The 57,030-nt window shown below is 73.9% G+C and carries 48 protein-coding genes and 2 tRNA genes (2 of these 50 only partly in view); 30 read left to right on the forward strand and 20 right to left on the reverse strand.

Going from position 1 to position 57,030, the window contains the following annotated elements:
* Nucleotides 1-1,600 carry the 5' portion of a M48 family metallopeptidase gene (locus O7618_RS30540; protein WP_278109591.1) on the reverse strand. The gene continues 242 nt to the left of window position 1, outside the view, so the window shows 1,600 of its 1,842 coding nt (coding positions 1-1,600); its start codon is at nucleotides 1,598-1,600; its stop codon lies off the left edge, out of view.
* Nucleotides 1,601-1,902: 302 nt separating this feature from the next.
* Between O7618_RS30540 and O7618_RS30545 the strand changes: the two genes are divergently transcribed.
* From O7618_RS30545 to O7618_RS30555, 3 genes are read left to right on the forward strand one after another with little or no spacing between them, the layout of a single operon-like run.
* A complete protein-coding gene (locus tag O7618_RS30545; RefSeq protein WP_278109592.1) occupies nucleotides 1,903-2,928 on the forward strand; it encodes a prephenate dehydrogenase/arogenate dehydrogenase family protein in 1,026 nt (341 codons plus the stop codon).
* A 5-nt stretch (nucleotides 2,929-2,933) separates the two neighbouring features.
* Nucleotides 2,934-3,575 (forward strand): SIMPL domain-containing protein, encoded by a 642-nt coding sequence (locus O7618_RS30550; protein WP_278109593.1) that lies wholly within the window; start codon nucleotides 2,934-2,936, stop codon nucleotides 3,573-3,575.
* Nucleotides 3,575-4,222 carry a nucleoside/nucleotide kinase family protein gene (locus tag O7618_RS30555; protein WP_278109595.1) on the forward strand — a complete coding sequence of 216 codons (648 nt, stop codon included), beginning with the start codon at nucleotides 3,575-3,577 and terminating at the stop codon, nucleotides 4,220-4,222. The genes O7618_RS30550 and O7618_RS30555 overlap by 1 nt, the downstream gene beginning before the upstream one ends.
* A gap of 42 nt (nucleotides 4,223-4,264) precedes the next feature.
* Here the strand turns inward: O7618_RS30555 and O7618_RS30560 are convergent, their stop codons facing one another.
* Nucleotides 4,265-6,835 (reverse strand): hypothetical protein, encoded by a 2,571-nt coding sequence (locus tag O7618_RS30560; RefSeq protein WP_278109597.1) that lies wholly within the window; start codon nucleotides 6,833-6,835, stop codon nucleotides 4,265-4,267.
* 95 nt (nucleotides 6,836-6,930) lie between these two features.
* Nucleotides 6,931-7,488 carry a sugar O-acetyltransferase gene (locus O7618_RS30565; RefSeq protein ID WP_278109598.1) on the reverse strand — a complete coding sequence of 186 codons (558 nt, stop codon included), beginning with the start codon at nucleotides 7,486-7,488 and terminating at the stop codon, nucleotides 6,931-6,933.
* A 144-nt stretch (nucleotides 7,489-7,632) separates the two neighbouring features.
* Between O7618_RS30565 and O7618_RS30570 the strand changes: the two genes are divergently transcribed.
* Complete coding sequence (locus tag O7618_RS30570) at nucleotides 7,633-10,965, forward strand: S8 family serine peptidase (RefSeq protein ID WP_278109600.1); 3,333 nt, start codon at nucleotides 7,633-7,635, stop codon at nucleotides 10,963-10,965.
* A gap of 55 nt (nucleotides 10,966-11,020) precedes the next feature.
* Here O7618_RS30570 and dapD read toward each other — a convergent pair whose 3' ends face one another.
* Complete coding sequence (dapD, locus tag O7618_RS30575; RefSeq protein ID WP_278110205.1) at nucleotides 11,021-11,980, reverse strand: 2,3,4,5-tetrahydropyridine-2,6-dicarboxylate N-succinyltransferase; 960 nt, start codon at nucleotides 11,978-11,980, stop codon at nucleotides 11,021-11,023.
* Nucleotides 11,981-12,083: 103 nt separating this feature from the next.
* On the opposite strand from dapD, the gene dapE reads away from it, so the two are divergent.
* Entirely contained in the window at nucleotides 12,084-13,157 is a 1,074-nt protein-coding gene (dapE, locus tag O7618_RS30580) for a succinyl-diaminopimelate desuccinylase (protein WP_278109601.1), read from the forward strand.
* A 46-nt stretch (nucleotides 13,158-13,203) separates the two neighbouring features.
* Here the strand turns inward: dapE and O7618_RS30585 are convergent, their stop codons facing one another.
* On the reverse strand, nucleotides 13,204-13,365 hold the full coding sequence (locus O7618_RS30585) for a hypothetical protein (RefSeq protein WP_278109602.1): 162 nt from the start codon (nucleotides 13,363-13,365) through the stop codon (nucleotides 13,204-13,206).
* 157 nt (nucleotides 13,366-13,522) lie between these two features.
* On the opposite strand from O7618_RS30585, the gene O7618_RS30590 reads away from it, so the two are divergent.
* The 7 genes from O7618_RS30590 to O7618_RS30620 all read left to right on the forward strand — a co-directional run bounded on the left by O7618_RS30590 (nucleotide 13,523) and on the right by O7618_RS30620 (nucleotide 24,597).
* The gene (locus O7618_RS30590; protein ID WP_278109603.1) at nucleotides 13,523-14,389 is read left to right on the forward strand and encodes a TIGR00730 family Rossman fold protein; all 867 of its coding nucleotides are present in this window, start codon (nucleotides 13,523-13,525) and stop codon (nucleotides 14,387-14,389) included.
* Nucleotide 14,390: 1 nt separating this feature from the next.
* A complete protein-coding gene (locus O7618_RS30595) occupies nucleotides 14,391-14,936 on the forward strand; it encodes a TIGR00730 family Rossman fold protein (RefSeq protein ID WP_278109604.1) in 546 nt (181 codons plus the stop codon).
* Nucleotides 14,937-15,189: 253 nt separating this feature from the next.
* Entirely contained in the window at nucleotides 15,190-18,942 is a 3,753-nt protein-coding gene (locus O7618_RS30600) for an ATP-dependent DNA helicase (protein WP_278110207.1), read from the forward strand.
* The gene (locus tag O7618_RS30605; RefSeq protein WP_278109605.1) at nucleotides 18,939-22,412 is read left to right on the forward strand and encodes a UvrD-helicase domain-containing protein; all 3,474 of its coding nucleotides are present in this window, start codon (nucleotides 18,939-18,941) and stop codon (nucleotides 22,410-22,412) included. The genes O7618_RS30600 and O7618_RS30605 overlap by 4 nt, the downstream gene beginning before the upstream one ends.
* Nucleotides 22,413-22,640: 228 nt before the next feature.
* Nucleotides 22,641-22,844: a cold-shock protein gene (locus O7618_RS30610; RefSeq protein ID WP_013288421.1), complete on the forward strand. Its 204-nt coding sequence runs from the start codon at nucleotides 22,641-22,643 to the stop codon at nucleotides 22,842-22,844.
* A gap of 211 nt (nucleotides 22,845-23,055) precedes the next feature.
* Nucleotides 23,056-24,309, forward strand: a complete 1,254-nt coding sequence (locus tag O7618_RS30615) for a DEAD/DEAH box helicase (RefSeq protein ID WP_278109606.1) — start codon at nucleotides 23,056-23,058, stop codon at nucleotides 24,307-24,309.
* Between the two features lie 123 nt (nucleotides 24,310-24,432).
* Entirely contained in the window at nucleotides 24,433-24,597 is a 165-nt protein-coding gene (locus tag O7618_RS30620) for a hypothetical protein (RefSeq protein WP_278109608.1), read from the forward strand.
* Between the two features lie 415 nt (nucleotides 24,598-25,012).
* On the opposite strand, the gene O7618_RS30625 is transcribed toward O7618_RS30620, so the two are convergent.
* From O7618_RS30625 to O7618_RS30640, 4 genes are read right to left on the reverse strand one after another with little or no spacing between them, the layout of a single operon-like run.
* A complete protein-coding gene (locus O7618_RS30625; RefSeq protein WP_278109609.1) occupies nucleotides 25,013-25,453 on the reverse strand; it encodes an Rrf2 family transcriptional regulator in 441 nt (146 codons plus the stop codon).
* A 4-nt stretch (nucleotides 25,454-25,457) separates the two neighbouring features.
* A complete protein-coding gene (locus O7618_RS30630; protein WP_278109610.1) occupies nucleotides 25,458-26,342 on the reverse strand; it encodes an ABC transporter permease in 885 nt (294 codons plus the stop codon).
* Nucleotides 26,332-27,111, reverse strand: a complete 780-nt coding sequence (locus O7618_RS30635; RefSeq protein WP_278109611.1) for an ABC transporter ATP-binding protein — start codon at nucleotides 27,109-27,111, stop codon at nucleotides 26,332-26,334. Before O7618_RS30635 ends, O7618_RS30630 begins: the two co-directional genes overlap by 11 nt.
* The gene (locus O7618_RS30640) at nucleotides 27,108-28,160 is read right to left on the reverse strand and encodes an ABC transporter substrate-binding protein (RefSeq protein ID WP_278109612.1); all 1,053 of its coding nucleotides are present in this window, start codon (nucleotides 28,158-28,160) and stop codon (nucleotides 27,108-27,110) included. Before O7618_RS30640 ends, O7618_RS30635 begins: the two co-directional genes overlap by 4 nt.
* A gap of 148 nt (nucleotides 28,161-28,308) precedes the next feature.
* Here O7618_RS30640 and O7618_RS30645 point away from each other — a divergent pair, with 148 nt between their 5' ends.
* From O7618_RS30645 to nudC, 3 genes are read left to right on the forward strand one after another with little or no spacing between them, the layout of a single operon-like run.
* Entirely contained in the window at nucleotides 28,309-29,619 is a 1,311-nt protein-coding gene (locus O7618_RS30645) for a pitrilysin family protein (RefSeq protein ID WP_278109613.1), read from the forward strand.
* Complete coding sequence (locus tag O7618_RS30650) at nucleotides 29,616-30,956, forward strand: pitrilysin family protein (RefSeq protein WP_278109614.1); 1,341 nt, start codon at nucleotides 29,616-29,618, stop codon at nucleotides 30,954-30,956. The genes O7618_RS30645 and O7618_RS30650 overlap by 4 nt, the downstream gene beginning before the upstream one ends.
* The gene (gene nudC, locus O7618_RS30655; RefSeq protein ID WP_278109615.1) at nucleotides 30,953-31,900 is read left to right on the forward strand and encodes an NAD(+) diphosphatase; all 948 of its coding nucleotides are present in this window, start codon (nucleotides 30,953-30,955) and stop codon (nucleotides 31,898-31,900) included. Before O7618_RS30650 ends, nudC begins: the two co-directional genes overlap by 4 nt.
* Before the next feature lie 140 nt (nucleotides 31,901-32,040).
* Here the strand turns inward: nudC and O7618_RS30660 are convergent, their stop codons facing one another.
* From O7618_RS30660 to O7618_RS30670, 3 genes are all read right to left on the reverse strand, one after another.
* Nucleotides 32,041-32,307: a hypothetical protein gene (locus O7618_RS30660; RefSeq protein WP_278109616.1), complete on the reverse strand. Its 267-nt coding sequence runs from the start codon at nucleotides 32,305-32,307 to the stop codon at nucleotides 32,041-32,043.
* Between the two features lie 199 nt (nucleotides 32,308-32,506).
* Nucleotides 32,507-32,746 (reverse strand): DUF397 domain-containing protein, encoded by a 240-nt coding sequence (locus tag O7618_RS30665; RefSeq protein ID WP_278109617.1) that lies wholly within the window; start codon nucleotides 32,744-32,746, stop codon nucleotides 32,507-32,509.
* 70 nt (nucleotides 32,747-32,816) lie between these two features.
* Nucleotides 32,817-33,788, reverse strand: a complete 972-nt coding sequence (locus O7618_RS30670) for a helix-turn-helix transcriptional regulator (RefSeq protein ID WP_278109618.1) — start codon at nucleotides 33,786-33,788, stop codon at nucleotides 32,817-32,819.
* A 202-nt stretch (nucleotides 33,789-33,990) separates the two neighbouring features.
* On the opposite strand from O7618_RS30670, the gene O7618_RS30675 reads away from it, so the two are divergent.
* Nucleotides 33,991-35,259, forward strand: coding sequence for an MFS transporter (locus O7618_RS30675; RefSeq protein WP_278109619.1), 1,269 nt, complete (start codon nucleotides 33,991-33,993; stop codon nucleotides 35,257-35,259).
* Nucleotides 35,260-35,315: 56 nt separating this feature from the next.
* Here the strand turns inward: O7618_RS30675 and O7618_RS30680 are convergent, their stop codons facing one another.
* On the reverse strand, nucleotides 35,316-35,558 hold the full coding sequence (locus O7618_RS30680; RefSeq protein ID WP_091068606.1) for a mycoredoxin: 243 nt from the start codon (nucleotides 35,556-35,558) through the stop codon (nucleotides 35,316-35,318).
* 90 nt (nucleotides 35,559-35,648) lie between these two features.
* On the opposite strand from O7618_RS30680, the gene O7618_RS30685 reads away from it, so the two are divergent.
* The 3 genes from O7618_RS30685 (at nucleotide 35,649) to O7618_RS30695 (ending at nucleotide 38,686) form a co-directional block, all read left to right on the forward strand.
* Nucleotides 35,649-37,799, forward strand: a complete 2,151-nt coding sequence (locus tag O7618_RS30685) for an ATP-dependent DNA helicase UvrD2 (protein ID WP_278109621.1) — start codon at nucleotides 35,649-35,651, stop codon at nucleotides 37,797-37,799.
* Between the two features lie 135 nt (nucleotides 37,800-37,934).
* Nucleotides 37,935-38,189, forward strand: coding sequence for a hypothetical protein (locus O7618_RS30690; RefSeq protein WP_278109623.1), 255 nt, complete (start codon nucleotides 37,935-37,937; stop codon nucleotides 38,187-38,189).
* 131 nt (nucleotides 38,190-38,320) lie between these two features.
* Entirely contained in the window at nucleotides 38,321-38,686 is a 366-nt protein-coding gene (locus O7618_RS30695) for a WhiB family transcriptional regulator (RefSeq protein WP_278109624.1), read from the forward strand.
* Between the two features lie 309 nt (nucleotides 38,687-38,995).
* On the opposite strand, the gene O7618_RS30700 is transcribed toward O7618_RS30695, so the two are convergent.
* The 3 genes from O7618_RS30700 to O7618_RS30710 form a co-directional block, all read right to left on the reverse strand.
* Nucleotides 38,996-40,342: an AarF/ABC1/UbiB kinase family protein gene (locus O7618_RS30700; RefSeq protein ID WP_278109625.1), complete on the reverse strand. Its 1,347-nt coding sequence runs from the start codon at nucleotides 40,340-40,342 to the stop codon at nucleotides 38,996-38,998.
* Nucleotides 40,343-40,352: 10 nt separating this feature from the next.
* Nucleotides 40,353-41,453: a TOMM precursor leader peptide-binding protein gene (locus tag O7618_RS30705; RefSeq protein WP_278110208.1), complete on the reverse strand. Its 1,101-nt coding sequence runs from the start codon at nucleotides 41,451-41,453 to the stop codon at nucleotides 40,353-40,355.
* 193 nt (nucleotides 41,454-41,646) lie between these two features.
* Entirely contained in the window at nucleotides 41,647-41,814 is a 168-nt protein-coding gene (locus tag O7618_RS30710; RefSeq protein ID WP_007464795.1) for a DUF5679 domain-containing protein, read from the reverse strand.
* Between the two features lie 474 nt (nucleotides 41,815-42,288).
* Between O7618_RS30710 and O7618_RS30715 the strand changes: the two genes are divergently transcribed.
* Together O7618_RS30715 and O7618_RS30720 are read left to right on the forward strand one after the other, a co-directional pair.
* Nucleotides 42,289-42,807 carry a M48 family metallopeptidase gene (locus O7618_RS30715; RefSeq protein ID WP_278109626.1) on the forward strand — a complete coding sequence of 173 codons (519 nt, stop codon included), beginning with the start codon at nucleotides 42,289-42,291 and terminating at the stop codon, nucleotides 42,805-42,807.
* 29 nt (nucleotides 42,808-42,836) lie between these two features.
* A complete protein-coding gene (locus O7618_RS30720) occupies nucleotides 42,837-43,439 on the forward strand; it encodes a hypothetical protein (RefSeq protein ID WP_278109627.1) in 603 nt (200 codons plus the stop codon).
* Nucleotides 43,440-44,082: 643 nt separating this feature from the next.
* Here O7618_RS30720 and O7618_RS30725 read toward each other — a convergent pair.
* A complete protein-coding gene (locus O7618_RS30725; protein WP_278110209.1) occupies nucleotides 44,083-45,285 on the reverse strand; it encodes a zinc-dependent metalloprotease in 1,203 nt (400 codons plus the stop codon).
* Between the two features lie 184 nt (nucleotides 45,286-45,469).
* Between O7618_RS30725 and O7618_RS30730 the strand changes: the two genes are divergently transcribed.
* The 5 genes from O7618_RS30730 (at nucleotide 45,470) to O7618_RS30750 (ending at nucleotide 50,277) form a co-directional block, all read left to right on the forward strand.
* Nucleotides 45,470-46,483, forward strand: coding sequence for a PDZ domain-containing protein (locus O7618_RS30730; protein WP_278109629.1), 1,014 nt, complete (start codon nucleotides 45,470-45,472; stop codon nucleotides 46,481-46,483).
* Between the two features lie 126 nt (nucleotides 46,484-46,609).
* On the forward strand, nucleotides 46,610-49,594 hold the full coding sequence (locus O7618_RS30735) for a UPF0182 family protein (protein WP_278109630.1): 2,985 nt from the start codon (nucleotides 46,610-46,612) through the stop codon (nucleotides 49,592-49,594).
* Between the two features lie 61 nt (nucleotides 49,595-49,655).
* A tRNA-Met gene (locus O7618_RS30740) sits at nucleotides 49,656-49,729 on the forward strand.
* 119 nt (nucleotides 49,730-49,848) lie between these two features.
* Nucleotides 49,849-49,922: transfer RNA gene (locus O7618_RS30745), tRNA-Met, on the forward strand.
* Between the two features lie 106 nt (nucleotides 49,923-50,028).
* Nucleotides 50,029-50,277 (forward strand): hypothetical protein, encoded by a 249-nt coding sequence (locus tag O7618_RS30750; protein WP_278109631.1) that lies wholly within the window; start codon nucleotides 50,029-50,031, stop codon nucleotides 50,275-50,277.
* 66 nt (nucleotides 50,278-50,343) lie between these two features.
* Here O7618_RS30750 and O7618_RS30755 read toward each other — a convergent pair whose 3' ends face one another.
* Complete coding sequence (locus O7618_RS30755; protein WP_278109632.1) at nucleotides 50,344-51,669, reverse strand: ABC transporter substrate-binding protein; 1,326 nt, start codon at nucleotides 51,667-51,669, stop codon at nucleotides 50,344-50,346.
* 123 nt (nucleotides 51,670-51,792) lie between these two features.
* Here O7618_RS30755 and O7618_RS30760 point away from each other — a divergent pair, with 123 nt between their 5' ends.
* A complete protein-coding gene (locus O7618_RS30760) occupies nucleotides 51,793-52,626 on the forward strand; it encodes a phosphoribosylaminoimidazolesuccinocarboxamide synthase (RefSeq protein ID WP_278109633.1) in 834 nt (277 codons plus the stop codon).
* 26 nt (nucleotides 52,627-52,652) lie between these two features.
* Entirely contained in the window at nucleotides 52,653-53,390 is a 738-nt protein-coding gene (locus O7618_RS30765) for a VOC family protein (RefSeq protein ID WP_278109634.1), read from the forward strand.
* Nucleotides 53,391-53,428: 38 nt separating this feature from the next.
* Here O7618_RS30765 and glpK read toward each other — a convergent pair whose 3' ends face one another.
* The gene (glpK, locus tag O7618_RS30770) at nucleotides 53,429-54,913 is read right to left on the reverse strand and encodes a glycerol kinase GlpK (RefSeq protein ID WP_278109635.1); all 1,485 of its coding nucleotides are present in this window, start codon (nucleotides 54,911-54,913) and stop codon (nucleotides 53,429-53,431) included.
* 65 nt (nucleotides 54,914-54,978) lie between these two features.
* On the opposite strand from glpK, the gene O7618_RS30775 reads away from it, so the two are divergent.
* Nucleotides 54,979-55,917: a ribose-phosphate pyrophosphokinase gene (locus O7618_RS30775; RefSeq protein ID WP_278109636.1), complete on the forward strand. Its 939-nt coding sequence runs from the start codon at nucleotides 54,979-54,981 to the stop codon at nucleotides 55,915-55,917.
* A 24-nt stretch (nucleotides 55,918-55,941) separates the two neighbouring features.
* Here the strand turns inward: O7618_RS30775 and O7618_RS30780 are convergent, their stop codons facing one another.
* Nucleotides 55,942-56,406 carry an ATP-binding protein gene (locus O7618_RS30780; RefSeq protein WP_278109637.1) on the reverse strand — a complete coding sequence of 155 codons (465 nt, stop codon included), beginning with the start codon at nucleotides 56,404-56,406 and terminating at the stop codon, nucleotides 55,942-55,944.
* A gap of 115 nt (nucleotides 56,407-56,521) precedes the next feature.
* Here O7618_RS30780 and O7618_RS30785 point away from each other — a divergent pair, with 115 nt between their 5' ends.
* Nucleotides 56,522-57,030 carry the 5' end (the start) of a DUF5931 domain-containing protein gene (locus O7618_RS30785; RefSeq protein ID WP_278109638.1) on the forward strand. It continues 616 nt past the right edge of the window, so the window shows 509 of its 1,125 coding nt (coding positions 1-509); it begins with the start codon at nucleotides 56,522-56,524; its stop codon lies off the right edge, out of view.

Genomic DNA, 57,030 nt, shown 5'->3' on the forward strand with positions numbered 1-57,030 from the left:
CCTGGCCGGCCTTGCCCGGGTCGGCGATCAGCACCAGGCCGTTGTCGAGCACCAGCACGTCGTGCTCCCGGCCGTCGATCTTGATGTTGGCCAGGCCGGCGATCAGGTCGGCGTTCCGGGCGGTGGCACGGGCCTGCACCACGGTGGCGCCGGCGACGTCGACGCCCCGCTCGGCCAGCCGGGCCAGCGCCTCGTCCAGGCTCTCCGGGGTGACCGCCAGCTTGGCCTCGTCGGCCAGGTCCCACGGCTCGCCCGACGTGCCGACCAGCGAGGCCGGGCCGGACCAGGAGAGTTGCCAGCGCGCCCGGCCGGAGCGGACCGCCGCGTGGTCCAGCAGCGTCTCCATCGGGCCGGCGAACGCGGCCGCCGCCTCCTTGCGGGTGGCACCGTCGAACAACTGCTCGGCGAACTCGCCCAGCCGGCCGGCGCGGACCAGGTCCAGCACCGTCGGGAGGCCCGGCGCGGGAGTGCCGGTGAACCGGCCGACCGCCCGGTAGAGGTTGTCCGCCCGCCGCTGCACGTCGGCGGCGACCGACTCGGCGACGAACTCCGGCCACGGCAGCACCCGCCGGGAGCCGTGCTCGACCACCAGCGCCTGGAGCTGGCGGCCGGCGGCGGCCACGTCCGCGAGCAGCGTCCGCGCCGGCTGGTCGTCCGCGCCCGCCGTGGTCGGGGGAGCGGCCGTCATGGCGGCGACCCGGACGCCGATCGGCGGGTGGGTGTCCCAGCGGGACGGCTCCCGCTCCGGCGCGTTCTCCCGCAGCGCGTCGATCTCCTCGCGGCGGGCGTCCAGCAGCTCCGCGAAGCCGCCGAAGAGGTCGTCCGGGGCCAGCCCGGCGGACCAGCCCGACTCGACGTAGCGGCGCGTGTAGAAGGCCCAGGCGGCGTCGAGCGCGGGCAGCGTACGCAGCGCCGAGGTGGCCGCCTCGGTGCCGGCGAGCGCCACCGACGCCCGGTCGGCCTCCAGTTCCTGGCGGCGTGAGGCGGCGTTGTCCACCATCAGGTAGAGCAGCGAGTAGCCCTTGAACACCCAGCCGATCGGGTTGCGCGGGCTGATCCGCTCGATCGTCTCCTCGATGGCCAGCCGGCCCCGGTAGGCCACCCCGCCGAGGCGGGTGTGCCGGCCGGAGTAGTGGCCCAGCTCGTGCGCGAGCACCGAACGGAACTGGTCCATCCGCATCGCCTGGAGCAGCGGCAGCCCGACGTAGAGCGTGCGCCGACCACCGACCAGACCGAGCAGCCGGCTCTGCTCGCCGACCGCGGCGTTCACCTCGGGCACCAGCCGGATCTCGTCCGGTGCCCGGGTGCCGACCGCGGTGGCCAGCTCGCGCACGGTGGCCCAGAGCCGGGGCGCCGCCCGCTCGTCCAGGACCAGGCCGGGCGCCGGTTCGTTCCTGGTACGGATCGCCTTCCACATCCCGACGCCCACCGCGCCCAGCGCGACCACCAGCGGCAGCAGCAGCTTGCCGGTGACGATGCCCGAGGTGTGGCCGAACAGCCAGATCCCGAGCGCGATCACGGCGGCGAGCTGGAGCAGCGCGACGACGTAGAAACCGATCAACATGACCACCGAGGCGAGCGCCCGGTACGTCGCGGACATGAGTGTCCCTTCCCCGTTGACGAAGGCCCGACCGGTCGTTCCGGTCGAGCCGCCGGAGGACCGTACGCCGTACCGCGGGCACCGACATCCACCGTCCGGCCGGATCGATATCCGCCGTCGATGCCGTAAGGCGGGGCCCCTTCTTAACGCTTTCGGTAGAGGCGGGGCCCCTTCTTAACACCTGGTGTTAAGAAGGGGCCCCGCCTTGCATCCGGGCCTCGGTGGGATGGGCGATATTCTCGGCGGGACTTCCCGCGGGGCCGACCGGGCTCCGCCGACGACGCGGACGCCGAGGTGGGCCGATGGTGGGCGAGGCCGGCGGGCTGGCACGCGGGGCGGTGGTCGGGACCGGGCTGATCGGTGGTTCGGTGCTGTTCCGGCTCCGCGACGCCGGGCTCGACGTGGCCGCCTGGGACCCGGACCCGGCGGCCCGGCGACAGGTGCGCGAGCGGGGCGTCGCGGCCCCCGACGAGGTCGAGGACGCGGTCGCCGGGCGGGACGTGGTGTTCGTCTGCGGCCCGCTGCCCACGCTGCCGGCCATGCTGGCCCGGGTGGCCGCCGCCACCGACGACGGGTGCGTGCTCACGGACGTGGGCAGCGTCAAGGCCGAGGTGGCCACCGTCGCCACCGCGCAGGGGCTCGGGCACCGGTTCGTGCCCGGTCATCCGATGGCCGGCGCCGACCGGGCCGGCCTGGCCGCCGCCGCCCCGGAACTGCTCGACGGCGCGGCCTGGGTGCTCTGCCCGGGCCCGACCGGGGTGGGCGCGTTCCGGCGGCTCGCCGCGCTGCTCGTCGACGTCTTCCACGCCCGGGTGGTGCCGATGTCGGCCCCGGAGCACGACGCCGCCGCCGCGCTCGCCTCGCACCTGCCGCACCTGCTGGCCGGCGCGCTGGCCGGTACGGTGCAGCGCTCGGCATTGCGGGACGCGGTGCTGGCGCTGGCCGCCGGCAGCTTCTCCGACGGGACCCGGGTCGCCGGCGGCCCGCCCGAGCGGACCGCGAACATGCTGCTCGGCAATCGGGACCGGGTGCTGGCCGAGCTGGCCGAGGTGGCCGCCTTCCTGGACGAGCTGACCGGCGCGCTGCGCGCCGGCGACGGCGCGGCGCTGGCCGGCCGGCTGGCCGAGGCCCGCACGGCGCGGGCCACGCTGCGGGGCCGCGCGTTCACCGCGCACCGGCGGGAGTTCCCGGCCGGTGCGGACCACGCGGTCGAGCTGGCCTACCTGCGCGAGCTGGGCGCGGCGGGGGGCCACCTGACCGGGTGCCGGGTGACGGCCGGCGCGGTCGGGTACACGGCGCACCTGCCGGCCACCCCGCCGTTAGGCTGAGCGGCATGGCGGACGCACCGGTCGTGGCGGTACGCGGCGAGGCCTACCGGGAGGTCGCTCCCGAGCTGGCCCGGTTCACCGTGACCGCGGTCGCCCGGGACCGGGATCGGCAGGCCACGCTGACCCGGTTGGCCGAACGGGCCGCCGCGGTGCGCGCGCTGCTGGACGCGGCCGAGCCGGCCGTGGAACGACGCGAGACCGGGCAGGTCAACGTCTGGCCGGTGACGAAGCGTTCGGGCGAACGCGTGGTGGCCTGGCAGGGCAGCGTCAGCACCACGGTCACGGTCACCGACTTCACCTCGCTCGGTGAGCTGATGCTCCGCCTGGCCGAGCACGAACAGGTCGAGGTGGCTGGCCCGGTCTGGTCGCTGCGACCGGACAGCCCGGCCTACCGGGAGGCGCGGCACGCCGCGATCGCCGACGCCCTGGCCCGCGCCCGGGAATACGCCGAGGCGCTCGGCGCCCGCGTCACCGCGCTGCGCGAGCTGGCCGACACGGGCCTGACCGCGGTCCCGCCGATGCTGGCCAAGGCGGCGTACGCCCGGTCCGGCGAGTCCGTGCCGGAGCTGGAGCTGGACCCGGCGCCGCAGTCGGTGCAGGCGGCGGTCGAGGCGCGGTTCACCATCAGCGAGCCGGTGCTCGCCTGATGCCGCCCGCCCAGGTGCTCGCGCTCGACGAGCTGGTCGCCCGCGCGCGGGCGCTCGCCGAGGACGGCCCGCGGCAACTGCTCGGCATCGCCGGCGCTCCCGGGGTGGGCAAGTCCACCCTGGCCCAGCGGGTCGTCGCCGAGGTCGGCCCGACCGCCCGGCTGGTCCCGATGGACGGCTTCCACCTGGCCTCATCCGCGCTGGCCCGGTTGGGGCGCACGGCGCGCAAGGGCGCGCCGGACACCTTCGACGTCAACGGTTTCGTCGCCACGCTGCGCCGGTTGCGGCGACTGGAGCCGACTTCGGTGTGGGCGCCGGAGTTCCGCCGCGACCTGGAGGAGCCGGTCGCCGGCGCGATCGAGGTGCCGCCTGAGGTGCGGCTGGTGGTCACCGAGGGCAACTACCTGCTGCTGCGCGCCGACCCGTGGGAGGAGGTGCGCTCGCTGCTGCACCGGGCCTGGTTCCTCGACCTGGATGCCGAGCTGCGGGTGCGCCGCCTGACCGCCCGGCACGAGGCCTACGGGAAGTCGCCGGAGCAGGCCCGGGCCTGGGCGCTCGGCAGCGACGAGGAGAATGCCCGGCTGGTGGTCGGCACGGCCCCGCACGCCGACCTGGTGGTCCGGCTGGCCGAGCCGCCCCCGGCCTGAGCGCGCGGCGGCCCGCCGGTCGGGTGGCGGGGCGGGCCGCGGTCAGCCGGCGCCGGGGCGGGGTGACGGCACGCTGCGGCGCAGCAGGCGGGCCACCACGGCCCGCTCGCGGGCGAACTCGACCGCGTCCGGATAGCCGCTGTGACTGCGGATGGGCGGGTCGGCGACCTCCCCGCCGGACGGGTGCAGCGCCTCCGGGTCGGCCACCGGCACGTCCCGCTGCCCGGCGCTGACCTGCCAGCCGAGCGGGTCGGTGTCCCGCCAGAAGTTGGTCCAGGCGACGTGCCCGCTGGGCCAGGTGACGGCCCGGGCGAGCGTGCGCAGCCGCTCCGGCCCGAAGTAGGACGGGAAGACCCGGCCGTAGAGTCGGGTGAGCTGGCAGCCGTAGGAGAAGAACCAGGTCCGCCGCCGCCACCGGGTGGGCAGTTGCAGCAGCACCGCGGCGCAGATGACGGTGCCCTGGCTGTGCCCGGAGAGGATCACGCCGTCCATTCGGTCGGGGTGGTGCGGCGGCAGCGCGAGCAGCCCGGCCACCCGGGTCTGGAGTTCCGGCACGGCCCGTTCGGCATAGCTGGGCGGGGCGAGCGGGTGCGCGGCCCGGGGCCAGAACGTGCAGACGTCCCAGATCACGCCGACCGAGCGGCGTACCGAGTCGGTGCGGTAGATGAGCAACCCGAGCGCGCTGGTCACCACCGGCAGCCAGCCGAGCACGGCGTCGCCGAGCTCGGCGGTCCAGTGGATCAGGGTCTGCCATCCGGCGGGGGAGAGGGGGTCGGGCCGGTGGCCGGAGAGCGCGGCGGCGCAACAGAGGGTGATCAGGACCGCGGAGACGGCCGCGTAGCAGCCGATCAACCGGACCGCGTGTTCGCCCACCAGCCGGTGCAGTGCCCGGTAGGTGCTGACGTCGCGGCAGCGGCGCCTGTCGTGCGCGGAGAGGCCGCCGGCGGCGGTCAGCCCGGCGTACTCCGCGCGGCGTAGGCCGTGCAGCAGGACCGCGACCCGGATCAGCAGTCCGAGCAGGGTGACCAGCCCGATCACGCAGGCCAGCCCGGCCCAGAAGACGGCGAGCGGCGGGACCACGCGGCTCGGGTCGCCGGGCTCGCCGGCGCCGGCGAGTCGCTCGCTGACCCAGTAGAGCAGCCCGGCGCAGTAGGCGACGGCCAGCATCCAGCCGAAGCCGGCGATGACCGCCGGGGCGCAACCGTGCCAGGCCATCCCGGTGTACGCGCCGAGCGGCTGGGTCGGCACGGCGGGCCGGAGCCGGGGCAGCAGGAGCCCGGCGACGGCCACCGCGATGGCCGGGCCGACGAGCATCCAGGTATGCAGCTCGGCCGGCGCGGAGGGTAGGCCGGGCAGGCCGCGTTCGATCCAGACCACCGTGAGCGGCAGCAGCGCGGCGGCGGCCACCGGCCCGACGAGTGCCCGCCGGCCCGAGCGGTTCGCCGCGCCGATCGCCACCAGCAGCAGCACCTGGTAGGTGACGAGCCAGGCCAGCGTGGTCTCGTAGCCGGGCAGGGGCCGTGCGGCGTCGCAGCCGGGGAGCCCCGGGGTGCCCGCACATCCGGCCGGTGGCCGGTAGCCGGCCAGCGGGGTGCCGGCCGGGCCGTCCGGGAGCAGCAGGAGGACGAACGTGCCCAGCAGCCCGAGGCCGGTGAGCGCCGCCACCGCCACACTCCACCGGCCGAGCGGAGTGGCACCCTGGCGCCGGCTGAGCCAGGGGCGGCCGACCGCGATCACGGCGATGGTCACCACGGTGGCGAACAGCAGCACGGTCGGCCAGGCGACCGCGGCCCGCAGGCCGCGCGGTGGATCCATGACCACCACCGCGCCGACCGGCACGGCGGCGGCGGCCACCGCCCCGGTGCACAGGTGCAGCACCGCGGCCCGCCGCAACTGGCCCTCGCCGTTCCAGAACGTCGGGTCCTGCAGCGGGTTCTCCAGCGGCTCGGGCGCTTCGGCCGGCCCGTCGTCGCCGGCCGGCCGGTGGCGCGGCTCGGCCGGCATCTCCGCCTCGTACTGGTAGGTGCGCCAGGCGAGCACCCCGATGACGCCCAGCACGAGCAGCGGCAGCAGCAGGCCGAAGGCGAGGGCCCGGGTGCCCTGACGCCACCAGGGGTCGCCGAGGAACTCCCACGGCCCGGGGATCTGGCCGAGGCACTCCCGGCTCACGCACTGCCAGCCGACGAGGTCCACCCCGATCCCGGTCACGGTGATCACCAGGGTGCAGGTCAGGCTCAGGCAGAACAGCCGGATGAGCCAGGCGGTGATGCCGGACCGGCTGGCCCAGCGTTCCCGGTCCGGGTCCGCCGGGATGCCGGCGCGGGCGTGCAGCGCGACGTTGGCCAGGGCGAACGGCAGCAGCAGCGTCCAGAGGGCGCGTTGGACGTCGCGCCGGGTCCGCGCGCCGGAGGTCAGCTTCCCCCAGCTGTACGCCTCGACGCTGATCGGGTCGTCGCGCACGGCGGCGGGGGACCGGAAGAATCCGGTCACCGGTCCGCCGGCCACCAGCTTCGGTGGTGTGCCGCCGGCTCCCGCTCCGGGGTCGAGGCCCAGCAGCTGATCCGGTGGGGTGTTGGACACCCCGTGGACCCGCAGTTCCAGCACGCGCTCCATCGCGGCCTCCCAGAGTGAGCATCTCACTACCCAGAGTGCATGCTGATTCCGGAATCCGCATCCCCCTGAAGGGGTTGTTTCCGCAGCTCAGGAGGTTATTCGAGAGTTCTGATCGGGCGGGCGGGGTTGCCCACCGCCACCACGTTCGCCGGTAGGTCGCGGGTCACCACCGCGCCGGCGCCGACCACCGTGTTGTCGCCGATGCTCACCCCGGCGAGCACGATCACGCCGCCGCCGAGCCAGACGTTGTCGCCGATGGTGATCGGCTCGGCCGCCTCCCACTTGGCCCGGCGGGCCTCCGGCTCCACCGGGTGGGTCGCGGTGAGCAACTGCACGTTGGGTCCGATCTGGACGTCCGCGCCGACGGTGATCCGGGCGACGTCGAGGAAGACGGCGTTGACGTTGACGAAGCTGCGCGCGCCGATGTGGGTGTGGTGGCCGTAGTCGCAGTGGAGCGGCGGCCGCACCCAGGCCCCCTCGCCGAGCGAGCCGAGCAGCTCACGCAGGGCGGCGGCACGGCCCTCCGGGTCCTCGGCGGAGCTGCGGTTGAAGCGTTCGGTGAGCCGGGCGGCCCGGTCCAGGTCGGCGGCGATCGCGGGGTCGTCGGCGAGGTACGGCTCGCCGGCGAGCATCCGGTCCTTCATGGAGGTCACCGGGGGATCATCGCCGGTCCGGCCGACCGAACGGAACGGTTTGAGTCGGAATGGTGACTTCCTGTTGCATACCCGGTATGTAATCCTGATAACCCGCGTCGATGTGTCCCTCATCGACGATGACGCCGCACAGAGGAGAAAAGGTTGCCCCGGAATCACCGAAAACTGGCCGCTCTCGGCCTCACCCTGGGCCTGGCGCTCGGCCTGCCGGTGCCCGCACACGCCGCCGCCCGGACGGCCCCGACCGGCCCGCCCGCCCGCAGCGGGTCGGCCGGACACCCCGCCACCGTCACACTGATCACCGGCGACCAGGTCACCGTCGCCGGCGGCGGCCGCGCGGCGGTACGCCCCGGCGCCGGCCGGGCCACGCTCCAGTTCCTGGTCCGGCGCGAGAAGACCGGCCTCAGCGTGGTCCCCCAGGACGCGCTGGCGCTGGTCCGGTCCGGCCGGCTCGATCCGCGCCTGTTCGACGTCACCGGGCTGATCGCGGCCGGTTACGACGACGCACACCGCGACAGCACACCGCTGCTGGTGTCGTACCGGGCGGGGGCGGCCCGACGGGCGGCGGCCCCGCTGGCCGGCACGCGGGTGACCCGCGACCTGCCGGCGATCGGCGGCGCGGCGGTCGCCGCGGCCAAGTCCGACGCGGGCGCGCTCTGGCGCTCCGTCGGCGCGGACGGGTCCGGCGCCCGGCTCGACGCGGCGGGGGGTGTCGACCGGATCTGGCTGGACGGCCGCCGGCGGGTGACGCTCGATCACAGCGTGCCGCAGATCGGCGCGCCGGCCGCCTGGGCCGCCGGGTGGACCGGCAAGGGCGTGAAGGTCGCGGTGCTCGACACCGGCGTCGACCTCACCCACCCGGACCTGGCCGGCAAGGTCGCCGAGTCGCGCAACTTCAGCGAGGAGGCCAACCCGGACGACATCGTCGGGCACGGCACCCACGTCGCCTCGATCATCGCCGGCAGCGGGGCCGCCTCCGGTGGCAAGTACCGGGGCGTGGCCCCGGACGCCACGCTGCTGTCCGGAAAGGTCTGCGAGGAGTTCGGCTGCACCGAGTCGGCGATCCTCGCCGGCATGCAGTGGGCCGCCGCGGAGCAGCACGCAACCGTGGTCAACATGAGCCTGAGCGGCTGGGACACCCCGGAGGTCGACCCGCTGGAGCAGGCGGTCGAGTCGCTCACCGCGCAGACCGGCACGCTCTTCGTGGCCGCCGCCGGCAACGACGGCGCCGACGGCTCGGTCGGCTCGCCGGCCAGTGCCGACGCCGCGTTGGCGGTCGGCGCGGTCGACCGGAACGACGAGTTGGCCGACTTCTCCAGTCGTGGGCCGCGGGTCGGCGACGGCGCCGTCAAGCCGGACATCACCGCGCCGGGCGTGGACATCGTGGCCGCCCGGGCCGCCCACGGCCAGATCGGCGACCCGGTGGGTGACAGGTACGTCTCCCTCTCCGGCACCTCGATGGCGACCCCGCACGTGGTCGGCGCGGTGGCGCTGCTCGCCCAACAGCACCCCGGCTGGAACGCCGGCCGCTACAAGGCCACGCTGATGGCCTCCGCCCGGCCGCACCCGGAGCAGACCGCGTTCCAGCAGGGCGCCGGCCGGGTCGACGTGGCCCACGCGATCACCGAGCAGGTGACCAGCGAACCGCCGTCGGTCTCGTTCGGCGTCGCGCTCTGGCCGCACACCGACGACAAGCCGATCAGCCGGGCCGTCACCTACCACAACGGCGGGACCGCCGCGCTCACGCTCGACCTGGGCGCCGAGTTCACCGGCCCGGGCGGGCGGTCCGCGCCGGCCGGCATGGTCAGCCTCAGCGCGACCCGGCTCACCGTCCCGGCCGGCGGCACCGCCCAGGTCACCGTCGTGGTGGACACCCGGCTCGGCGTCGACGGCTACTGGACCGGCCGGCTGACCGCCCGGTCCGGCGACACCGTCGCGGTTACTCCGCTCGCGGTCAACCGGGAGGTGGAGAGCTACGACCTGACCGTGACCCACCGCGACCGGGCCGGCGCGCTCACCGGCAACCACCTCACCACCCTGATCGGGCTCGACGACGGCGTCACCCGGGACGTCTTCGACGCCGCCGGCAAGTCCACCGTCCGGGTCCCCAAGGGCCGGTACGGCGTGCAGGGCCTGATCTTCAAGGAGGGCGACCAGGGCTGGTCGGAGATCTCCATGCTGACCCAGCCGGAGTTGGTGGTGAAGGGCAACCAGCGGCTCGACCTCGACGCCCGGCGGGGGAAGCCGGTCCGCAGCACCGTGCCGCAGCGCGGCGCCGTTCCGCTGCTGATCGACGTCAGCGCCGCCTGGAGCTTCGGCGACTACTACGCCACCTTCGGGCTCTGGACGGACACCTTCGACGGCCTCTACTCGGCCCAGCTCGGCCGAAACGTCTCCGACAAGGTCTTCGTCGGCGCGCTGGCGAGCCAGTGGGCGGAGCCGAAGGATCCGGCACGCAGCCCCTACTTCTACGCCCTGAACGAGTTGTTCCCCGGCCGCTTCCCGACCGGGTTCGTCCGGAACTACCGGCCGGGCGACCTGGCCCACGTCACGAACCGGTTCGCGGCCGGCTACACCGGGGAGACCGAGCGGATCATCTTCCCGGAGTCCGACTACAACATCGGCGGTTCGGCGGTCGGCCTGCCCGTTCCGGTGCCGGGGAAGCGGATCGAGCACTTCAGCACCGCCCGGACGCGCTGGACCGCCGAGCTGGACTTCGGCAAGCGGGCCGAGGAAGGCTGGCTCGACGTGCAGGCGGTGCTGGAGTCCGGGCCCACCCGCTTCCGGGCCGGCCACCACTACACCGAGAACTGGAACAACGCGCCGTTCGGCCCGTCGTTCCCGCAGCCACGCTGGCCGGAACAGGGCATCACCCGTGCCGGGAACACGGTGGTGGTCTCGCTGCCGGTGTTCAGCGACGCGGCCGGGCACCAGGGCTTCTCGCTCACCGACACCGCACGCACCGCGATCTACCGCAACGGCAAGCTCCTCGACGAGATCGAGGCCGCCGGGTACGGCGAGTTCGAGGTGCCTCCGGGCATCGCCAACTACCGGGTCGACACGCTGGCGAAGCGCAGTTTCACCGACCTGAGCACCGAGGTCTCGGCGAGCTGGACGTTCCGCTCGAAGCGGGTGCCGGGCGACACGCCGGCACGGCTGCCGGCGATGGCGGTCCGGTTCGCCCCGCCGCTCTCGGTGGACGGCACCACTCCGGCCGGCCGGACGTTCACCGTCCCGGTGACGGTGCGACGCCAGCCCGGGGCACCGTCCGGCAAGGTCGAGGCGCTCACCGTCGACGTCTCCTACGACGGTGGGAAGACCTGGCGGAAGGCGACAGTGAAGAAGCAGGGCACCGGTTGGGCCGCCACGGTCCGGCACCCGGCCGGGCCCGGCTACGTGTCGCTGCGGGCCTCCGCCCGTGACGACGCCGGCAACACCGTGACCCAGCGGATCATCCAGGCGTACCGCCTGCGGTGAGTCCGACCGTCCGGGTCCGCGGCGATCGTGTCGCGGGCCCGGACGGGGCCGTCAGCTAGTCGTTGGCGTGCAGCGCGGCGTTCAGCTCGATGCCCCGGCCGGTGCGCGGCTTCGCCTCCAGCGCGCCGGTCACCGAGTTGCGCCAGAACAGCAGCCCGTCCACGCCGGAGAGCGCACGCGCCTTGACCACGCGGCCGTCCGGCAGGGTGACCTTGGAGCCGGCGGTGACGTAGCAGCCGGCCTCGACCACGCAGTCGTCGCCGAGGGAGATGCCGATGCCGGCGTTCGCGCCGACCAGGCTGCGCTCGCCGATGCGCACCCGGTCGGTGCCGCCGCCGGACAGCGTGCCCATGATCGAGGCGCCTGCGCCGACGTCGGAGCCGTCGCCCACCACCACGCCCTGCACGATCCGCCCCTCGACCATCGAGGTGCCCAGCGTGCCGGCGTTGAAGTTGCAGAAGCCCTCGTGCATCACGGTGGTGCCGGCGGCCAGGTGCGCGCCGAGCCGGACCCGGTCCGCGTCGGCGATCCGCACGCCGGCCGGCACCACGTAGTCGGTCATCCGGGGGAACTTGTCCACCCCGTAGACCGCCAGGTGGCGGCCGGCGGCCCGCTCGATGACGCGCAGCTCGTCGACCCGCTCCGGCGGGCACGGCCCGGCCGACGTCCAGGCCACGTTCGCCAGCTTGCCGAAGATGCCGTCGAGGTTCAGCTCGTTGGGCCGCACCAGGCGGTGGGAGAGCAGGTGCAACCGCAGGTACGCGTCGGCGGCGTCCTTGATCGGGTCGTCCAGCGAGCCGATCACCGTGGTCACCTCGACGGTGCGCAGGCCGGGCAGCGCCCGCTCGCCGATCGCGCCCGGCGGCAGGTCCAGCACGTCGGCCTGGTCCTCCCCGGGCACCAGGGGCAGCTCGCCGAGACCCAGCTTGCCGGTCGGGTACCAGGTGTCGAGCACCTGGTCCTCGGCGGTGACGGTGGCCAGGCCGATGCCCCAGGCGGATGGTGCGGACGTCACGATGTCACCCTTCTGCTCCGGCGGCGGCGTCCGCCGCTGCTCGCGGCCGCGGGCGCGCAACGTGTGCCTCGCACCCACCGAGGATGACGGTACCGTGCGAGACATGCAGAACCCGTTGACCCCCGAGGTCCTGGCCGATCCGGTGGCGCTGACCCGTGCCCTGGTCGACATCGAGTCGGTCTCCCTCAACGAGAAGGCGATCACCGACTGCGTCGAGGAGGTGTTGCGAGACCTACCGCACCTGCGCACCTATCGACACTCGAACACCGTGATGGCCCGCACCGAGCTGGGCCGGGCGCAGCGTGTGGTGCTCGCCGGGCACCTCGACACCGTCCCGCTCAACGGCAACTTCCCGTCCACCATGCGCGGCGACCTGATGTACGGCTGCGGCACCTCGGACATGAAGTCCGGGGTGGCGTTCGCGCTGCACCTGGCGGTGACGCTGGCCGACCCGCGCTACGACGTCACCTACCTGTTCTACGAGGCCGAGGAGATCGAGTCGCGCTACAACGGCCTCACCCTGGTCGGCCAGAGCCACCCCGAGTGGCTCCAGGCCGACTTCGCGGTGCTGCTCGAACCCACCTACGGGATCGTCGAGGCGGGCTGCCAGGGCACGATGCGGGCGGTCGTCAGCACGCACGGCGAGCGGGCCCACGCGGCCCGGTCCTGGCACGGGGTGAACGCCATCCACGGCGCCGGTGAGGTGCTGCGCCGCCTCGGCGCGTACGAGGCGCGTCGGGTGACCATCGAGGGCTGCGACTACCGCGAGGGCCTCAACGCGACGGGCATCCACGGCGGGGTGGCCGGCAACGTCATCCCCGACCTCTGCGAGATCGAGATCAACTACCGGTACGCCCCGGACCGGGACCCGGCCGGGGCCGAGGCCCACCTGCGCGAGGTGTTCGCCGGCTTCGACCTCAGGGTCACCGACGCGGCGGCCGGCGCGACCCCCGGGCTGGACAATCCGGCCGCGCAGGAGTTCCTGGCCGCGGTCGGCGCCGCGCCGATCGGCAAGCTCGGCTGGACGGACGTGGCGCGGTTCGCCGCCATGGGCATTCCGGCGCTGAACTTCGGGCCCGGCGATCCGAACCTGGCCCACCACAAGGACGAGCACGTCGAGCTGACCAAGATCCGGGACGGCGCGGCCACCCTGCACCGCTGGCTCGCCCCGGCCTGACCTGCACCGATCCGGGGCCCCGACCGGCGTCGCGGGCCCCGGATCGTCAGACGCTCGTGGTCAGCGGCGTGTCCGCCTCGTCGGCGCCATCGGTCGGCTCGGCGCGGTGGGCCTCCGTCATCCGCGCGCGGCGGCGCTCGGCCACCACGTCGTGGATCCGCCGCTGCATCTGCCGGCGGATCCGGATCATCTCGCTGTTGCTGATCAAAACGCTGGCTCCTCCCCCGAAGGCGCGTCTCCCAGGCATACCGGGTATGTGAATAGTAAGACGTACCAGCGAGCGAATTAGTTGCCTTGATCGCAAAGATTTTCTCCGGCTCGCCGGCCTGCGCGCCGGGTCGTTGTCGCTCCACTACGGTGGCTCCATGAGCGAGAGCAGCGGGAGGCCGGCTGAGCAGGGGCCGCGGATGGAGCGGCACCGGGGAGCGGTCACGCTGCGCAACCGGGCGATCCCGACCAGCACCGCCGACCAGCGGCTGCTCGACTCCCGGGAGCGCAGCGACTGGAAGACCAAGGACGCCTGGCGGGCCCTGCGGATCCTGTCCGAGTTCGTCGAGGGGTTCGACACGCTCGCCGACCTGCCGCCCGCGGTCAGCGTCTTCGGCTCGGCCCGCAGCAAGCCCGACAGCCCAGAATGCCGGCTGGCCGAGGAGTTGGGCGGCGCGCTGGCCCGGGCCGGCTACGCGGTGATCACCGGCGGTGGGCCGGGCGTGATGGAGGCTGCCAACCGGGGCGCCGGCGAGGCCGGTGGCCTCTCCGTCGGGCTCGGCATCGAGCTGCCGTTCGAGCAGGGCCTCAACGACTGGGTCGACCTGGCCATCGACTTCCGCTACTTCTTCGCCCGCAAGACCATGTTCGTCAAGTACGCCCAGGCGTTCGTGGTGCTGCCCGGCGGATTCGGCACCATGGACGAACTGTTCGAGGCGCTCACCCTGGTGCAGACCGGCAAGGTGACCCGGTTCCCGGTGGTGCTGATGGGCGTGGACTACTGGGGTGGGCTGCTCGACTGGCTGCGCCACACCATGGCGGCCGAGGGCAAGATCGGGCCGGGCGACCTCGACCTGATCTGCGTCACCGACGACGTCAACGAGGCCGTGCGGCACATCGTGGAGGCCGAGGCGGTGCTCTCCGCCGAGCAGGAGGCGGTCCGCGAGGAGGCGGTCGCCCGGGTGGCGGCCGACCAGCAGGCCGCCGCCGAGGCCGCGCTCGAGGGTCCGGCCGGGTCGCGCTGACATGGCCAACGTCTGCGTGTTCTGCGCGTCCTCCCGTATCCTCGACGCCCGCTGGCTGGCGTTGGCCACCGAGACCGGCGTGGAGCTGGCCCGGCGCGGACACACGCTGGTCAGCGGCGGTGGCTGCGTCGGGATGATGGGCGCGGTGGCGGACGGGGCCCGTGCGGCCGGCGGTCGCACGATCGGCGTCATCCCGCAGCCGCTCGTCGACCTCGAGGTCGCCGACCTGGCCGCCGACGAACTGCTGGTCACCGACGGGATGGCCAGCCGCAAGACGCTGATGGTCGACAAGTCGGACGCCTTCGTCACGCTGCCCGGCGGGCTGGGCACGCTCGACGAACTGTTCGAGGTCTGGACCACCGCCACCCTGACCCTGCACGCCAAGCCGATGGTGCTCGTCGACACCGACGGGTTCTACCGGCCGTTGCTCGACTGGCTCGGCACGCTGGCCGACCGCCACTTCCTCAAGCCGGCCGGTCTCGACCTGCTGATGGTCGCCGACAGCGTCCCCGCCGCGCTCGACCTCCTCGACGCCCGCCTCACCTGACCGTCCCCGGTCGGTGGCCGCCCTCTCGGTCCGCTCGCCGTGCGCGCCCCCGTGCCCGCCCGGGGCTTGATCGACACCACCTCGCCGACGTGCTACCTGGTGGACCCGACGACGGCACCACGTCGGCGAGCTGGTGTTGATCGAGGGCTGGGAGGGCCAGGTGGGGCGCCGGGCGGCCGGGCGGGTGAGCGGCGGCGCGCGGTGGGTGGCGGCGGTTTCCGGGTGTCGTACCGGCGTGGTGGGATGTCGGGTGATGCAGGCGTACCGGTTGGTGCGCCGGCCCGGCGGCGCGGGGGCGGGGGTCACCCGTGACGCCGGGGCGGGGCAGGGGGTGGGTCGGCCCGACGGGCCGGCCGTGTCGGAGCCGCGATCCGGGGGGTCGGCGGGCGATGCCGCGCACCCGTCGGTCGAGGGCACGCCACCCGACGAGCAGCAGACCGCCGACCGGGGCCGCCACGGCGAGGGGCCGACCGCCGAGCCGCGCCGCACCGGTGACGCCGGGCCGACCAGCTCCGGGCGGGTCACCGACCGGCGTCGTCGGGCCGACCCGGCACAGGCCGAGATCGTCGCGCACACCGACGGGCCGATGCTGGTCGTGGGCGGTCCCGGCACCGGGAAGACCGCCACCCTGGTCGAGGCCGTCGCCGCCCGGGTGGCCGAGGGCGTCGACCCGGAACGGGTCCTGGTGCTCACCTTCGGCCGGCGCGGCGCCACCGAGCTGCGCCGGCGGATCGAGGCACGGATCGCCGGGGACGGCCACCGAGTGGTGCGCGAGCCGCTGGTCCGCACGTTCCCGGCGTACGCCTTCGGGCTGCTCCGCCGCGCCGCCGCCGAGCGGGGCGAGCCGTCGCCTCGGCTGCTCACCGGTCCGGAACAGGATCTGATCATCCGCGAGCTGCTCGACGTGGTCGGCGAGGAGCCCGGCGACGACCCGGTCGGCTGGCCGGAGGACCTGCTCCCCGCGCTGCGCACCCGGGCGTTCGCCCAGCAGCTCCGCGACCTGCTGATGCGGGCCGCCGAGCGGGGGGTCGGCCCGGTCGAGCTGGCCCGGCTCGGTGAGAGGCTGGGCCGCGCCGACTGGCCGGCCGCCGCGCGCTTCCTCCGGGAGTACGTCGCCGTGCTCGCGTTGCGCGACGTGAGTAACCGGGGCTCGGTCGCGTACGACCCGGCGGAGCTGGTGCGGGCGGCCACCGGCATGCTGCTCGACGACCCCGGGCTGCTCGCCGCCGAGCGTCGTCGGCTCACCCACGTCTACGTCGACGAGCTGGCCGACACGGACCCGGCCCAGGTGGACCTGCTCGCCGTGGTGGCCGGGGGCGGCAAGTCCCTGGTCGCGTTCGCCGACCCGGATTCCTCCACGTACGCCTTCCGCGGCGCCGATCCGGCCGCGGTCGCCACGTTCGGCCACCGGTTCCGCACCGCCTCCGGCGCGCCGGCCGCCCAGGTCCTGCTGACCACCTCCTACCGGGCCGGGCCGGAGCTGCTGGCGGCGACCGCCCGGCTGGCCCGCCGGCTCCGTGGCCCGGCGGCGCACCGGCGGCTGCGCCCGCTCCCGAACGCGCCGGCCGGCGGGCTCGAGGTTCGCACCTTCCGCTCGGCCACCAGCGAGTCGGCCTGGCTGGCGCACACCCTGCGCGAGGCGCACCTGCTCGACGGGGTGCCCTGGTCCCGGATGGCGGTGCTGGTCCGGTCCACCGGGCGGCAGCTCCCGTCGTTGCGGCGCGCCCTGCACACCGCGGGCGTGCCCACCGTGGTGCACGGCGAGGACCTGCCGCTGCACCTCCAGCCGGCGGTGGCCCCGCTGCTGCTCCTGCTCCGCTGCGCGCTCGACCCCGACCGGCTGGACGAGGAGGCGGCCGTCGCGCTGCTGCACTCGCCGCTGGGTGGCGCCGACCCGCTGGCCGAGCGGCGGCTGCGGCAGGGGCTGCGGGCGCTCGCGCTGGCCGGCGGTGACCGCCGCCCCTCCGGCGAGCTGCTGGTGGAGGCGCTGCGCGACCCGGCCGAGCTGGCCACCATCGAGCGGCGTTGGGCGGCGCCCGCGCAGGCCGTGGCGCACCTGCTGGCGACCGCCCGGCAGGCCGCCGGTTCGCCCGGCGCCACCGTGGAGGACGTGCTCTGGGCGCTCTGGCGGGAGAGCGGGCTGGCCGAACGCTGGTCCGGGGCGATCACCCGCGGTCGGGCGGCCACCGGGGAGCACGAGACGGCCCAGCGCTGGCGGGCCGAGGCCGCCGACCGCGACCTGGACGCCGTGCTGGTGCTCTTCGACGCGGCGGCCCGGTTCGTCGACCGGTTGCCGGGCGCGCGCACCGAGGTCTTCCTCGACCACGTGCTCGGCCAGGAGTTGCCCGCCGACACGCTCGCCGCCGCCGCCGACCGGGGCGAGGCGGTACGCCTGCTCACCGCGCACGCCGCCAAGGGACTGGAGTGGGACCTGGTCGCCGTCGCCGGGGTGCAGGAGGGCGTCTGGCCGGACCTGCGGCTGCGCGGCAGCCTGCTCGGCTCCGAGCGGCTGGTCGACGTGCTCGCCGGGCGGGCCGACGGGGCCGGGCTGCGGGCCAGCCTGGTCGGGCAGACGTCGGCGCTGCTGGACGAGGAGCGCCGGCTGTTCCACGTCGCGGTCAGCCGCGCCCGACGCCGGCTGTTGGTCACCGCGGTCGCCTCGGCGGCGGTCGGCGGCGACGACCACGAGGAGCAGCCGAGCCGCTTCCTGCACGAGTTGGCCGCGACCGACCCGCCCGCCACCGGCGCGGGCGGCACCACCCCGCCATCCCCGGACGGCGCCGACCCGAACGGGCGCGGCGCGGACGGCGCCGACCCGAAAGGGCGCGGCGCGGACGGCGTCGACCCGAACGGGCGCGGCGCGGACGGCGTCGACCCGGACGGGCGCGGCGTGGACCCGGCCGGGACGGGTGGGGACCGGATCGCGGCCGGCGCGGGACCGGCGGGGGACGGGCCGACGCCGCACGGCGACGAGCACCCGCAGGACGGGCCGCCGGGCGTCCTGCCGGTGACCCTGCCGCCGCGCGGGCTCACCCTGTCCGCGCTGGTGGCCGAGTTGCGTACCGCGATCACCGACCCGGCGGCGCCGATCACCCGGCGGCGCGCGGCGGCGGGCGAGCTGGCCCGGCTGGCCGCCGCCGGGGTGCCCGGCGCGCACCCGGACGACTGGTGGGGGTTGCGCGGCCTCTCCGACGACCGGCCGCTGGTCGACGACGGCGAGCCGGTGCGGGTCACCCCGTCGGCCATGGAGAGCGCCATGCGGTGCAGCCTGCGCTGGCTGCTGGAACGGCACGGCGGCAGCGGGCCGGCCAGCGCGGCGCAGGGTGTCGGCAACCTGGTGCACGCCGCCGCGATGCTGGCCGAGGACGCGAGCGTCGACCGGGAGGCGCTGCTGGAATACGTGGCCGCCCGGTTCGACGCGATCGAGCTGGCCGCCCGCTGGATGGTCGGTCCGGAGCGGCAGCGCGCCGAGGCGATGGTCGACAAGCTGCTGCGCTGGCTGGCCGGCAACCCGCGCCGGCTGCTCGCCATCGAGCACGAGTTCGCGGTCCGCCTCGACGACCCGACCCGCCCGATCGAGCTGACCGGCCGGGTCGACCGGCTGGAGGTCGACGCCCGGGGCCGGCTCGTGGTGATCGACCTGAAGACCGGCAAGTCCACCGCGGTCACCGAGCGGGAGGTCGCCGAGCATCCGCAGCTCGGCGCCTACCAGGCGGCGGTGGAGGCGGGCGGCTTCGCGGAGTTCGGCGCGGAGTCCGGCGGCGCGGCGCTGGTGCAGCTCGGCACCGCCGCGAAGGACGCCCGGGAGCAGGCCCAGGCCGCCGCCGGCGAGGGCCCGGAGGCCGGCTGGGCGACCGCGCTGGTCCGCCGGACCGCCGACACGATGGCCGCCTCCACGTTCGCCGCCGTGGCCAACGCGAAGTGCCGGGTCTGCCCGGTGCGCACCAGCTGCCCGGTCTCCGGCCAGGGCCGCCAGGTGGTCGAGCCGCCACCGGAGCAGTCATGACGACCCAGCCGGCGCTCTTCGACGCGGCAGGCCCGCCCGCGCCCCGGGCCGCCGACGCGGGCCCCCGCTACACGCCGGTCGAACTGGCCCGGCTGCTCCGGCTGCCGGCGCCCACCCGGGAGCAGGCCGCGATCATCGCGGCGCCGGTGGAGCCGCTGCTGGTGGTCGCGGGCGCCGGGTCGGGCAAGACCGAGACGATGGCCGCCCGGGTGGTCTGGCTGGTCGCCAACGCGTACGTGCGTCCCGAGCACATCCTCGGGCTGACCTTCACCCGCAAGGCGGCCGGCGAGCTGGCGCACCGGGTGCGGACCCGCCTCGACCAGCTCGTCCGCCGGCTGGGCCGGCCACGCCGCGACCCGCGTGACGACCCGTTCGCGGGCGAGCCGACGGTGTCCACCTACCACTCGTACGCCGGTCGGATCGTCACCGAGCACGGGCTGCGCGCCGGGTACGAGCCGACCACCCGGCTGCTCACCGAGGCGTCCCGCTGGCAGTTGGTGGACCTGCTGGTCCGCAACTACGACGGGGACATGTCGGAGGTGGACCGGATGCCGTCCACGATCACCGACGCGGTGCTGGCCCTCGCCGGCGAGCTGGACGAGCACCTGGTCGACCCGGACGAGCTGGCCGGCTGGACCGGCCGCTTCTTCGCCGAGGTGCAGTCGCGTCCCGGCCGGGTCTACGCCGACGTGCGCAGGGCGCTCCAGCTCCAGCGGACCCGGCTGAAGCTGCTGCCGCTGGTCCGGGCGTACGGCCGGCGCAAGGACGACTTCGAGGCGATGGACTTCGCCGACCAGCTCGCCCGGGCCGCGCGGGTGGCCCGGGACCATCCGGGCGTCGGGGTGATCGAGCGGGACCGCTTCCGGGTGGTGCTGCTCGACGAGTACCAGGACACCAGCCACGCCCAGGTGGTGCTGCTCAACGCGCTGTTCGGCGGCGGCCACCCGGTCACCGCGGTGGGCGACCCCTGCCAGTCCATCTACGGCTGGCGCGGGGCCAGCGCCGGCACGCTCGACCGGTTCCCCGGCGAGTTCGCCCGCGCTGGCGGCACCCCGGCCGACGTGCTCGGTCTCACCACGAGCTGGCGCAACCGCCCGGAGATCCTCGACGTGGCCAACGCGCTCTCGGTGCCGCTGCGGGCGGCCGGCGCGCGGGTGCCCGAGCTGCACGCCGCGCTCAGCGTCCGCGACCCGATCCCGCACCGCACGCCCGGCGGTCGGGCCGCCGGCACCGTGCACTGCGCGCTGCTGCCGACGTACGCCGACGAGGCCGAATGGATCGCCGACAGCGTGCTGGCGGCCTGGCGGGGCGCGGCCGGGATGCCGGGCGCGCTGCCCGAGCACATTCCGGCCGACCGCCGTCCCACCACGGCGGTGCTGGTGCGGTTGCGCAGCCAGATCCCGGCGATCGAGGCGGCGCTGCGGGCCCGGGGGTTGCCGGTGGACGTGGTCGGGCTCGGCGGCCTGCTGGACACCCCGGAGGTACGGGACGTGGTCTGCACGCTGCGGGTGCTCGCCGACCCGACCGACGGGGCGGCGCTGCTGCGGCTGCTCACCGGCGCGCGCTGGCGGATCGGCCCGCGTGACCTGGTCGCCCTGCACCGTCGCGCCCGGGCCATCGCCCGTAGCCGGCGGGAGCTGACCGGGGACGACGGCCCGGAGATCGTGGTGGACGCGCTGGACGAGGCGACGCTTGTCGAGGCGTTGGCCGATCTCGGGCCGGCGCAGGCGTACTCGGCGGAGGGGTTCGCGCGGCTGCGGTCGTACGGGATGGAGCTGGCGCTCTTGCGCTACCGGCTGGACCAGTCCCTGCCGGAGCTGATCGCGGACATCGAGCGCACGATCGGGCTGGACGTCGAGGTGGCGGTCCGGGCCGGCCGGGACGGGGCCGGGGACGCCGGGCTGGCCCGCGCCCACCTGGACGCGCTGGGCGACGTGGCGGCCCGGTTCAGCGGCGATACGCCCGGTGCCACGCTTGCCGGTTTCCTCGCCTACCTGGCCGCCGCCGAGGACGAGGAGCGCGGGCTGGCGCCGGGCGAGGTCGAGGTGGTCGCGGGCGCGGTGCAGGTGCTCACCGCGCACGCGGCGAAGGGCCTGGAGTGGGACGTGGTGGCGGCGGCCGGGTTGACCCGGGGCGTCTGGCCGGGGCCGGTGCGCAACTCCGACCACTGGCTGGGCGGGCTCGGCGTGCTGCCGTTCCCGCTGCGCGGCGACGCGGACGGTCTGCCCGAGCTGGCCCTGCCGGAGGCGGCGGACCAGCGTGGGGTGGCCCGCGCGCTGGCCGAGTTCACCGACGCCTGGCGTTCGCACGACGAGCGGGAGGAGCGTCGGCTGGCCTATGTGGCGGTGACCCGCCCCCGCCGGCTGCTGCTCTGCTCCGGCTACTGGTGGGGGGAGGGGACGAAGCGGTTCCGCGGGCCGTCGGTGTTCCTCCGTGAGGTGCACGACGCCGGCCTGGCCGACGCGGGCGGGCACGTGGTCGACGCGTGGGCGCCGGAGCCGGCCGGGGACGCGGTGAACCCGACCACCGAGACGGTGCTGCGCGCGGAGTGGCCGGCCGACCCGCTCGGCGGTCGCCGGCCGGCGTTGGCCGAGGCGGCGGCGCTGGTCCGCCGACACCTCGCCGACCCGGACGCGGCTCGCCGCGAGGCCGCGCTGCTGGCCACCGTGGGGAGCGCCCCGGGCCCGGCCGACGGTCCCGGACGGGTGGCGGATGCGGCCGGGGCGCCGGGGCCGATCGACCGCGGCGGGGCGGCCGAGGCGCAGGTTCCGGTGGACCCGGAGGTGGCCCGGTGGCGGCGGGAGGCCGACCTGCTCCTCGCCGAGCGGGCGGAGTTGGCCCGTCGGGCCGAGGCGGTCGAGGTGGAACTGCCCGGCCAGCTCTCGGTGACCCAGTTGGTGGCGTTGCGCCGCGATCCCGAGGCGCTGGCCCGCACGCTACGCCGGCCGATGCCGAGCGAGCCCAGCCCGTACGCGCGGCGGGGCACCGCGTTCCACGCCTGGTTGGAGCAGCGCTTCGGCGCCGACCGGCTGCTGGACGTCGACGAGCTGCCCGGCGCGGCCGACGAGGGCGCGGCGTCGGACGAGGCGCTGGTCGAGCTTCAGGAGCGGTTCCTGGCCAGCGAGTGGGCCGATCGGGTGCCGGTCGAGGTGGAGGTGCCGTTCGCCACGGTGATCGCCGGCGTCGTGGTGCGGGGCCGGATGGACGCGGTCTTCGCCCGCCCGGGCGGGCGCTACGACGTGGTCGACTGGAAGACCGGCCGGCAGCCCACCGGCCGGGAGGCCGAGGCGGCGGCGGTGCAGCTGGCGGTCTACCGGCTGGCCTGGGCGGAGTTGGCGGGCGTGCCGGTGGACCGGGTCGGCGCGGCGTTCCACTACGTCCGGGACGCGGTGACGGTCCGCCCGACCGACCTGCTCGACGTCGGGGGACTGACCGACCTGGTGGCCGCCGTGCCGGAATTCTCGACATGACCTCCCCACCGGTCGAGATCCGTGATACGTTGTCCTCGTTGCAGTTTTGGTTTCCAGAGACTCTGTGTGCGCCTGGCGGATTGTGGCCCCAGGCGCTCTTTGTTGTGTCCGGAGTTCTCCGGGCGGGGCGACCAGCAGCGACAGGCACGCCACGCAGAGATGCGTGGGGTGCTCCTCTCCGGCCCGCAACACGTGCGGGCCGACCGTTCCGTCAAGGAGACGAAACACATGGCAATTGGCACCGTCAAGTGGTTCAACGCTGACAAGGGCTTCGGCTTCATCACCCCGGACGACGGCGGCGCCGACGTCTTCGCCCACTTCTCGGCGATCCAGACCTCCGGCTACCGGAGCCTGGACGAGAACCAGCGGGTCGAGTTCGAGGTGACCCAGGGCCAGAAGGGCCCGCAGGCGGAGAACATCCGCCCGCTCTGATCTTCTAGATCAACCGGCACCACCGCCGCGCCCCGCCGGGCGTGGCGCACGGGCCGGCCCGCCGCGCCGCCCTCCCGCACGGGACGTGGCGCGCCGAGGCGGGCCGGCCCGTACCTTTTCGGTTCGTGCTTGTGACCATCGGCCACGCCGGTGACGCGCCGCTGCTCGGCGCCCTTCCTCGACACGTGCCGCCTCGAGGAAGGCTTTCCGCATGACCACGACCCTGCCCACGTTCGCCGCCACCGGCCTCGCCCCCGCGCTCGTCGCCGAGCTGGCCGCGCAAGGCATCACCGCGCCGTTCCCGATCCAGTCGGCCACCCTGCCCGACTCGCTCGCCGGCCGGGACGTCCTCGGCCGCGGCCGGACCGGCTCCGGCAAGACGCTCGCGTTCGGGCTGCCGCTGCTGCACCGGACGGCCGGCCAGCGGGCCCGCCCCGGCCGCCCGCTCGCCCTGGTGCTGGTGCCCACCCGGGAACTGGCCGCGCAGGTGACCGCCGCGCTCACCCCGTACGCCCGGGCGCTCGGGCTGCGCTGCGCCACCGTGGTCGGCGGGCTCTCGCTGACCCGGCAGGCGGACGCGCTGCGGGCCGGCGCCGAGGTGCTGGTGGCCACCCCCGGCCGGCTGCACGACCTGATCGACCGGGGCTCCGCCCGCCTGGACCAGGTGGCCATCACCGTGCTGGACGAGGCGGACCAGATGGCCGACATGGGCTTCCTGCCGCAGGTGACGAAGCTGCTGGAGCAGGTCGCTCCGGGCGGTCAGCGGATGCTCTTCTCGGCGACCCTGGACCGGGGCGTGGACCGGTTGGTCCGCCGGTTCCTGGCCGACCCGGTCACGCACTCCGTCGACCCGGGCACCGCCACGGTCACCGCGATGACCCACCACGTGCTGCACCTGGAGCCGGAGGACAAGCCGGGCGCGCTGGCGAACATCGCGGCCCGCGAGGGCCGCACCATCGTCTTCATCGCCACGAAGCACCGCGCCGACCGGGTGGCCCGCCAGTTGCTCGCCAAGGGCGTACGCGCGGCCGCGTTGCACGGCGGCAAGTCGCAGCCGCAGCGCACCCGGATCCTGGAGCAGTTCCGCACCGGCCAGGTCACCGCGCTGGTGGCCACCGACGTGGCGGCCCGGGGCATCCATGTGGACGGGCTGGACCTGGTGGTCAACGCCGATCCGCCGACCGAGGCCAAGGACTACCTGCACCGGGGCGGCCGGACCGCGCGGGCCGGGGAGTCGGGCACCGTTGTCACCCTGGTCCTGCCGGAGCAACGTCGCGACGTGGCCCGGCTGATGAGCACAGCGGGGATCACCCCGCAGACCACCCGGGTGCGCCCGGGCGACGCGGAGCTGGGCCGGCTGACCGGGGCGCGCGAGCCCTCCGGCACGCCGGTGACCATCACCCCGCCGGCCGCCGCGCACCCCGCCCCCGGGACCCGCCCCCGCCGGCGTCCGCGCCGCCGCTGACCCGCCTCGCTGAGTCGGGGATCAGCGGATGTTCAGTCGGGTGGCCGACTGTCCATTGCCGGCGGGGCGACGATGCTGGGTCCGGGCGGTCCGCAGGGGCCGGCCGGATGCGGAGGGGCGACCATGGCGGGTGACGCCGGCCCGGGCGGGGCCCGGGAGGTGCTGCTGGTGCTCGCGGTCGCGGGCGCCGGCCTGGCGCTCGCCGTGGTGGCCGCGTTCGGCCCCTGGCACCCGGCGACGGACGGTCCGCAGGACCGTGGCGCTGCCCGCACCTTCAATCCCGGCTGACCGGTCGGACGCACGAGGGTGGGTGCGACAGCCTTATCTGGCCACCGGGCGCATCACCCTGCGTGACGTCCGGTGGACAATAGTTGCCGACGAACGGTATGACTGAGAGACATAAATATGCCTCTCAGTCATACCGCTTCCCGGTGATGTTTCTTCCGGCGGGACCTCCGCCAGGCCGGCGGCCGTCGGGCCACCCGGCGCGGCGGTCCCAAGGCGGTGCCTGAGCAGCCGAGCGGGGCCCCGGCACCGGGCCCCGCTCGGCGTCTGCCACGCCGCGCCGTGCCAGGCCGTGCCGCCGTGCCAGGCCGTGCCGTCGTGCCAGGCCGTGCCGCCGTGCCAGGCCGTGCCGTCGTGCCAGGCCGTGCCGCCGTGCCAGGCCGCCGTGCCGGGCCGGGCCGCTGCGCCGCGGGCCGGGTCAGGGCGCCGGCGCTCGGTCCGCCAGCAGGTCCGCCAGCGTCGTGCGGTCCACCACCAGCGCGATCGCGCCGTCCACCGCCAGCCAGACGTCGCGCAGCCCGCTGGCGATTCCGTGGTAGCCGGCCCGGTCGGCGGGCATCCCCCGGACGCTGGTGAGTGCGCCTCCGGCGGCGCGCAGCACGTCGCCGACGCTGATCTCGGCCGGCGGTCGGGTCAGCGCGTACCCGCCCTCGGTGCCGCGGTGGCTGTGCAGCAGCCCGGCCCGGCGCAGGTCGAGCAGGATGCCCTGGAGGAAGCTGAGCGGGATGTCCTGGCTGTCGGCCAGGCTCGCAGCCTTGACCAGCTCGCCGCCGCCGGACCTCTCGTCGCCGGTGGAAGCGGCGTCGGCGACGGCGAGCATGGCCCGGACCGCGTAGTCGGCACGCGCGGAGATGTACACGACGTCAGGTGCCGGCCTGGTCCAGCACGCCCCAACGACGGCGGATCGCCTTGTCGGCGGCGCCGAACGCGGTGTCCACCAGCAGGCCCACCACCAGAATGACGATCATGATGGCCATCAGCCGGGGCGCCTCGCTCAGCTCCCGGGCGTAGGTGAGCTGCGCGCCGATCGAGGTGCGGGTGGCGATGACCACCAGCAGCTCGCCGGCCATCAGGCTGCGCCAGGCGAACGCCCAGCCCTGTTTGAGCCCGGCCACGATGGCGGGCAGCGCGGCCGGCGCGATCACGTACCGGTAGAGGTTGAGCCCGCGGGCGCCGAGGTTGCGACCGGCCCGGACCAGCAGCGGCGGCACGTAGTCCACGCCGTGGATGACGCCGTTGGCGACCGACGGGGCGGCGCCGAGCACCACCACGAAGAAGATCGCCTGCTCGCTGAGCTGGAACAGCAGGATGGCCAGCGGGAACCAGGCGATCGACGGCATGGTCTGCAACGCGGTGATCATCGAGCCGAGCGCGGCGCGGAGCACCTTGACCCGGGCCACCCCGAGACCGAGCAGCAGGCCGACCGCGACGGCGGCGGAGAACCCGACGGCCGCCCGGCGGGCGGTGGTGGCCAGCCCTTCCCAGAGCGCGGAGCTGGCCAGGTAGTGCCCGAGGTCGGCGAAGACCACCGCGGGGCCGGGCAGCGCCCAGGGCTCCTTCCAGCCGCTCCAGACGACGGCCTGCCAGATGGCGACCGCCAGCGCCAGCGCGGCGAACTTGGGCCAGGTGGCCGACCAGAGCCCCCGCAGCCGGGACGGACCCTTCTCCCGGCCGGCGATCTCCAGCGCGTCGAGGCCGGTGATCTCGGCGTCGCTCCGCGTCGTACCGGCGAGGGTGTCACTGGCCATGCCGGCCCACCTCCTTGCGCAGCCGGTCGGTCACCTCGGCGGCGATGGCCGAGACCTCCGGCGAGTCGATCCGCCGGGGTCGTGGCACGTCGACCCGGGTGGAGTAGATGATCCGGCCGGGCCGGCTGGAGAGCAGCACGATCCGGTCGGCCAGGCGCGCCGCCTCGCGCACGTTGTGCGTGACGAACAGGACGGTGAGCTTGCGCTCGGTCCAGATCCGCTCCAGCTCGTCGTGCAGGATGTCCCGGGTCATCGCGTCGAGCGCGCCGAACGGCTCGTCCATCAGCAGCACCGGGGTGTCCAGCGCGAGCGTGCGGGCCAGCGCGACCCGCTGTCGCATGCCGCCGGAGAGCTGGTGCGGGCGCCTGCGGCCGAAGTCGGACAGGTGGACCGTGCGCAGCAGTTCGGCCACCCGCGCCCTGCGCTGGTCGCGGGGGAGGCCGCGCAGCTTGAGCGGCACCTCGACGTTGCCCTCGACGGTGGACCACGGGAACAGCGCCGGCTCCTGGAACATCAGGCCCGGGTTGACGCCCTCGCCCAGCTCGATCGCGCCGCCGCTGAGCCGGTCCAGGCCGGCGACCAGGTTGAGCAGCGTGCTCTTGCCGCAGCCGGACGCGCCGACCAGGCAGACGAACTCACCCGGCGCGACGTCCAGCGACAGCCCGTCCAGCGCCAGGACCGCCTGCTCGCCCTGGCCGTACACCTTGGTCACGCCGCGCAGCGCGACCGAGCCGGTCGCGCTGCGCGGGGTCGTCGTGGTCGACATCACGGCTGGGTGACCTCGGGCTTGCCCTGCGCCTTCAGCGCCGCGTTGAGGAACGTCAGGTCGTAGAGGCCGTTCAGGTCGACCGGCTGGGTCAGGCCGACCGCCACGGCGTGGTCCAGACCGGTCTTCAGCGAGGACGCGATCGGGTCGTTGGTGAACTCCAACGTCGGCCAGGCCTGCTTGATGAGCTTGACGTCCAGCGGCTTACCGGTGATCTTGCCGATGTGCTCGGAGACGGCCCGCTGGGCGTCGTCCGGCTTGGTGTTGACGAACTCGTTCGCCGCCACCTGACCCTCGACCAGCTTCCTGACCACGTCCGGGTGCGCCTTGAGGAACTTGGTGCTGACCACCAGGTTGGTGATGACGAACTTCCTGTCCGGCCAGAGGTCGCGCTCGTCGACCAGCACCGTGCCACCGGCGTTGACCAGCCGGGAGACGAACGGCTCCGGCACCCAGGCGCCGTCGATGGCGCCGCTGCCGAAGGTCTCGACGGTCTGCGCGTTCTCCTGCGGGACGACCTTGACGTCGCCGCCGCCCTCCTTGGTGGTCTCCAGGCCCTTCTCCTTGAGCCAGTAGCGCAGCGCCACGTCCTGGGTGTTGCCGAGCTGCGGGGTGGCGATCTTCTTGCCGCGCAGCTGCTCCGCCGAGGTGATGCCGGGCTTGACCACCAGTGCGACGCCGCCGGACGCGGCGCCGGAGATCACCCGGACCGCCTCGCCCTTGGACTTCGAGAAGGCGTTCACGGTCGGGTTCGGACCGATGTACGTGGCGTCCAGCGCACCGGAGAAGACCGCCTCGACGGCCGCCGGGCCGGCGTTGAAGGTCTTCGTCTCCAGCGTGACGTCGCTGCCCAGCTTCTCCTTGAAGATCCCCTTCTCCACGCCGACCACGGCCGGCGCGTGGGTGATGTTGGGGAAGTAGCCGAGGCGCAGCGTCACCGGACCGGAGGCGTCGGCGTCGTCGCCGCAGGCGGCGGTGGTGCCGAGCGTGGCCGCGCCGACCGCGGCCAGGGTGGCCAGCGTGACCAGGCGGCGCAGGGGGAGCCGTCTCATCGGAAGTCCAATCCGCAGTATTCCTATTTAGTTGGTAGGAAGACTGGGGCAAGCCGCGGTTGGCGTCAAGAGCCGTCCCGAATCTGTCCACCGTTCGGCCACGGCACACCGCCGGTGCGGGCGGTACGGAAGCGCTAGTGTCGATCGCGTGCCGACCCGGAGAGCCAGGATTCCCGCCACGAAATATCCGGTCGAGCGGTTCGCCCTCGACAACGGCCTGCGCGTGGTGCTCACGCCCGACCGCAGCGCCCCGGTGATCGGGGTGGCGGTGGTCTACGACGTCGGCATCCGCTCCGAGCCGGAGGGCCGCACCGGCTTCGCCCACCTCTTCGAGCACCTGATGTTCCAGGGCTCGGAGAACCTGGAGAAGCTGGCCCACTTCCGGCACGTGCAGGGCGCCGGCGGCACCTTCAACGGGTCCACCCACCTGGACTACACCGACTACTTCGAGACGCTGCCGAGCAACGCCCTGGAACGGGCGCTCTTCCTGGAGGCCGACCGGATGCGCGGTCCTCGGCTGACCGAGGAGAATCTGCGCAACCAGGTCGACGTGGTCAAGGAGGAGATCCGGGTCAACGTGCTCAACCGGCCGTACGGCGGGTTCCCCTGGCTCACGCTGCCCCCGGTGATGTTCGACACCTTCCCCAACGCGCACGACGGGTACGGCTCCTTCGACGACCTGGAGTCGGCGACCGTGGCCGACGCCGCCGACTTCTTCCGCCGCTACTACGCCAGCGGCAACGCGGTGCTCGCGGTCAGCGGCGACGTCGACGTGGCCGAGGCGACCGCGCTGATCGAACGGCACTTCGGCGACGTGCCGGCGCGTCCCGCCCCGGAACGACCCGACTTCACCGAGCCCGACCTGACCGCCGAGCGGCGCAGCACCTACACCGACGCGCTGGCCCCGCTGCCGGCCGTGGCGGCCGCCTGGCGGGTGCCCGACCCGATCACCGACTTCGCCGGCTACCTGCCCTACGTGGTGCTGGCCGAGGTGCTCACCGACGGCGACGCGTCCCGGCTGGTCGAGCGGCTGGTGCAGCGGGACCGCACGGTCACCAGCGTCGGCGGCTACCTCGGCTTCATGGGTGACCCGTTCGACGTGCGCGACCCCACCGCGCTGCTGCTCCAGACGCACCTGCCGCCCGGTGGCGACGTGGACAAGGTGCTGCGCACCGTCGACGAGGAGCTGGACCGGCTGGCCACCGACGGGCTGGTCGACGGCGAGCTGGGGCGTACCCAGGCCCGGATGGTCACCCACCTGCTGCGGGACACCGACGCGGTGCTCGGCCGGGCGCTGCGGATGGCGGTGCTGGAACAGCAGCGCGGCGAGCCGGGACTGCTCAACGAACTGCCCCGGCTGGTCGGCGCGGTCACCGCGGACCAGGTCCGCGCCGCCGCCGCCGCGCTGCGCCCCGAGCGCCGCGCGTCCGTCGAGGTCGTCGCCGGAGGTGCCCGATGACTGCCGCTGCCACCACCACCGTCCGGCCGTTGCCGGCCCTCGGGCCCAACCGGCGGCTCACCGTGCCGAAGCAGGCCGAGCGCACGCTCGGCAACGGCCTCACCGTGATCGCGGTTCGCCGTCCCGCCGTGCCCCTGTTCGAGCTGCGGCTCTGGATGCCGTTCGGGCGGACCCACCTGGCCCGCGGCGCGATGCTGGCGCAGACCATGCTGGCCGGCACCGTGGCGCACAGCGCCACCGAGATCGCCGCCGAGCTGCAGCGGGTCGGCGGCGGGCTCGCCGCCGGCCTCGACCCGGACCGGCTGATGCTCTCCGGCGCGGGCCTGATCACCGGGCTGGACCGGATGCTGGAGCTGCTCGCCGAGGTGCTCACCGGCGCGACCTACCCGGGCGACTGGGTGGCGACCGAGCGGGACCGGCTGGTCGACCGGATCCAGGTCGCCCAGAGCCAGCCGTCCCACCTGGCCCGCACCGCGCTGCTCAAGCGGGTCTACGGCCGGCACCCGTACGCGGTGCAGACGCCCGAGCCCGACCAGGTGCGGGCGGTCCGGCCGGCGGCGCTGCGCCGGCTGCACGCCGAGCGGGTGCATCCGGCCGGCGCGGTGCTGGTGCTCGTCGGCGACGTGCGGCCGGAGCAGGCGCTGGACGCGGCCGAGGCGGCGCTCGCCGGCTGGCGGGGGGACGGTCACGTCGCCGAGCTGCCGCCCGCGCCGCCACTGGAGCCGGGGCCGCTGCTGCTGATCGACCGGCCCGGTTCGGTGCAGTCCTCGCTGCGGCTGGCACTGCCCGCCGTGCCCCGCACCCACCCCGACCACGCGGCGCTGCAACTGGCGAACCTGATCTTCGGCGGCTACTTCTCCTCCCGCTGGGTGGAGAACATCCGCGAGGACAAGGGCTACACCTACGGGCCGCACTCGCTCGTCGAGCACTCGGTGGCCGGCTCGGTGCTGGTCGCCGGGGCCGAGGTGGCGACCGAGGTGACCGCGGCGGCGCTGCTGGAGACCCACTACGAGCTGGGTCGGCTGGCGACCGTGCCGCCGAAGCCGGAGGAGTTGGAGCAGGCCCGCCGGTACGCGCTCGGCACGCTCCAGCTCGGCATGTCCACCCAGGCCGGTCTCGCGTCTCTGACCAGCGCGTACGCCGGCAACGGGCTGCGCCTGGACTTCCTCACCGAGCACGCCGCCCGGCTGGCGGCCACGACCGTTGACGATGTCGCCGAGGTGGCCGCCCGCTACCTGGCCCCGGCGCAGGCGGTCACCGTGGTGCTCGGTGACGCGGCCCGGGTCGCCGACTCGCTCGCCGCGCTCACACCGGTGCGAACGGCAGCGGGCCGGTGACGGGTGAGGCGGCGCCACCGCTGGCCCGGTCCACGCTGGACCGGGCCGCGCACCGGCGTACCGACCCGGCGTGGCTCGCCGAGGCGTGGGAGCAGGCCCGGGTGCTGGTGCTGGACTCGACCGACGAGGGCCGGACGCTGGTTCGCGGCGAGGGCGCGCCCCCGGAGCTGGTGCTTGTCGGCTCCGGTGAGCTGCCCGAGGTGCCGCGCTCGGTGCCGATGTTCCTCGGCCTGGAGCCGGACGGCGTTCCGGTCTTCGCGGTGGACGGACCGCTGCCGGCGGTGCCGGGCGCCCGCCGGGCCCACCTGCGCGAGGTCGGCCACCTGATGACCGACCGGGACGCGGGCCTGTTCACCACCGCGTTGGCGCTGCTCAACTGGCATCTGCGGCACGGCTTCTCGGCGGCCACCGGGCACGCGACCCGGGTGGACGAGGCCGGCTGGTCCCGGATCGACCCGGCCGGTCACCGGACCTGGCCGCGCACCGACCCGGCGATGATCGTGCTGGTGCACGACGGGGTGGACGGGCCGGCGGGCCGTTGCCTGCTGGGCAACAACGCCGCCTGGCCGAACAGCCCGGGGGTGCGCCGCTACTCCTGCCTGGCCGGTTACGTCGAGCCCGGCGAGTCGGCCGAGGCGGCCGTGCTGCGCGAGGTCCGCGAGGAGGTGGGCGTCGCGGTCGAGGAGATCGGGTACGTGTCGAGCCAGGCCTGGCCGTTCCCGGGCTCGTTGATGCTCGGCTTCCTGGCCCGGGCCGACGCGGACGAGGAGATCCGGGTCGACCCGACCGAGATCGCGCACGCGCGCTGGTTCAGCCGGCGGGAGATCGGCGCCGCGCTGGCCGGCGAGCCGGTGCCGGTGGACGGCGGGGACCGCCTGCTCCTGCCGCCGCCGTCGTCGATCGCGCTCTTCCTGGTGCACCGCTGGCTCGACGGCCACTGCTGACCGTGCGGGAACGCGGTCCCGGCCCGGACCGTCGTTGCCGCGGCGGTCGCGGGCCGGGAACACGGGCCGTCGTGGCCGGGTGAGGCGTGGAGCGCGGCGGGGGAGCCGGTCCGGCCACGACGGACGTCAGCGGAGGGCCATCAGCCGTCCCAGCGGTACGGGCGACCGGGTGCGGGTTCCTCGATGGGCAGCACCTTGACCCGGTGGCGGCCGGCGCGTACGGCGCCGACGGCGGACAGCGCGCGGGCGAGCAGGAGGGCGGCGTCCCGGTCCTCGGCGTGGACGACCTGGCGGCGGGGCTCCGGCGCGCGGGTCTCGTCCCGCAGGTGGCCGCCGTGGGCCCAGACGGCGGCGATGTCGGCGTCGGCGGCGCTACGGATCTCGGTGCGGACGATCAGGAACCGCATGGTGTCCCCCGGGAGACGGACGGATGCGCGGTGGAACTTCCACGTCACTCCACGCGTCATCGTACGCCCGCCCGTCGTCCCAGCAAGTGAAACCGGCCGGCTCGACCGTTCGGGGGACCCCAGGTCAGCACGCTTGTCGAGGGTGGACACGCGAGAGGGCCGCCGGCATGCCGCCGACGGCCCCCGGGCACTCGCCGGATCAGTTCAGGTCGAACTGGCCGTTCTTCGCTCCGGCGATGAAGCCGAGCCAGCCGGCCCGGTTGAACAGCAGCACCGGCCCGCTCGGGTCCTTGCTGTCGCGCAGTGCCAGGGTCGCCGGCCCGGTGCCGAGCGGCGCGACCTCGACGCAGTTCGAGGTCTGGCTGCGGGTGCTCTTGCGCCAGGCGGCGCCGGCGAGGAGGCCCGATCGGGCGGTCGTGCTGTGACGGATCTCGTTCATGGTGTCCTGCTCCTGATGAGGTGCTCCGATGGGAACGAGCGGCACCGACGCGGGACGGTGTCCGCCGGGATCACCGTTCCGTCGTGAGGCGCCCCGAGTCGCGGCGGCGCTGGGTCGGCGCCGTTGCCGGCCCCTGTGCCACGGTGGACTCGACTGCCGTGCCGGTCAGCCGTCCCGTCGCTTCGATCAACCAGGAGAGGGTGTCCGATGCGGAGAGTGCCGACGAGCATAGCCACTCGTACACCACTTTATAGCGATTTAGGGTGTTTACCTCGGTCGACATGACGTCGGTGAACCCACTTTCGATCGCCAACGTCTCCGGATCGAGTGGATCGGCGAACCGATAGAGCGAGAACGCGGTGGGCGGAAGGTACCAGTCACCCACCCGGGTGTCCCGCAACAGCAGCCGCAGTTCCACGTTCGGCAGCAGGGCCAGTTCGCACAGGTGGACGAGCTGCTCGTGCAGCACGTTCGGTGGGCCGGCCCGGCGCCCCAGGGCGGCCTCCTCCAACACCGCCGTGTAGCAGGGCACGTGGCTCAACAGCGACTGGCGCGCCTGCCGGGCGGCCACCTCCGTCTCCGGGTCCTCCGGGTCCGGGTCGCCCGCCTCGTCGGCCACCCGGGCCGCGGACAGGATCCGGTGCCGGGCATACCCGGACGTCTGCAACAACCCCGGCACCAGCACCGGGTTGTATTCGGAGATCTCCGCGCAGCCCGCCTCCAGCTCGGCGAAGGCGCGCTGCTGCTGGGTCATCACCGGGAAGTTGCGCAGCCAGCCCCGCATGTCGCCGGCCTCGTGGGTGATCCCGGTCAGCTCCGCGCGCTGCTCCTCGTCGGCCCCGTAGAGCGTCAGCAGCACGTCCACGTCGTCCGGGTCGGGGCGACTGCGCCCGTTCTCCAACCGGGACAGCTTGGATGCGGAGGCCCAACCGATCCGCTCGATGACCTGGTCACCGGTCAGACCGGCCTGTTCGCGGAGCCGACGCAGCTCGGTGCCGAGGCGACGACGACGCAGAAACGGGCCTGGTGCGGCAGGAGGCACGGCGTCCTCTTTCCCGTCGACCGTCGCAAGACGCGACGGTAACTGTATGGAATTCGCCCCCCACGGCCAGTATGGACGGCGCGACCGGTGTCGGCGGGTCCGGCGAGGGCGTGTCACGAGACAAAAAGAGGACTGTGGAGAGCGCCTTCATCCGGCGCCCGCCCCCGACGCGCCCGCGGGCGCACCCTGCCGGAGGGAACCGATGCGCACCGTCCTGCGCCGCCCCGACTTCCGCCTGCTCTTCGCCGCGATGGTGGCGAGCATGGCGGCGGAGTCGATCCTGCTGCTCGCCCTGGCCGTCTGGGTCAAGGACCTGACCGGCTCGGACAGCATGGCCGGGGCGACCGTCTTCGCCGTCATCGCGCCGATGGCGTTCGCCCCGCTGGTGGGCTGGGCGGTCGACCGCTACCGTCGCCGGCCCTTCTTCATCTCCGCCAACCTGGTCGCCGCCGTGCTGCTCGGCCCGCTGCTCACCGTGCGGGACCGGTCCGACGTGTGGGTCATCTACCTGGTGGCCGCGCTCTACGGCCTCTCCTCGATCACGGTGACCGCCGTGCTCAACGGACTGATCCGCAATCTGGTGCCGGCCGACCTGCTGGCCGACGCGAACGGGGCGCTGCAGACCGTCCGCCAGGGGCTGCGGCTGGTCGGGCCGCTCGCCGGCGCCGGGATCTACGCCGCCGTCGGCGGCTGGCTGCTGGTGACCCTGGCCATGGGCGGGTTCGTCGCCGCCGCCGCGGTGGTCGGCCTGCTCCGGGCGGACGAGAGCGGGCCACCGCCACCCCCCGGGCGCCGCTGGCCGTCGGGGGTGGGCGACGGACTGCGCCACCTGGCCCGGCAGCCGGCGCTGCGCCGGGCGCTCGTCGGCTACGGGCTCGGCTCGCTGGTGATGGGTTTCACCGAGTCGCTGATCTTCGCGTACGTCGATCTGGGCCTGCGCCGCGACGCCGCGTTCGTCGGCGTGCTGGTCATGGTGCAGGGCATCGGTGGCCTACTCGGCGGCCTGCTCTCCGCCGCGGTGGTCCGCCGCCTCGGTGAGCTGGGCGCGCTCGCCGCCGGAGTGACGTTCTTCGGCCCGGCCGCGCTGGCGCTGGCGTACCCCCGGCTCTGGCTCGGGGTGGTGGCGCTGCTGCTGGCCGGCGTCTCGCTGCCGCTGACCATGGTGGGGTTGCACACACTGGTCCAGCGATGGACGCCGCCCGGGCTGCTGGGTCGGGTCACCGCCGCGTCGAAGGCGCTGATCAGCGGGCCGCAGGCGGTCTCCATCGGCACCGGCGCGTTGCTCGTCGGCGTGTTCGACTACCGGCTGCTGTTCGTGCTGGTCGGCGCGATCACCACGGCCGCCGGCCTCTATCTCTGGCGGGGCCGTGGGCTCACCGCGCCCGGCGCCGGCCCGGCCCGCGTCCCGGGCCCCCGCCGGCCACTCGACGACGAGATGCTCGCCACCGGTCACCCGCCCCGCACCCGTTGAGACGCCGATCGGCCGCACCCCGGACGGGGTACGGCCGATCGGCAGGTGCGGTCAGGTCAGCCGGGGAGCGCGGCGAGGTGCTGCTTCACCTGGTTGATCGACGGGTTGGTCAGCGCGCTGCCGTCGGCGAAACGCAGCGTCGGCACCGTCTGGTTGCCGCCGTTGACCCCCATCACGAACTCCGCGGCCGCGGTGTCCTGCTCGATGTCGACCACCTCGTACGCGATGCCCTCCCGGTCGAGCTGCGACTTCAGCCGGTGGCAGTAGCCGCACCACGGGGTGGAATACATCGTCAGCATGGTCTGGTCCTCCAAGGGTGGCTCGCGCCCGGTCCGATCAGGCCAGGCTAACCGCTGCAACGTCGGACCGGGCTGGGATGATTCCCTGTCGTGGGGGTTCACTCAGCGGCGGAACGGGTGCTGACCGGGCTGGATCCGGAGCAGCGCTCCGCGGTCACCGCCCCGGCCGGTCCGCTCTGCGTCCTGGCCGGCGCCGGGACCGGCAAGACCCGGGCGGTGACCTCGCGGATCGCCTACCGGGCGCTGACCGGCGACATCGCCGCCCGGCACGTGTTGGCGGTCACCTTCACCGCCCGCGCCGCGGCCGAGATGCGGAGCCGGCTCACCGCGCTCGGGGTGTCGGGTGTGCAGGCGCGCACCTTCCACGCCGCGGCGTTGCGCCAGGTCCGCTACTTCGCCCCCCGGCTGCTGGCCGGGCGGGCCATGCCGGAGTTGCTGGACAGCAAGGTGCGGGTGGTCACGCTGGCCGCCGCGAAGGTGGGCCTGCGCACCGACCGGGCCGCCGCCCGCGACCTCGCCGCCGAGATCGAGTGGGCCAAGTCCTCCCTGGTCGAGCCGGACGAATACCCGGTGGCCGCGGCCGAGGCGTTGCGCGAGACGCCCTACCAGCCGGCCCGGGTGGCCGAGGTGTTCGCCGCGTACGAGCGGCTCAAGCGCGGCAACGGGGTGATCGACTTCGAGGACATGCTGCGCGCCGCGGTGTGGGGGATCGAGGAGCACCCCGACGTGGCCGAACAGGTGCGCAACCAGTACCGACACTTCGTCGTCGACGAGTACCAGGACGTCAACCCGCTCCAGCAGCGTCTGCTGGACGTCTGGCTCGGCGGGCGCGACGACCTCACCGTGGTCGGCGACGCCAGCCAGACGATCTACTCGTTCACCGGCGCGACCTCGTCCTACCTGGTCGACTTCCCGCGCCACCACCGTGGTGCGACGGTGGTCCGGCTGGTCCGCGACTACCGTTCCACCCCGCAGGTGGTCGGGCTGGCCAACGCGGTGATCTCGGCGGCCCGGGGCGCCGAGGCGCGACTGCGGCTGGAGCTGCACGGCCAGCGTCGGCCCGGCCCCGAACCGGAGTTGCGGATCTTCACCGACGAGCCGGCCGAGGCCCACGCCGTCGCCACCCGCTGCCGCGCGTTGGTGGCCGGTGGCACGCCGGCGCGGGAGATCGCGGTGCTGTTCCGCACCAACGCGCAGTCCGAGGCGTACGAGAAGGCGCTCTCCGAGGCGGAGGTGCCCTACGTGCTCCAGGGGGCGGAACGGTTCTTCGAGCGACCCGAGGTGCGTCAGGCGATGATCGCGCTGCGCGCCGCCACCCGCTCGGTCCCCGGCGAGACCCCGCTGAGGGCGGCCGTGGTGGAGGGGCTCACCGCGGTCGGCTGGGCGCCGGACGCGCCCCCGGCCGGCGGCGCCGCCCGGGAACGCTGGGAGGCGCTCGCCGCGCTGGTCCAGCTCGCCGAGGAGTACGCCGCGACGCCCGAGGTGGTGCCGATCGGGGAGGCCGCCGCCGTGGAGCGGCCGGTGACGCTCGCCGGTTTCACGGAGGAGCTGGCCCGACGTGCCGCCCAGCAGCACGTGCCCACCGTCGAGGGGGTGACGCTGGCCTCGCTGCACGCGGCGAAGGGCCTGGAGTGGGACGCGGTGTTCCTGGTCGGGTTGGCCGAGGGCACGCTGCCCACCTCGTACGCGAAGACGCCGAAGCAGGTGGAGGAGGAGCGGCGGCTGCTCTACGTCGGGATCACCCGGGCCCGGGAGTGGCTCTGGCTGTCGTACGCCACGGCGCGCTCGCCGGGCGGGCGGGCCCGCCGCCCGTCCCGTTTCCTGCCCCAGCTGGACCGCTCCGGCGGCGGCGAGCGGGCCGGCGGCACGGGCCCGGCCCGGCGCGCGGAGCGGCGGCGACCGCAGGTGGTCTCCTGCCGGATCTGCGGCGCCACGCTGCTCGCCGGCGCGGACCGCAAGCTCGGCCGCTGCCCGACCTGCCCGTCCGACCTCGACGAGGAGCTGTACGAGCGACTGCGCGACTGGCGGCAGCGGGTGGCCGGCGCGCAGAAGGTGCCGGCGTACGTGGTCTTCACCGACGCCACGCTCACCGCGCTGGCGGAGCGGAAGCCGGCGCGCGTCGAGGAGCTGGTGGCGATCGCCGGGATCGGGCCCCGGAAGGTGGGGCTGTACGGCGACACGGTGTTGGCTCTGGTGGCCGGCGCGACGGCGGACGAGTTCTGCCCGCAGAAAAGTTTCTAAAACTGGCCGTAAATCGTTTGCCCTCCGCCGCGGGCGAGGAATAGCCTCAGGGCACACCTCGAAGCGGCGCTGTTCTGGCTGCTCACGGGGGATGAGTCCACGGTCGGCACGAGGAAGGTCAGGGAGGTGGCACCAATGGAGATCTACATCTACGAGCGTCCGGCGGCTATGCCAGCTGCCGGCGTTCCCCTGTCGTCCGTCTGGGTGGCCCTTGCCGCTCGACCGTCGGCTCCGCAGGTGCACCAGGCCCAGGTTCAGGCCGAGCTGAACCTGACCGTCGCGCCGGTCACCGGAGTCGAGGGGACCAGTGGCTTCACGGGCATGGGCATCGGCGGCGCCAAGAAGCGCACTGATGTCCGCGGCGTTCCACCTCGAGGTAGACCGGTCTGATCCACAGACCACCGGCTCACCTCGAGGCCGCGGAACCCGCACACCGGGATCCGCGGCCTCAGTTTTTGTACCGCCGCCGTACGTCGGAAATGCGATCCACGAGATCGAAGTGAGAGAGAGGTGACCGGAGGATGAGTCTGGCGTTGGCCCCACTCGACGTGAGCGTCGAGGTGGAGGCGAACCTGCCCTGCCGGAAGTTCGACCCCGACCTGTGGTTCTCCGACTCGCCCGCCGAGCTCGAGCTGGCCAAGTCGCTCTGCGGGGACTGCCCGCTGCGCGTCGAGTGCCTGGCCGGGGCGGTGGAGCGAGCCGAGCCCTGGGGCGTCTGGGGCGGCGAGATCTTCGAGCGTGGCGCGGTCGTCCCGCGTAAGCGGCCCCGTGGCCGTCCGCGCAAGGAGGACCTCGCCCGGGACGCGCAGCTCCGGGACGAGGCGGAGGCGCGACTGGCGGCCAGTGGGCTGTCCGAGTCGCGTAGCGCCGTCCGGCTGGCAGCCTGACAAACCTGCGTTCCACGACCGACCGACCGACGCCGGTGTCCCTCCACCGGCCGACCTGAGAGAGAAAACCATGCTGCACCTGCCGAATGGAACCGAGATGCAACTACTCCACGAAGCGTTGTCGAGGGCTCGAATGCCCCGGCCTCAGGCCGGTCGCACCACCACGAGCACTGAGGCAACCCGTTCCGCCCGTACCGTCGCCATGCGGGGCCGCGGCCAGTCGGCCCGCGACCTGGGCGTTCTGTAGATCGACCACCTGAGGAAGGGGCGGTGACCAGATGGTCACCGCCCCTTCGGCGCGTTCGGGACTCAGGCCACCGGGGCGAAGCCGGGCAGCCAGCGTTCCAGGATCGCCCGGTAGGACGCCTTCGCCTCCAACTGGCAGAGCACCCCGATCGAACCCAACGTCACCCGGTGGATCATCAGGTAGGACGGTGGCAGGTTGAGCTGCCGGCTGAGCTGGTAGGCCGCCGAGCGAGGGCTGGCCAGCCGGGCCGCCTCGGCGCGGAGCCAGGCCCGGGTGAACCGGAACTCGTCGGCCGCGATCGGCTCCAGCATCGGCCGGAGGAAGTCGAGCACCGCCGGGGCGTCGATCGGCTCGTTGTGACCGACGAAGCCCTCGTCGCGTAGCCCGGCAACCACGCCGTCGGCGTCCCCGCGCAGCGCGAGCGCGGCGATCCGGCCGATCGGCTCCGGCGTGCCCTCCGGCATCCGGGCCACCGCGCCGAAGTCGATCACACCGAGCCGGCCGTCGGGCAGCAGCCGGAAGTTTCCCGGGTGCGGGTCGGCGTGCAGCAGCCCGGCCCGTTCCGGCGCGGAGAGGTGCAGCTCGGCCATCAGCCGCCCGGCCTCGTCGCGCTGTTCGTCGGTGCCCTCCCGGATGATCTCGGACAGCGGGATGCCCTCGACCCATTCGGTGATCAGCACGCGGGGAGCGGCGTCGAGGACCTCCGGGATGTAGATGTCCGGGTCGTCGGCGTACGCGGCGTGGAACGCCCGCTGCGACTCGGCCTCCAGCTCGTAGTCCAGCTCCTCGGTGATCCGCTCGCGCAGCTCGGCCAGCAGCGGTTTGACGTCCAGCCCCGGTTGGATCGCCCGGAACATGCCGCCCAGGCGGGAGAGCTGCTTCAGGTCGGCGAGCAGGGCGTCACCGGCCCCCGGATACTGGATCTTGACGGCCACGTCCCGGTGCCGGGGGCCGCCGTTCGGCCCGTATCCCGGGTCGCGCCACACCGCTCGGTGCACCTGGCCGATGCTCGCCGCGGCGGCCGGGACGTCGTCGAAGGAGACGAACCGGTCCCGCCAGTCTGCCCCGAGCTGTTCGGCGAGCACCTTGTGCACGGTCGCCACCGGCAGCGGCGGGGCGGCCTCCTGGAGCTTGGTGAGCGCCTGCCGGTAGGGCGCGGCGACCTCCTCGGGCAGCGCCGCCTCGAAGACCGACAGCGCCTGGCCGAACTTCATCGCCCCGCCCTTGAGCTGCCCGAGGACGCTGAAAAGCTGTTCGGCGGTGCGCTGCTGGATCTCGGCGGAGATGACGTCGGACGCGAGCCCGGTGACCCGCTTGCCCATGCCGAGGACGGTTCGACCGGCGAATCCGAGCGGCAGGGCGGCGAGTTTGGCGGTGCGGGACACGGCCCGCCGCGGGATGTCGGTCACCCGACCATTGTTACCGACGCGAGGGGCTCGCTGCTGCCGTGCGGCCGGGAGCGGGCCGGGCCGACCGGATCGGGCGACGCGCGCCGCAGCCGCACGACGGGTGCGGGGACCACCGGCGGCGCCGGAGGCGACCGGCTGCCCGGACCTCCACCGCCGCGCCGAGCGTCTCCGGGGTGCCGCCGTCGAGCTGGGCCAGCGCCTCGGCGGTCGCGAAGGCCGTCGCGGCGAGCCGGGTGGTGGCCGTGCACGGCGACTCGCCGCCGTCGGCCGCGAGCTGGGCGGCGAGCGCCGGCCAGGCCGGGTCCCGGTCGCGACGGTGCAGGTCGAGGCAGCGCAGGCAGGGGCCGGCGGGCGGCCGCACCAGCGGCCCGACCACCGGCACCCCGCCGCGCAGGTCGAGCAGGAGATGGGGCTGCCGGCGGCGGGCGTGGCGGGCGGCGAGCAGTTCGGCCGGGCGACCGACGCCGAGCTGCACCACCAGGTCCGGCCGGGCGGTCCGCAGCGGACCGGTGACCGTGCCCGGCGCGCACCGGGCGAGCGCCTCGCACACCGCCGGGGCCAGCGGCCGGCCCAACTCGGTGCCGGGCAGGCCGGTGCCGACCAGGTCGCCGGCGCGGACCGGGCCGGACAGGTCGGGCACCACGTGCCCGACCCCGGCCTGGGCCAGCGCGACGGCGACCGCCGCGCCGAGCCGACCCGAACCGGTGACCAGCACCCGGGCGCTCCGCCGACGGCGTAGCAGGCGCGCCGGCGTGCCGGGCAGGTGGGGCGCGGCCAGGGCCAGGGCGTCGGCCTCCGCGACCAGCCGGGCCCGCGGCGGACCGGCGAGGTCGCGGGGGAGCAGCGTCTGCGCCGGTACGACCAGACCGGCGGCCCGGAGCGCTTCGAGCAGGGCGCGCGCCTCGTGCGCCGGGACCCGGGCGGCGCTGGCGGCGGTCAGCACGGCCCGCTCGCTGCGGGTGCCGTCGAGCAAATCGAGCAGGTGGGTGACGCCCGGGGTGGAGATGTCGACCAGCACCGCCGGGCCGGGCTCCACGCCGAGTTGGAGGGTGCGCCGGTCCCGCCAGAGGCGGGTCAGCCCGGGGAGCAGGGTGGGGCGGATGAGTGGCATCGGTTGGGTCACACCACGAATGGTGACCGTGTCCGCGCACTCCGTCGTTCGTTGTCCACAGGCGCGGCGCGCCATGGCCAGCCTTGTCCACAGGACATCGCCGGTTTTCCACAACCGGCGAGTAACCGTGTCGGATCGCCGACGGGGGAGGGGTGGCCGCCGGCCACCCCTCCCCCGAACGAACCCGGACGGGTCAGACCTTGGCCTTGCCCAGGATGCGGTTCACTGTTGTGCCGCACACCGGGCACTTGCCCTTGGCCATGTTCATGCCGGTCTTCGAGACCTCCACGTGCCCCTCGAAGTCCCGCTTCTCCTTGCACTTGACGCAGTAACCGTTGTAGGTCTGGGCCTGGTCGGCCACGGTAGCCTCCTCGTCTCGTCCGCCGGAGGTGCCCGGCGGGTCTCCCTGCGGCGGGCCACGCGTGGCGCCGGCGCCGGGGGTCGTCCGCGATCAGTCTCCTGACCGCTGGTTGGCGGACCCTACCCAGGTCTGGGCGGTTCCATGTCAGCTGCACGCCGACTCTGTGAGCAAGTCGACGACGAGAGTGTGCATGCCGAGTAACGTCGGATAAGTCAGTTTCGCGGGGACACGCCGGGTAAATACGCTCAGATCCCCTTCACCGGGCCCGCGACGACGACCCCGCCGTAGATCATTTAACGTGGCGGGTGGCCGAGAGGTGATGGTCAACTACCGTCGCAAAGAAATTTTTCAGGACTCTTGACCACCAACCGTAACTTTCCGGGCGCGTGTCGTCGTGTTGACTCTTGCGGACTCCTGGTCAGTACGCATTACCTTTTCCCTCGTGACAGTCAACCGAGGCTGCGCGGCGCGGTAATGGCCGTGGCGCGGAAGCCCGTCGTCGAGGTGCGGCGCAGTCAGCGTCGGCGACGCACGGTGTCCGCGTACCGGGACGGTGAGCGTGTGGTCGTGCTCATCCCGGACCAGTTCTCCCGCGCCGAGGAAAGCGAGTGGGTCGACCGGATGCTGGCCCGGCTGGCCGCCCGGGAGGGCCGCTTCGCCCGCTCCGACGCCGAGCTGCTCGCCCGCGCCTGCCGCCTGATCGGGCTCTACCTGTCGGACCACGGCTCCGCCGCCGAGCCGGCGAGTGTGCGCTGGGTGACCAACCAGAACGGCCGTTGGGGTTCCTGCACCCCGGCCGACCGCACCATCCGGATCTCCCACCGGATCCAGGACATGCCCGACTGGGTGATCGACTACGTTCTCCTCCACGAGCTGGCGCACCTGATCGTTCCCAGTCACAACGCCACGTTCTGGTCGCTCGTCGGCCGCTACCCGAAAGCCGAGCGGGCCCGCGGCTACCTGGAGGGTGTGGCCGCCACCGCCGGCATCTGACCGCTCGTCCCGGAGGTTAGGGTCGGCTCATGGTCCGACGTGTGGTGGTGGCGTTGCTCGGCCCGGTGACCTGGTCGCCGCCGGGGATCCCGTCGGAGCGGTGGCGGACCGCCCTGGCCGAGGACCTGGTGGACCTGCTGGCCACGCTGAACGAGGTGGAGACCGCGGTGGCGGTCACGCCCGCCGACCGCTGGCTGGCCGACGCGGTGGTCTGGCCCGGCACCGCCGTCCACGAGGTGCCCGAGCCCACCCCGAACGCGGTCTTCGCCGTGCTCGCCGGTTACGACCAGGCGGCCGTGGTCGCCGCCGACGCCCCGGACGTGCCCGGGCTGACGCTCGGCAAGCTGCTCCGACCGCTGTCCAGCCGCCCGGTGGCGGTCGCTCCGGCGGAGGGGGGCGAGCCCGGTCTGCTCGGGGTGGCCGCGCGGCTGCCCGCGCCGGCGTGGCTGCCGGCGGTGGATCTCGACACGACCACGCCCGCCGAGGTGCGCGCCGCGGCGCCCCGGCCCGGGGAGGTGGCGGTCACCGCCGGCTGGCGCCGCCTGCGCGGCCCGGCCGACCTCGGCGCCCTCGACCCGGCCTTCGAGGGCTGGGACGCCACCCGGGCGCTGCTCTCCGGCCGCCCCGGCTGACCCGGCCGCCGCCGCCCGACCGGCGAGGCCCGCCGGTCGCCGCCGACCGGCGAGGCCCGCGCGCCGCCTCGTCCCGCTGTCCGGGGTCGGTGCGTCGCGCCGGCTGGGCTTCTGTCGGTGTGCGGCGCCGGTCCGGCGGTCCGTCCGTCAGCTCGTGGCGGCCTGACTGTCGGTCCACGTGTCGCGTCGTGCGGGCGTGTCCGGGTGAGGAGCGAAGGTCGCTCGTCCGCGCCTACGAACCGGATGACGCGGACGAGTCGGCCCGACGTCGAGCCGCGTGTCGGCGTCGGTCGCGGCGAACCTGTGGCGGTGAGTCGTTCACGTCAGCACGTTTCTAGGCGCTGCGGACTGCCCTCCCGGCCGCCTGGCGGGAGTCGTGCCGCAGCCTGCCGAGAGGCGCGGGCACGCGGGCGGTCGCGTCGCCGAGACGACGATGGGCTGGCGCCGCGTGGCCGTCGTCGGCGCACCGAGTCGACGCGTCGACCGTGACCCGCGGCGGCGTCCACCGGGCCAGGAACTCCGGGGCCACGGGCATCGGCCATCGAACCCGGTGTGCGGCCGGACGCGGTCGAACGCCCGGGGGCACGGAACGCGGCGGGGCCCGCACGGAGAACCGTGCGGGCCCCGGCCGGCGTGTCCCGCGTCAGGACTTGCCGTCCTCCTCGCCCGGGGTCGGCTCCTCCGGCCCGCCCGGGGCGGAGAAGTCGAAGTTCGCCAACTCGTCGTCCAGGTCGCTGGAGGTCGCGGCGAACGCCTCGGGGGCGGCGAAGTCGTCGTCGGACGGGAGCAGGTCGGGGTGGCCCCACACGGCGTCCCGGCCGGCGATGCCGCGCTGCTCGGTCAGTGCCGCCCAGAGCACTGTCGCCTCGCGCAGCCGGCGCGGCCGCAGTTCCAGGCCGACGAGCGCGGCGAACGTCTGCTCGGCGGGACCACCAGCGGCCCGACGGCGGCGGAACGCCTCGCCGAGGCTCACCACGTTGGGCAGGCGGTCGCCCGCGGCGCTGTCCACCACGTGGCACACCCAGCCCTCGACCAGGGCGAGGACGGTTTCCAGCCGGGCCAGCGAGGCCTTCTGCGCCGGGGTGTCCTCGGGGGTGAAGATGCCCTCCAGGGCGATCGCCTGCATCGACTCCGGGTCGGTCGGGTCGACCCGGCCCATCGCCTCCTCGATCGCCTCCCGGTTGACCCGGATGCCGGCGGCGTAGTTCTCCACCGCCGTGAGCACGTGCCCGCGCAGCCACGGCACGTGCTGGAAGAGCCGCTGGTGCGCGGCCTCGCGCAGGGCCACGTAGAGGCGCACCTCGTCCTCCGGCAGCTCCAGGCCCTCGCCGTACGCCTTGATGTTGGCGGGGATGAGCGCGGCGGTGCCGGCGGGCCCCAGCGGCAGGCCGATGTCGCCGGCGGAGAGCACCTCGGCGGCGAGCGAGCCGAGCGCCTGGCCGAGCTGGCCGCCGAAGAGCGCGCCGCCCAGCGTGGCGACCATCGACTGCATCGGGCCGAGCTGGGCCCGCGCCTCCGGCGGCACCAGGTCGCCCATCGCGCCGACCATCCGGCTGGCCACCGGGTCGCAGAGCTTGCGCCACACGTCGAGCGTCTTGAAGATCCACTCGTTGCGGTTCCAGGCGACCGAGGAACGGATGCCGGAGGGCCACGAGGTCGCCGGCTCCAGCCAGAGGTCGGCGATGCGGAGCGCCTCCTCGACCGCGTTGCGTTCGAACGGCGAGACCGCCGGGTCGCCGGCGGCGGCGAGCTGGCTCGCGGCCACCTGCCGGGCGAGGTCCCAGTTGACCGGCCCGCTGCCCGGCGCGGACAGCAGGTGCTGCAACTGCGACATGAACTGCTGCATCTGCGCGGGATCGTTGGGGTCTGGTGGTTGACCACCCGGGAGCGCGAAGCCGAACGGAATATCAGGCACGACCTCTACGGTACGCGGGGCCCGCCGCTGGTCGAGCCCGTCGGCGTTGCGCTGAGGGCGAAGTCCGTCCGTCACCGCGTCGGACGGCGGGGCACGGATCGGTACGCTCTGGCGCATGAGACGTCGCGGCGTGACCGTCCTGCTCGGTGCCCTGCTCACCGCCCTGCTCAGCGTCGGCGTACTGAGCGTGCCCCTGCCCTACGTGGTGCTCGGCCCCGGCCCGACCGTCAACACGCTCGGCAGCGAGAACGGCAAGGAGGTCATCCAGGTCACCGGCCGCGCGACGTCCACCTCCGCCGGGCAGCTCCGGCTCACCACGGTCGGCGTGCAGCCCACGGTCCGGCTCCGGTCGGCGCTGGCCGGCTGGTTCTCCTCCGACGAGGCGGTGGTGCCCCGGGAACTGGTCTACCCGCCGGGGGAGTCGCAGGAGGAGGTCGAGAAGCGCAACGCGGAGGACTTCCAGAACTCGCAGACCAGCGCCGAGACGGCGGCCCTGCACGAGCTGGGCTACCCGATCAGGGTGCTGGTCAAGACCGTCACGCCGGGCGGGCCCTCGGCCGACGCGCTGCGGGCCGACGACCAGCTCACCTCGGTCGACGGGACGCCCGTGACGAGCGCGGCCAAGCTCACCGAGCTGATCCGGGCGAAGCCGGCCGGCACCGCGCTGACGATCGGCTACACCCGGGGGGGCACCCCGGGCACCGTCACGGTGACCAGTCGGGAGCAGGACGGCCGCCCGCGCATCGGGGTGGAGATCGACCAGCAGCAGCCGCACCCGTTCACCCTCAAGATCGACCTCGGGGACATCGGCGGACCGAGCGCCGGCCTGATGTTCACCCTCGGCATCATCGACAAGCTGGAGCCGGCGGACCTGACCGGCGGGAAGATCGTCGCCGGCACCGGGACCATCGACGACGAGGGCCGGGTCGGCCCGATCGGCGGCATCGCGCAGAAGCTGGTCGGCGCCAAGGAGGCCGGCGCGAAGGTCTTCCTGGTGCCCGCGGACAACTGCGCCGAGGCGGTCCGCAACCCGCAGCCGGATCTGCCGTTGCTCCGGGTGGCGACGCTCGACGACGCGCTCAAGGCGCTGGAGACGCTGCGCGCCGGGGGACAGCCGACGCGCTGCTGAGCAGGACCGGTCATCGGCCCGGGGCGATCGTGACGTGACCTTGACCCGACGTGTTCAGGAACACCCCGTACTCTTGGGTGCCTGGTCGGAGCCGATCACCTCAAACGTGCGGAGCCAATAGTGGTCATGCGTAGCAGTCCCCTGCCGAGGATGAGCCGACGCGGACGCGTCACCATCGGGGTCCTGGTCGGGGTGTTCGTGCTGTTCACCCTGCTCGGTTGGGGGGTCAACGCCTGGACCGACTGGCTCTGGTTCGACGAGGTCCGCTACACCCAGGTCTTCACCGGCGTGCTCGCCACCCGGCTGCTGCTGTTCCTGGTGGTCGGTGTCGGCATGGCGCTGATCGTCGGCGGCAACCTCTGGCTGGCCTACCGGCTGCGGCCCCGGATGCGCCCGCACTCGGCCGAGCAGGCCACGCTGGAGCGCTACCGGATGCTGCTGAGCCCCCGGCTCGGCACCTGGATCGTCCTGGTCTCCGCCGTCGTCGGACTCTTCGCCGGGCTCTCCGCGCAGACCCGGTGGGCCCAGTGGCTGCTGTTCCGCAACGGCGGCACCTTCGGCGTCAAGGACCCCGAGTTCGGCGTCGACGTCGGCTTCTACGTCTTCCAGCTCCCGTTCTGGCGCTACGTGCTCGGCGTCGGCTTCACCGCGGTGGTGCTCGCCCTACTCGGCGCGCTCGCCGTGCACTACGTCTTCGGCGGGGTGCGCCTGCAGGGCGTCGGTGACCGGATGACGAACTCCGCCCGCGCCCACCTGAGCACGTTGGTGGCCGTCTTCGTCCTGCTCAAGGCCGTCGCCTATGTGCTCGACCGGCGGGCCATGCTGCTGGAGTACAACGAGGGCGCGAAGCTCTACGGCGCCGGCTACGCCGACGTGAACGCGCTGCTGCCGGCGAAGGAGATCCTGGCCTGGATCTCGGTGCTGGTCGCGCTCGCGATCATCGTGTTCTCCAACGCGGTGATGCGGAACCTGGTCTGGCCCGGCATCTCGCTGGCGCTGCTGGGCGTCAGCGCGGTGGCGATCGGCGGCATCTACCCGTGGGCCGTGCAGACGTTCGAGGTCAAGCCGAGCGCCCGGGACAAGGAGGCGCCGTACATCGAACGCAGCATCAAGGCCACCAGGTCCGCGTTCGGTCTCGACGGCACGAAGACCACCGGGTACGCGGCGAGCAATCTCGTGCCACCGGCCAGTCTCGCCACCGACACCTCGGTGGTGCCGAACGTCCGGCTGCTCGACCCGCAACTGGTCTCCGAGACCTACACCCAGCTCCAGCAGGTGCGCGGCTTCTACGACTTCGGCTCGAAGCTCGACATCGACAGGTACTCGGTCAAGGACAAGACCTCCGACTACGTGGTCGGCGTCCGTGAGATCAACTACGGCGAGCTGACCGACCAGCAGAGCAACTGGATCAACCGCCACACCGTCTACACCCACGGGTACGGCCTGGTCGCCGCCCCCGCGAACCAGGTGGTCTGCGGCGGGCAGCCGTACTTCGTCTCCGGCTTCCTCGGCGAGAAGGCGCAGGAGGCCTGCTCGTCGCCGACCGAGGAGATCACGGCCCAGCAGCCGCGGATCTACTACGGCGAGCGGATGGAGGCCGACGACTACGCGATCGTCGGGCAGACCGGGGACCGCAATGTCGAGTTCGACCGGCCCACCTCGACCGGAGGCGAGCAGTACTACACCTACACCGGTGAGGGTGGCGTCAAGGTCGGCTCGTTCCCCCGGCGGTTGCTCTACGCGATCAAGGAGCAGGAGACCAACTTCCTGCTGTCCGAGGCCGTCAACGAGAACTCGAAGCTGCTCTACGTGCGCAACCCGCGCGACCGGGTGGAGAAGGTCGCGCCGTTCCTCACGCTCGACGGCGACCCGTACCCGGCCTCGGTGAACGGCCGCGTCCTGTGGATCATCGACGGCTACACCACGGCGGCCACCTACCCGTACGCCGAGCGGGTCAACCTCCAGGCGGAGACCGCCGACGAGCTGACCGGCCGGGGCACGTTCCAGCTCGCCCGGGAGAACGTCAACTACATCCGCAACTCGGTGAAGGCGACCGTCGACGCGTACGACGGCACGGTCAAGCTCTACTCGTACGACGACACCGACCCGGTGCTGAAGGCGTGGAACAAGGCGTTCGGCGGCGACCTGGTGCTGCCCAAGGGCGACATCCCGGCGGAGCTGGCCGAGCACTTCCGCTACCCGGCCGACCTGTTCAAGGTGCAGCGCAACCTGCTTACCAAGTTCCACGTCACCGACCCCGGCGACTTCTACTCCGGCCAGGACTTCTGGCAGGTGCCGAACGTGCCGGACGCGCCGGACAGCGGGCAGAAGCAGCCGCCCTACTACCTGTTCACCCAGTTCCCCGGGCAGGACGGGCCACGGTTCCAGCTGACGTCGGCGGTCACCCCGAACGGGCGGCAGAACCTCGCCGCGCTGGTCTCCGGCTCGTACGTGGACGGGCAACCGCGCCTGGAGGTGCTGGAACTGCCCGACCAGACCCGGATCTCCGGGCCGACGCAGGTGCACCAGCAGATGACCAACAACGGCGACATCCGGCAGCAGTTGAACCTGCTCTCCTCCAACCAGGCCCAGGTGCAGTACGGCAACCTGCTCTCGTTGCCGTTCGCCGACGGCATGCTCTACGTCGAGCCGGTCTACGTGAAGAGCAGCAGCCAGGACGCGTACCCGCTGTTGCAGAAGGTGCTGCTCTCCTACGGTGACGGCGGTTCGTACGTGGTGCTCGCCAACAACCTGGGCGACGGCATCAAGCAACTCGTCGAGCAGGGCAAGCGGGCCGGAGCGGGCAACACCCCGCCGCCGTCGACCGACGGCAACCCCCCGCCGCCGACCGGGGGCAACGACAACACGCCGCCGCTCACCGGCGAGCTGGCCGACGCGGCCGGCAAGGTGCAGGCCGCGATCGCCGAGGTCAAGGCCGCGCAGGCGTCCGGCGACTTCGAGCGGTACGGGCGGGCGTTGAAGACGCTGGACGAGGCGATGACCGCGTTCCAGCAGGCCCAGGCGGCGGCGAAGGGATCGACGAGCCCGGCCCCGTCGGGCAGCGCGACACCGTCGGCGCCGGCCTCGTCCGCTCCGACACCGAGCGGCTGACTCTGCCCGGCACCCCCGTTTTGCGCCTCGCCGTGCCGGTGCGCTACGGTTAACGAGCCGACGCGGGGTGGAGCAGCTCGGTAGCTCGCTGGGCTCATAACCCAGAGGTCGCAGGTTCAAATCCTGTCCCCGCTACTCGTGAGGAAAGGCCCCGGAGTTCGCTCCGGGGCCTTCTCCGTCCCGAGGGGCGGCCGCACGGGATCGGGGACCCGGCTGATCTCCACGATTCCGATGCGATAGGCTGTACCTACCGACGCGGGGTGGAGCAGCTCGGTAGCTCGCTGGGCTCATAACCCAGAGGTCGCAGGTTCAAATCCTGTCCCCGCTACTCGTGACGAAGGGCCCGGGAGTTCGCTCCGGGGCCCTTCGTCGTATCCCAATCCTTCCCTCGCGTCCGACGTGCCCCGGTTGCGGGTCTCGGCGAGGATGGGGGCATGGCTGGATGGAACAGATGGTGGGGCCGCCTGGGCGCGGTCATCGGTATGGTCGTGCTTTCGGTCTTCGTGCCGGTCGCGGCCTGGGCGTCGACCGGCACCGGCAAGATCGTGGTCGAGGCCGCGCGTCGGCGCTCCCGGGGCGGCTTCGGCTTCCTGGGTCTGCTCTGCTGCCTCGTGGTGGTCGGCGGGATCGTGCTGCTGGTGCTGATGTTGATGCGCAATCGGCGCAACCGCCCGCCGCGCTGACGCGCGGTCGTGAGGTGTTGAGCGGGGCCCCCTCCGCTACCGAGTGCGGTAGGAAGGGGCCCCGCCTCACCCCCTGGCCAGGGCGGCGTTCGCCCGCGCCATGAAGCGGGAGGTGGCGGTGCGGGCGCCCGCCCGCTTGGCGCGGATGCTCTCGGCCGCGTCGATCAGCAGGCTCCGCACCGCGGCGTGCCCCTGCGGCGGCGGCGCGGGCGCCGGGCCGGCCAGCCCGTCCAGCTCCGCGCCCAGGGCCGCCACCCGTCTCTCGGCCCGGTCGGTGACGCCGTCGAGAACGTACGTGCGGACCTGCGTGGCGGGGTTCAGCCCGCGTTCCACGCCGAGGACCCGGCCGGCCGCCACGTTGGTGGTCAGGAAGTTGAGCACGTCCACCACCACGCCGGGGTGGCGGGTGCCGCGGAAGCCGGCCCAGTACATCGACGCCCGGGGCCACTGGGCGGCCGGCGTGCCGGGGAAGGCGACGACGCCCAAGGTGTCCTCGGCCAGGCGTTGCAACTCCGGAAACTGGTGCGACCAGGCGAAGGACGCCGCGGTGTGGCCGGTGACCACGAGCTGGCGGGCCAGCTCGCCGGTGTCCGCCTGCTCCACCAGGGCGGCGCTCGGGGTGGCCCGGTCGAAGCGGGCGACCTCCCAGAACTCGAACCAGGCGAGCAGCTCGGCCGAGCTGAAGCCGAGCTGCCGCCCCTGGTACAGCTCGCTGCCCTGGCCGCGCAGCCAGAGCCAGAGCGCCCGATAGTCACCGGAGGGGTCCATGGTGCCGGCCACCCGGTTGCCGGAGGCGCGGGTGACGCGAGCCGCCCAGCGGGCGTACTCCTTCCAGGACATGCCGGTGCGCGGCTCGGGCTGGCCCAGCCGGCGCAGCAGGTCCCGGTTGAAGACCAGCGCCGCGTTGGTCTGCGCGGCGGGCACCGCCACGGTCCGCTCGTCGACCCGGCCGTAGCGGGCCAACTGCTCCGGCAGGTCGCGCAGCTCCAGCCGGTCGTCGTCGGCGTAGCGGGTGAGGTCGAGCAGGATGTCGCGGCGGTCGTACTCGGTGAGCAGGGTGTCGTCGATCTGGAACAGGTCGGGCACGTTGCCGCCGGTGGCCTGGGTGGCGAGGCGGTCGTAGTAGCCGGCCAGCCCCTGCCAGGTGATCCGGAAGCCGACCCGGGGGTTCCGCTCGGTGTAGAGGCGCAGCGCCTGCTCGGTGGCCCGGGCGCGGCGGTCGCCGCCCCACCAGAACACCGACAGCTCGATCGGCCCGTCGTCGGCCGCCGCCCCGTCCTCCGCCGGGCTGCAACCGGCCAGCCCGCCGGCGATCAACGGCAGACCGGTGAGCGCGCCGAGGAACCGCCGCCGGTCGAGGCCGGGGCGGGTTACGGGCCGCTGAGCGCGCACGATTCTCTCCGATGCTGGGCTGGACGAATCATTCCACCGGCCCCGGACGGGGGTGTCAACGCCGGGTGGGACGGCCGACGGGCGCGCCGGAGCGCGCACACCGGTCATGGTGTACTTACCGCCGTGGAACTTCTGCACTCGGGCAAGGTCCGGGACGTCTACGCCGACGGCGCGGACCTGATCCTGGTCGCCTCCGACCGCGTCTCCATCTACGACGTGGTGCTGCCGACCCCGATCCCGGACAAGGGCCGCCTGCTCACCGCGCTCTCGTTGTGGTGGTTCGAGCAGCTGGTGGACCTGGTGCCGAACCACGTCGTCTCCGCCACCGACGTGCCGGCGGAGTTCGCCGGGCGGGCGATCAGGTGCCGGCGGCTGGACATGGTGCCGGTGGAGTGCGTGGCCCGGGGCTACCTGACCGGCGGTGGCCTCGCCGAGTACGAGCGCACCGGCTCGGTCTCCGGCGTGCCGCTGCCCCGGGGCCTGGTGGAGGCGTCGATCCTGCCCGAGCCGATCTTCACGCCGTCGACGAAGGCGCCGAAGGGCGAGCACGACGAGCCGATCACCTACGACCAGGTGGTCGACAAGGTCGGCCCGGAGACCGCGGAGCGGCTACGGGAGATCACCATCGAGGTCTACCGGCGGGGGGCGGAGATCGCCGCGGACCGGGGCATCCTCATCGCCGACACCAAGCTGGAGCTGGGCTGGGCCCCGGACGGCACCCTGGTCCTGGGCGACGAGCTGCTCACCTCCGACTCGTCCCGGTTCTGGCCGGCGGAGTCCTACCAGCCCGGCCGCTCCCAGTTCTCCTTCGACAAGCAGTACGTGCGGGACTGGGCCACCGAGAGCGGCTGGGACAAGCGCCCGCCGGCGCCGGAGGTGCCGGCCGACGTGATCGAGGCGACCCGCGGCCGCTACGTCGAGGCGTACGAGAAGCTCACCGGCAACCGCTGGGGCTGACGCGGAGGTCGTCTAGTCTCGGCGGCATGGCGACGAGGCTCGTGCAGATCAACATGAAGGCCCGGAACGACGCCGCGCTCGGCGGCTTCTGGGCGAAGGCGCTGGGCTGGGGCATCTCCAACGAGGGGCCGGGCGTGACCAACCTCGAACCCGAGGGCATCGTCTACCCCGACCCGGTAGCGGTCTGCATCGACCTCGTCGTCTCCACCGAACCCAAGGTGGGCAAGAACCGGGTGCACGTCGACCTGGCCACCACGTCGGCGGCCCATCAGGCGGAGCTGGTCGCGCGGCTCACCGAGCTGGGCGCGAGCCCGGTCGACGTCGGCCAGGGCGACGTCCCGTTCACGGTGCTGGCCGATCCGGAGGGCAACGAGTTCTGCGTGCTGGAGCCGCGCCCGATCTACCGGGACACCGGGCCGATCGCCGCGGTGGTGGTCGACTGCGCGGACCCGCGCGAGATGGCCCGGTTCTGGGGCGAGGCGACGGACTGGACGGTGCACGAGGTGACCGACGAACACGCCTCGCTGCGTTCCGCCCAGGGGGTCGGCCCCTACCTGGAGTTCGTCCGCAACCCCGACCCGAAGACGGGGTGGAACCGCGTCCACCTCGACGTCCGCCCCTACCCGGCCGACGACATGGCGGCCGAGGTGGCCCGCCTGGAGACACTCGGCGCCACCCGCATCGAGCTGTCCGGCGCCCACATCCACTGGACGGTCATGGCCGACCCCGAGGGCAACGAGTTCTGCGTGCTCACCCCGGGCTGACCTCCTCCGTCCCGCGATCCTGCTCGCGGGGGAGAGGGCTAGTCCACCCAGTCCAGGGTGCGTTGGACGGCCTTGTGCCACTGGTGCAGCTCGTGGTCGCGGTGGGTCGGGTCCATGGTGGGCTCCCACTGGGCGTCGGAGCGCCACTTGTCGCGCAGGGTGGTCAGGTCGGGCCAGAAGCCGACGGCCAGACCGGCCGCGTAGGCCGCGCCGAGGCAGGTGGTCTCGGTGATCCGGGAGCGCACCACGGGCACGTCGAGCACGTCGGCGAGGAACTGCATCAGCAGCGCGTTGCCGGTCATCCCGCCGTCCACCCGCAGCCGGCGCAGCGCCACGTCGGAGTCGGCGTTCATCGCGTCGACCACCTCGCGGGTCTGGAACGCGGACGCCTCCAACACCGCCCGGGCCAGATGCCCCTTGGTGATGTAGCCGGTCAGCCCGGCGACCACGCCCCGGGCGTCGCTGCGCCAGTGCGGCGCGAACAGGCCGGAGAAGGCCGGCACCACGTAGCAGCCGCCGTTGTCGTCGACGCTGCGGGCCAACTCCTCGACCTGACCGGCGGTCGAGATCAGGCCGAGGTTGTCGCGCAGCCACTGCACCAGCGAGCCGGTGACCGCGATCGCGCCCTCCAGCGCGTACGTGGCCGGCTGGCCCTCGATCCGGTAGGCCACGGTGGTGAGCAGGCCGTGTCGCGACGGCACCGGGCTCGCGCCGGTGTTGAGCAGCAGGAAGCTGCCGGTGCCGTAGGTGCACTTGGCCTCGCCGGGCTGGAAGCAGGTCTGCCCGAACAGCGCGGCCTGCTGGTCGCCGAGCGCGCTGGCCACCGGCACCCCGGCGAGGACGCCCTCGGCGGTGCCGTAGACCTCGGCCGAGCAGCGGATCTCGGGCAACATCGCGGCTGGGATCCGCAGCGCGTCGAGCAGCTCCGGCGCCCAGTCGAGGGTCTCCAGGTCCATCAGCAGGGTGCGGCTGGCGTTGGTCACGTCGGTGACGTGCCGCCCGGTCAGCTTCCAGATGAGCCAGCTGTCCATGGTGCCGAACAGCACCTCGCCGCGCTCGGCCCGCTCGCGCAGCCCGTCGACGTGGTCGAGCAGCCAGCGCAGTTTCGGCCCGGCGAAGTAGGTGGCCAGGGCCAGGCCGGTGCGGGCCCGCAGCCGCTCGGCGTCGTACGTCTCGGCCAGCTCGCGCAGCAGCGGGCCGGTGCGGGTGTCCTGCCAGACGATCGCGTTCGCCACCGGCCGGCCGGTGGCCCGGTCCCAGACGACCGTGGTCTCCCGCTGGTTGGTGATGCCCACCGCGGCCAGTCGCTCGGGGCCGATGTCGGCGCTCGCCAGTGCCTCGCGGACCACGTGCTCGACGTTCGTCCAGATCTCCTCGGCGTCGTGCTCGACCCAGCCGGGGCGCGGGAAGATCTGCCGGTGCTCGCGGTGGGCCACCGCGACGATCTCACCGGCGTGGTCGAAGACGAGGCAGCGCGAGGAGGTGGTGCCCTGGTCGATGGCGGCGACGAACTCTCCGGTCACGCAGGCACCGTACCCGCCGGAAGCGTCCCACGCCTCCCGCCGACCGGCCCGTACGATCATCAGACGTGCGTGACATTGCCGTGTTCAGCGGGACCGCCCACCCGGATCTCGCCGCCGAGATCTGCGCCCACCTCGCCGTTCCGCTGCACCCGGTGCGGGTGTCCCGGTTCGCCAACGACTGCCTCGAGGTGCAGTTGCAGGCGAACTGCCGGGAGCGGGACGTCTTCCTCATCCAGCCGCTGGTGCCGCCCGTGCAGGAGCACCTGGTCGAGCTGCTGCTCATGATCGACGCCGCCCGGGGCGCGTCGGCCGGCCGGATCACCGTGGTGCTGCCGCACTACGCGTACGCCCGGTCGGACAAGAAGGACGCGCCGCGGATCTCCATCGGCGGTCGCCTCGTCGCCGATCTGCTCACCTCGGCCGGCGCGCACCGGGTGCTGGCGATGACGCTGCACTCGCCGCAGGTGCACGGTTTCTTCAGCGTGCCGGTGGACCACCTGCACGCGCTGCGTGAGCTGGCCGCCCACTTCAAGGGTCACGACCTGGACAACGCGGTGGTGGTCTCGCCGGACCTGGGCAACGCCAAGGAGGCGGCGGCGTTCGCCCGGATGTTGGGCACCCCGGTGGCGGCCGGCGCGAAGCAACGCTTCAGCGACGACCGGGTGCAGATCAGCACGATCATCGGGGACGTGGCGGACCGGGACGTGATCGTGCTGGACGACGAGATCGCCAAGGGCAGCACCGTGGTCGAGCTGATCTCGCACCTGCGCCGGCGGCGGGTGCGCTCGATCCGGCTGGCCTGCACGCACGGGCTCTTCTCCAGCGGCGCGCTGGAGCGGCTGAGCGCGCAGGAGGGCGTGTTGGAGATCGTCTGCACCAACACGGTGCCGATCCCGGTCGAGAAGCGGGTGCCGAAGCTGGAGGTGCTCTCGGTGGCGCCGGCGCTGGCGGAGGCGATGCGGCGGATCCACAACGGCGAGTCGGTGAGCGCCCTCTTCGGCTGACGGGCGGGGTGGCCCGGCGGCCGGTCAGCCGTCCAGCGGGCGGGCGGGTTGCGGGGTGGTCAACGCCGCGGTGATCCGGACGGCCGTGCCGGCGTCGCCGGTCTCGACCTCCATCGTGTCGCTCAGCTCCCGGGCCAGCCAGAGGCCCCAGCCGCCGGCGGTCTCCGGGGCCGGCCGGTCGCGGTCGCGCAGCCGCCGTTCGCTGATTCCGTGTCCGTGGTCGGCGACCTCGCAGACCAGGTCGCCGCCGCGTCGCCAGAGCCGCAGCCGGCCCTGCCCGCCGCCGTGCCGGACCGCGTTGGTGATCAGCTCGTTGACCGCGAGCACGAAGTCGTCCAGTCGTTGCCCGGTCAGCCCCACCGCGTACGCGCAGGAGGTGACCGAGTGCCGCAGCTCGGTCACCTGGGCCTGGTCGAAGGCCTCGGCGATCAGAAGGGAAGGTTCGATGGGCACAACCGTACGCGGTGCGGGGAGTTCTGCGTTTGTCATGACTCCGTCCCGGCGCTGGCTCCCGACGACTTTCGCGGCTTTTCCACCGTACGTCAGGTTTTCTTGACCCGCACCCCGCGGCCCGCGCGTGACCGGCTGTGGCAGGGTGACGCCCATGCCGTCGCCCTCCGGCCTGGAAGGCCCGTTCTGGCGGTCCATCGCGGTGTTCCGGTTCGCCTCGCTGGCCTACGTCGGCGTGCTCGTCCTGCGCGACGGCGGCGAGTACGCGCACCCGGTGGCCGCCGGCGCCGTCCTGCTGGGCATGTTGGCCTGGAGCGGCGTGACGGCGGCCGGCTACCGCCGCCCGGCCGGGCGGCGCTGGCCGCTGCTCCTGGCCGACCTCGGCGTGGTGCTGGCGATCATCCTGGCCACGCCCTGGGTGGTGGGCCGCCCGGCGCTCGCCGCCGGGGTGCCGGTCCTGACCTCGGCCTGGCTGGCCGGGCCGGTGCTGGCCTGGGCGGTCTCCGGGGGCCGGCGGCGGGGCACCGTCGCCGCACTGGTGCTCGGCGGCGCCGACCTGGCCACCCGCGACCCGATCAACCCGTCCGCGTTCACCGGCGCGATCCTGCTGCTGCTCGCCGGCCTGGTGGTCGGGCACGTGGCCCGGCTGGCCACCGAGGCGGA

The sequence above is a fragment of the Micromonospora sp. WMMD980 genome (assembly GCF_029626035.1).
Taxonomy (GTDB): Bacteria; Actinomycetota; Actinomycetes; order Mycobacteriales; family Micromonosporaceae; genus Micromonospora.

Coding starts and splice junctions, on each gene's coding strand:
- O7618_RS30545 (WP_278109592.1), top strand. CDS start 1,903: ATGGTGGGCGAGGCCGGCGGGCTGGCACGCGGGGCGGTGGTCGGGACC.
- O7618_RS30550 (WP_278109593.1), top strand. CDS start 2,934: ATGGCGGACGCACCGGTCGTGGCGGTACGCGGCGAGGCCTACCGGGAG.
- O7618_RS30555 (WP_278109595.1), top strand. CDS start 3,575: ATGCCGCCCGCCCAGGTGCTCGCGCTCGACGAGCTGGTCGCCCGCGCG.
- O7618_RS30560 (WP_278109597.1), bottom strand. CDS start 6,835: ATGGAGCGCGTGCTGGAACTGCGGGTCCACGGGGTGTCCAACACCCCA.
- dapE (WP_278109601.1), top strand. CDS start 12,084: ATGCAGAACCCGTTGACCCCCGAGGTCCTGGCCGATCCGGTGGCGCTG.
- O7618_RS30590 (WP_278109603.1), top strand. CDS start 13,523: ATGAGCGAGAGCAGCGGGAGGCCGGCTGAGCAGGGGCCGCGGATGGAG.
- O7618_RS30595 (WP_278109604.1), top strand. CDS start 14,391: ATGGCCAACGTCTGCGTGTTCTGCGCGTCCTCCCGTATCCTCGACGCC.
- O7618_RS30600 (WP_278110207.1), top strand. CDS start 15,190: ATGCAGGCGTACCGGTTGGTGCGCCGGCCCGGCGGCGCGGGGGCGGGG.
- O7618_RS30605 (WP_278109605.1), top strand. CDS start 18,939: ATGACGACCCAGCCGGCGCTCTTCGACGCGGCAGGCCCGCCCGCGCCC.
- O7618_RS30610 (WP_013288421.1), top strand. CDS start 22,641: ATGGCAATTGGCACCGTCAAGTGGTTCAACGCTGACAAGGGCTTCGGC.
- O7618_RS30615 (WP_278109606.1), top strand. CDS start 23,056: ATGACCACGACCCTGCCCACGTTCGCCGCCACCGGCCTCGCCCCCGCG.
- O7618_RS30620 (WP_278109608.1), top strand. CDS start 24,433: ATGGCGGGTGACGCCGGCCCGGGCGGGGCCCGGGAGGTGCTGCTGGTG.
- O7618_RS30630 (WP_278109610.1), bottom strand. CDS start 26,342: ATGGCCAGTGACACCCTCGCCGGTACGACGCGGAGCGACGCCGAGATC.
- O7618_RS30640 (WP_278109612.1), bottom strand. CDS start 28,160: ATGAGACGGCTCCCCCTGCGCCGCCTGGTCACGCTGGCCACCCTGGCC.
- O7618_RS30650 (WP_278109614.1), top strand. CDS start 29,616: ATGACTGCCGCTGCCACCACCACCGTCCGGCCGTTGCCGGCCCTCGGG.
- O7618_RS30660 (WP_278109616.1), bottom strand. CDS start 32,307: ATGCGGTTCCTGATCGTCCGCACCGAGATCCGTAGCGCCGCCGACGCC.
- O7618_RS30665 (WP_278109617.1), bottom strand. CDS start 32,746: ATGAACGAGATCCGTCACAGCACGACCGCCCGATCGGGCCTCCTCGCC.
- O7618_RS30675 (WP_278109619.1), top strand. CDS start 33,991: ATGCGCACCGTCCTGCGCCGCCCCGACTTCCGCCTGCTCTTCGCCGCG.
- O7618_RS30680 (WP_091068606.1), bottom strand. CDS start 35,558: ATGCTGACGATGTATTCCACCCCGTGGTGCGGCTACTGCCACCGGCTG.
- O7618_RS30690 (WP_278109623.1), top strand. CDS start 37,935: ATGGAGATCTACATCTACGAGCGTCCGGCGGCTATGCCAGCTGCCGGC.
- O7618_RS30695 (WP_278109624.1), top strand. CDS start 38,321: ATGAGTCTGGCGTTGGCCCCACTCGACGTGAGCGTCGAGGTGGAGGCG.
- O7618_RS30705 (WP_278110208.1), bottom strand. CDS start 41,453: ATGCCACTCATCCGCCCCACCCTGCTCCCCGGGCTGACCCGCCTCTGG.
- O7618_RS30715 (WP_278109626.1), top strand. CDS start 42,289: ATGGCCGTGGCGCGGAAGCCCGTCGTCGAGGTGCGGCGCAGTCAGCGT.
- O7618_RS30720 (WP_278109627.1), top strand. CDS start 42,837: ATGGTCCGACGTGTGGTGGTGGCGTTGCTCGGCCCGGTGACCTGGTCG.
- O7618_RS30725 (WP_278110209.1), bottom strand. CDS start 45,285: ATGCAGCAGTTCATGTCGCAGTTGCAGCACCTGCTGTCCGCGCCGGGC.
- O7618_RS30730 (WP_278109629.1), top strand. CDS start 45,470: ATGAGACGTCGCGGCGTGACCGTCCTGCTCGGTGCCCTGCTCACCGCC.
- O7618_RS30735 (WP_278109630.1), top strand. CDS start 46,610: ATGCGTAGCAGTCCCCTGCCGAGGATGAGCCGACGCGGACGCGTCACC.
- O7618_RS30750 (WP_278109631.1), top strand. CDS start 50,029: ATGGCTGGATGGAACAGATGGTGGGGCCGCCTGGGCGCGGTCATCGGT.
- O7618_RS30765 (WP_278109634.1), top strand. CDS start 52,653: ATGGCGACGAGGCTCGTGCAGATCAACATGAAGGCCCGGAACGACGCC.
- O7618_RS30780 (WP_278109637.1), bottom strand. CDS start 56,406: ATGACAAACGCAGAACTCCCCGCACCGCGTACGGTTGTGCCCATCGAA.